This window comes from Curvibacter sp. EU05-FHT14A10 (assembly GCF_058791075.1).
This window is the reverse complement of record NZ_JBYTDE010000005.1, coordinates 339445-394923: the sequence shown is the minus strand read 5'-3', so window position 1 is coordinate 394923 and position 55479 is coordinate 339445. Positions and strand designations below refer to the sequence as shown.

53 protein-coding genes and 1 riboswitch (2 of these 54 cut by a window edge) are annotated in these 55479 nt (G+C 65.3%); of the genes, 20 read left to right on the top strand and 33 right to left on the bottom strand.

All coding sequences use genetic code 11. The features are described from left to right. The 5 genes from AC3WUT_RS12515 to AC3WUT_RS12495 all read left to right on the top strand — a co-directional run. Positions 1-667 carry the 3' portion of a sugar kinase gene (locus AC3WUT_RS12515; RefSeq protein ID WP_492347392.1) on the top strand. It extends 281 nt beyond the left edge of the window, so only the last 667 of its 948 coding nucleotides appear in the window; its start codon lies beyond the left edge, outside the window; the stop codon is at positions 665-667. 363 nt (positions 668-1030) lie between these two features. Beyond that, a riboswitch (S-adenosyl-L-homocysteine riboswitch) is annotated at positions 1031-1109 on the top strand. A 64-nt stretch (positions 1110-1173) separates the two neighbouring features. Beyond that, positions 1174-2607 carry an adenosylhomocysteinase gene (gene ahcY / locus AC3WUT_RS12510; protein ID WP_492347391.1) on the top strand — a complete coding sequence of 478 codons (1434 nt, stop codon included), beginning with the start codon at positions 1174-1176 and terminating at the stop codon, positions 2605-2607. Between the two features lie 167 nt (positions 2608-2774). Then, positions 2775-3563 (top strand): TlyA family RNA methyltransferase, encoded by a 789-nt coding sequence (locus AC3WUT_RS12505; RefSeq protein WP_492347390.1) that lies wholly within the window; start codon positions 2775-2777, stop codon positions 3561-3563. Further along, on the top strand, positions 3560-4447 hold the full coding sequence (gene metF / locus AC3WUT_RS12500; RefSeq protein ID WP_492347389.1) for a methylenetetrahydrofolate reductase [NAD(P)H]: 888 nt from the start codon (positions 3560-3562) through the stop codon (positions 4445-4447). Before AC3WUT_RS12505 ends, metF begins: the two co-directional genes overlap by 4 nt. A 4-nt stretch (positions 4448-4451) precedes the next feature. Further along, the gene (locus tag AC3WUT_RS12495; RefSeq protein WP_492347388.1) at positions 4452-4994 is read left to right on the top strand and encodes a septal ring lytic transglycosylase RlpA family protein; all 543 of its coding nucleotides are present in this window, start codon (positions 4452-4454) and stop codon (positions 4992-4994) included. 32 nt (positions 4995-5026) lie between these two features. Here the strand turns inward: AC3WUT_RS12495 and AC3WUT_RS12490 are convergent, their stop codons facing one another. Further along, the gene (locus AC3WUT_RS12490; protein WP_492347387.1) at positions 5027-5953 is read right to left on the bottom strand and encodes a 23S rRNA (adenine(2030)-N(6))-methyltransferase RlmJ; all 927 of its coding nucleotides are present in this window, start codon (positions 5951-5953) and stop codon (positions 5027-5029) included. Between the two features lie 241 nt (positions 5954-6194). Here AC3WUT_RS12490 and AC3WUT_RS12485 point away from each other — a divergent pair, with 241 nt between their 5' ends. Continuing rightward, positions 6195-7937, top strand: coding sequence for a serine/threonine protein kinase (locus AC3WUT_RS12485; RefSeq protein WP_492347386.1), 1743 nt, complete (start codon positions 6195-6197; stop codon positions 7935-7937). Between the two features lie 345 nt (positions 7938-8282). Continuing rightward, positions 8283-9311 (top strand): porin, encoded by a 1029-nt coding sequence (locus AC3WUT_RS12480; RefSeq protein WP_492347385.1) that lies wholly within the window; start codon positions 8283-8285, stop codon positions 9309-9311. A gap of 56 nt (positions 9312-9367) precedes the next feature. On the opposite strand, the gene AC3WUT_RS12475 is transcribed toward AC3WUT_RS12480, so the two are convergent. The 14 genes from AC3WUT_RS12475 to gspG form a co-directional block, all read right to left on the bottom strand. Beyond that, positions 9368-11149: an ABC transporter ATP-binding protein/permease gene (locus AC3WUT_RS12475; RefSeq protein WP_492347384.1), complete on the bottom strand. Its 1782-nt coding sequence runs from the start codon at positions 11147-11149 to the stop codon at positions 9368-9370. 46 nt (positions 11150-11195) lie between these two features. Then, positions 11196-11591, bottom strand: a complete 396-nt coding sequence (locus AC3WUT_RS12470; RefSeq protein WP_492347383.1) for an EF-hand domain-containing protein — start codon at positions 11589-11591, stop codon at positions 11196-11198. 132 nt (positions 11592-11723) lie between these two features. Next, complete coding sequence (locus AC3WUT_RS12465; RefSeq protein ID WP_492347382.1) at positions 11724-12632, bottom strand: 5'-nucleotidase; 909 nt, start codon at positions 12630-12632, stop codon at positions 11724-11726. Between the two features lie 9 nt (positions 12633-12641). After that, positions 12642-13868 (bottom strand): type II secretion system inner membrane protein GspF, encoded by a 1227-nt coding sequence (gene gspF / locus AC3WUT_RS12460; RefSeq protein ID WP_492347381.1) that lies wholly within the window; start codon positions 13866-13868, stop codon positions 12642-12644. Between the two features lie 20 nt (positions 13869-13888). After that, the gene (locus AC3WUT_RS12455) at positions 13889-15277 is read right to left on the bottom strand and encodes a GspE/PulE family protein (protein ID WP_492347380.1); all 1389 of its coding nucleotides are present in this window, start codon (positions 15275-15277) and stop codon (positions 13889-13891) included. Between the two features lie 8 nt (positions 15278-15285). Beyond that, the gene (gspD, locus tag AC3WUT_RS12450) at positions 15286-17499 is read right to left on the bottom strand and encodes a type II secretion system secretin GspD (protein WP_492347379.1); all 2214 of its coding nucleotides are present in this window, start codon (positions 17497-17499) and stop codon (positions 15286-15288) included. 1 nt (position 17500) lies between these two features. Then, positions 17501-18340, bottom strand: a complete 840-nt coding sequence (gene gspN / locus AC3WUT_RS12445; protein WP_492347378.1) for a type II secretion system protein N — start codon at positions 18338-18340, stop codon at positions 17501-17503. Positions 18341-18358: 18 nt separating this feature from the next. Continuing rightward, positions 18359-18916: a type II secretion system protein M gene (locus AC3WUT_RS12440; protein ID WP_492347377.1), complete on the bottom strand. Its 558-nt coding sequence runs from the start codon at positions 18914-18916 to the stop codon at positions 18359-18361. Further along, positions 18913-20160 (bottom strand): type II secretion system protein GspL, encoded by a 1248-nt coding sequence (gene gspL, locus AC3WUT_RS12435; RefSeq protein WP_492347376.1) that lies wholly within the window; start codon positions 20158-20160, stop codon positions 18913-18915. The genes AC3WUT_RS12440 and gspL overlap by 4 nt, the downstream gene beginning before the upstream one ends. A 73-nt stretch (positions 20161-20233) precedes the next feature. Beyond that, entirely contained in the window at positions 20234-21226 is a 993-nt protein-coding gene (gene gspK / locus AC3WUT_RS12430) for a type II secretion system minor pseudopilin GspK (protein ID WP_492347375.1), read from the bottom strand. Further along, positions 21223-21939, bottom strand: a complete 717-nt coding sequence (locus AC3WUT_RS12425) for a PulJ/GspJ family protein (RefSeq protein ID WP_492347374.1) — start codon at positions 21937-21939, stop codon at positions 21223-21225. Before AC3WUT_RS12425 ends, gspK begins: the two co-directional genes overlap by 4 nt. Position 21940: 1 nt before the next feature. Next, positions 21941-22318 carry a type II secretion system minor pseudopilin GspI gene (gene gspI, locus AC3WUT_RS12420; RefSeq protein WP_492347373.1) on the bottom strand — a complete coding sequence of 126 codons (378 nt, stop codon included), beginning with the start codon at positions 22316-22318 and terminating at the stop codon, positions 21941-21943. Next, positions 22315-22761: a pilus assembly FimT family protein gene (locus AC3WUT_RS12415; protein WP_492347372.1), complete on the bottom strand. Its 447-nt coding sequence runs from the start codon at positions 22759-22761 to the stop codon at positions 22315-22317. Before AC3WUT_RS12415 ends, gspI begins: the two co-directional genes overlap by 4 nt. Before the next feature lie 40 nt (positions 22762-22801). Continuing rightward, on the bottom strand, positions 22802-23242 hold the full coding sequence (gene gspG, locus AC3WUT_RS12410) for a type II secretion system major pseudopilin GspG (RefSeq protein WP_492347371.1): 441 nt from the start codon (positions 23240-23242) through the stop codon (positions 22802-22804). Positions 23243-23314: 72 nt separating this feature from the next. On the opposite strand from gspG, the gene AC3WUT_RS12405 reads away from it, so the two are divergent. Beyond that, a complete protein-coding gene (locus AC3WUT_RS12405) occupies positions 23315-23779 on the top strand; it encodes a type II secretion system protein N (protein WP_492347370.1) in 465 nt (154 codons plus the stop codon). Here the strand turns inward: AC3WUT_RS12405 and AC3WUT_RS12400 are convergent. The 3 genes from AC3WUT_RS12400 to ilvA are packed head-to-tail and all read right to left on the bottom strand — an operon-like array spanning position 23766 to position 26753. Continuing rightward, entirely contained in the window at positions 23766-24359 is a 594-nt protein-coding gene (locus tag AC3WUT_RS12400) for a histidine phosphatase family protein (RefSeq protein WP_492347369.1), read from the bottom strand. The two genes, AC3WUT_RS12405 and AC3WUT_RS12400, sit on opposite strands and share 14 nt — an antisense overlap. Beyond that, complete coding sequence (locus tag AC3WUT_RS12395) at positions 24356-25171, bottom strand: adenosylcobinamide-GDP ribazoletransferase (protein WP_492347368.1); 816 nt, start codon at positions 25169-25171, stop codon at positions 24356-24358. Before AC3WUT_RS12395 ends, AC3WUT_RS12400 begins: the two co-directional genes overlap by 4 nt. Positions 25172-25193: 22 nt before the next feature. Next, complete coding sequence (gene ilvA / locus AC3WUT_RS12390; protein ID WP_492347367.1) at positions 25194-26753, bottom strand: threonine ammonia-lyase, biosynthetic; 1560 nt, start codon at positions 26751-26753, stop codon at positions 25194-25196. Positions 26754-27058: 305 nt separating this feature from the next. Here ilvA and AC3WUT_RS12385 point away from each other — a divergent pair, with 305 nt between their 5' ends. Then, complete coding sequence (locus tag AC3WUT_RS12385; protein ID WP_492347366.1) at positions 27059-27508, top strand: OsmC family protein; 450 nt, start codon at positions 27059-27061, stop codon at positions 27506-27508. A gap of 19 nt (positions 27509-27527) precedes the next feature. Here the strand turns inward: AC3WUT_RS12385 and coq7 are convergent, their stop codons facing one another. After that, positions 27528-28145 (bottom strand): 2-polyprenyl-3-methyl-6-methoxy-1,4-benzoquinone monooxygenase, encoded by a 618-nt coding sequence (gene coq7 / locus AC3WUT_RS12380; RefSeq protein ID WP_027478459.1) that lies wholly within the window; start codon positions 28143-28145, stop codon positions 27528-27530. Positions 28146-28460: 315 nt separating this feature from the next. On the opposite strand from coq7, the gene AC3WUT_RS12375 reads away from it, so the two are divergent. Beyond that, on the top strand, positions 28461-29600 hold the full coding sequence (locus tag AC3WUT_RS12375; RefSeq protein WP_492347365.1) for a porin: 1140 nt from the start codon (positions 28461-28463) through the stop codon (positions 29598-29600). A gap of 275 nt (positions 29601-29875) precedes the next feature. On the opposite strand, the gene AC3WUT_RS12370 is transcribed toward AC3WUT_RS12375, so the two are convergent. The 9 genes from AC3WUT_RS12370 to zwf all read right to left on the bottom strand — a co-directional run bounded on the left by AC3WUT_RS12370 (position 29876) and on the right by zwf (position 40345). Next, positions 29876-30904 carry an ABC transporter ATP-binding protein gene (locus AC3WUT_RS12370; protein WP_492347364.1) on the bottom strand — a complete coding sequence of 343 codons (1029 nt, stop codon included), beginning with the start codon at positions 30902-30904 and terminating at the stop codon, positions 29876-29878. Further along, a complete protein-coding gene (locus AC3WUT_RS12365) occupies positions 30901-31884 on the bottom strand; it encodes an ABC transporter ATP-binding protein (protein ID WP_492347363.1) in 984 nt (327 codons plus the stop codon). The genes AC3WUT_RS12370 and AC3WUT_RS12365 overlap by 4 nt, the downstream gene beginning before the upstream one ends. Before the next feature lie 22 nt (positions 31885-31906). Next, on the bottom strand, positions 31907-32818 hold the full coding sequence (locus tag AC3WUT_RS12360; RefSeq protein WP_492347362.1) for an ABC transporter permease: 912 nt from the start codon (positions 32816-32818) through the stop codon (positions 31907-31909). Positions 32819-32886: 68 nt separating this feature from the next. Further along, complete coding sequence (locus AC3WUT_RS12355) at positions 32887-34467, bottom strand: ABC transporter substrate-binding protein (protein ID WP_492347361.1); 1581 nt, start codon at positions 34465-34467, stop codon at positions 32887-32889. A 64-nt stretch (positions 34468-34531) separates the two neighbouring features. Further along, positions 34532-35764 (bottom strand): M20 aminoacylase family protein, encoded by a 1233-nt coding sequence (locus tag AC3WUT_RS12350; RefSeq protein ID WP_492347360.1) that lies wholly within the window; start codon positions 35762-35764, stop codon positions 34532-34534. Beyond that, positions 35764-36744 carry an ABC transporter permease gene (locus AC3WUT_RS12345; RefSeq protein ID WP_492347359.1) on the bottom strand — a complete coding sequence of 327 codons (981 nt, stop codon included), beginning with the start codon at positions 36742-36744 and terminating at the stop codon, positions 35764-35766. Before AC3WUT_RS12345 ends, AC3WUT_RS12350 begins: the two co-directional genes overlap by 1 nt. 166 nt (positions 36745-36910) lie before the next feature. After that, the gene (locus tag AC3WUT_RS12340) at positions 36911-37690 is read right to left on the bottom strand and encodes a DUF3047 domain-containing protein (RefSeq protein WP_492347358.1); all 780 of its coding nucleotides are present in this window, start codon (positions 37688-37690) and stop codon (positions 36911-36913) included. 168 nt (positions 37691-37858) lie between these two features. Continuing rightward, complete coding sequence (locus AC3WUT_RS12335) at positions 37859-38704, bottom strand: MurR/RpiR family transcriptional regulator (protein WP_019576476.1); 846 nt, start codon at positions 38702-38704, stop codon at positions 37859-37861. Between the two features lie 135 nt (positions 38705-38839). Continuing rightward, entirely contained in the window at positions 38840-40345 is a 1506-nt protein-coding gene (zwf, locus tag AC3WUT_RS12330; RefSeq protein WP_492347357.1) for a glucose-6-phosphate dehydrogenase, read from the bottom strand. Positions 40346-40503: 158 nt separating this feature from the next. Here zwf and tal point away from each other — a divergent pair, with 158 nt between their 5' ends. Both tal and pgi read left to right on the top strand, forming a co-directional pair. Then, the gene (tal, locus tag AC3WUT_RS12325; RefSeq protein WP_492347356.1) at positions 40504-41451 is read left to right on the top strand and encodes a transaldolase; all 948 of its coding nucleotides are present in this window, start codon (positions 40504-40506) and stop codon (positions 41449-41451) included. 65 nt (positions 41452-41516) lie between these two features. Then, positions 41517-43103, top strand: coding sequence for a glucose-6-phosphate isomerase (pgi, locus tag AC3WUT_RS12320; protein ID WP_492347355.1), 1587 nt, complete (start codon positions 41517-41519; stop codon positions 43101-43103). 22 nt (positions 43104-43125) lie between these two features. Here the strand turns inward: pgi and AC3WUT_RS12315 are convergent, their stop codons facing one another. Then, entirely contained in the window at positions 43126-44532 is a 1407-nt protein-coding gene (locus AC3WUT_RS12315) for a sensor histidine kinase (protein WP_492347354.1), read from the bottom strand. A gap of 10 nt (positions 44533-44542) precedes the next feature. After that, entirely contained in the window at positions 44543-45265 is a 723-nt protein-coding gene (locus AC3WUT_RS12310; protein ID WP_492347353.1) for a response regulator transcription factor, read from the bottom strand. A 211-nt stretch (positions 45266-45476) separates the two neighbouring features. On the opposite strand from AC3WUT_RS12310, the gene AC3WUT_RS12305 reads away from it, so the two are divergent. The 6 genes from AC3WUT_RS12305 to gloA2 all read left to right on the top strand — a co-directional run bounded on the left by AC3WUT_RS12305 (position 45477) and on the right by gloA2 (position 51492). After that, a complete protein-coding gene (locus tag AC3WUT_RS12305; protein WP_492347352.1) occupies positions 45477-46727 on the top strand; it encodes an ABC transporter substrate-binding protein in 1251 nt (416 codons plus the stop codon). 133 nt (positions 46728-46860) lie between these two features. After that, complete coding sequence (locus AC3WUT_RS12300; RefSeq protein ID WP_492347351.1) at positions 46861-48126, top strand: carbohydrate porin; 1266 nt, start codon at positions 46861-46863, stop codon at positions 48124-48126. 142 nt (positions 48127-48268) lie between these two features. Next, positions 48269-49147, top strand: a complete 879-nt coding sequence (locus tag AC3WUT_RS12295) for a carbohydrate ABC transporter permease (protein ID WP_492347350.1) — start codon at positions 48269-48271, stop codon at positions 49145-49147. After that, positions 49137-49994: a carbohydrate ABC transporter permease gene (locus AC3WUT_RS12290; protein ID WP_492347349.1), complete on the top strand. Its 858-nt coding sequence runs from the start codon at positions 49137-49139 to the stop codon at positions 49992-49994. The genes AC3WUT_RS12295 and AC3WUT_RS12290 overlap by 11 nt, the downstream gene beginning before the upstream one ends. Before the next feature lie 12 nt (positions 49995-50006). Beyond that, on the top strand, positions 50007-51080 hold the full coding sequence (locus tag AC3WUT_RS12285; RefSeq protein WP_492347348.1) for an ABC transporter ATP-binding protein: 1074 nt from the start codon (positions 50007-50009) through the stop codon (positions 51078-51080). Between the two features lies 1 nt (position 51081). After that, entirely contained in the window at positions 51082-51492 is a 411-nt protein-coding gene (gene gloA2 / locus AC3WUT_RS12280; RefSeq protein ID WP_492347347.1) for an SMU1112c/YaeR family gloxylase I-like metalloprotein, read from the top strand. A gap of 90 nt (positions 51493-51582) precedes the next feature. Here the strand turns inward: gloA2 and groL are convergent, their stop codons facing one another. Beyond that, positions 51583-53223 carry a chaperonin GroEL gene (gene groL, locus AC3WUT_RS12275; RefSeq protein WP_492347346.1) on the bottom strand — a complete coding sequence of 547 codons (1641 nt, stop codon included), beginning with the start codon at positions 53221-53223 and terminating at the stop codon, positions 51583-51585. 50 nt (positions 53224-53273) lie between these two features. Further along, positions 53274-53564 (bottom strand): co-chaperone GroES, encoded by a 291-nt coding sequence (locus tag AC3WUT_RS12270; protein WP_019576489.1) that lies wholly within the window; start codon positions 53562-53564, stop codon positions 53274-53276. A gap of 280 nt (positions 53565-53844) precedes the next feature. Here AC3WUT_RS12270 and AC3WUT_RS12265 point away from each other — a divergent pair, with 280 nt between their 5' ends. Beyond that, positions 53845-54060: an antitoxin MazE family protein gene (locus tag AC3WUT_RS12265; RefSeq protein ID WP_492347345.1), complete on the top strand. Its 216-nt coding sequence runs from the start codon at positions 53845-53847 to the stop codon at positions 54058-54060. A 134-nt stretch (positions 54061-54194) separates the two neighbouring features. On the opposite strand, the gene AC3WUT_RS12260 is transcribed toward AC3WUT_RS12265, so the two are convergent. After that, complete coding sequence (locus tag AC3WUT_RS12260; RefSeq protein ID WP_492347344.1) at positions 54195-55388, bottom strand: MFS transporter; 1194 nt, start codon at positions 55386-55388, stop codon at positions 54195-54197. A gap of 75 nt (positions 55389-55463) precedes the next feature. Between AC3WUT_RS12260 and AC3WUT_RS12255 the strand changes: the two genes are divergently transcribed. After that, positions 55464-55479 carry the start of a TetR/AcrR family transcriptional regulator gene (locus AC3WUT_RS12255; protein WP_492347343.1) on the top strand. It continues 566 nt past the right edge of the window, so the window shows 16 of its 582 coding nt (coding positions 1-16); its start codon is at positions 55464-55466; the stop codon falls past the right edge of the window.

The window sequence follows — 55479 nt, the reverse complement described above, 5'->3', positions numbered from 1 at the left end:
CGGCCTGTACCTGATCGAGACCGATGCCCTTGGCGAGCGCCGGTTTTTCTATTGGCGCAACGACAGCGCCGCCCGCCACTATTTCAGTGGCGAGCTTGATTTTGCGACGCTGCTGAACCCGGGCCAGATCGATGTGCTGTACCTGTCGGGCATCACGCTGGCCCTGTTTCCACCGGAGCGGCGCGAAGTCTTGTTCGAAGCCCTGGCTGCCTTCCGGCGCGCCGGCGGTCTGATCTGGTTCGACAACAACTTCCGGCCTGCGCTGTGGCGCGCGGATCAGGCGCGTGAGGCCCATGAGCGCGTGCTGGCCCTGGCCGATGTGGCCTTGCTGACGCTGGACGACGAATCCCTGCTGTATGGGCCTCACCAGGCCCAGCAGACGGTACAACGCAGCCTGGCGCTGGGCTGCCGGGAGGTGGTGGTCAAGCAGGGGGCCCGCCCCTGCTTGATCGCCACCGATGCGGGCCAATGGCATGTGCCGACCCAGCCGGTGGCACGGGTGGTTGACACCAGTGCAGCGGGTGATTCTTTCGCCGCCGGCTATCTGGCGGGGCGCTTGCGAGGGGCCTCGATCCCGGAGGCCGCTGCGCTGGCGCACCGGGTTTCGGGCGCCGTGATCGGCTGGCCCGGGGCCATCATCCCGCGTGAGGCCACGCCGGCGCCCTAGGCTGGGCGAGGTGCAGATCGCCTACTGAGAGCCTGTTCACGATCTCCCACGGGTCGCGCAGCGGTCTTTTCGGGATGGGATGCAAGGCGCGGTGCGCCGTCGATAGCTCGGCTATCGACAAGCGCCGCAACGCCGCAGACCGCCCGAAAAGGCCACTGCCCGAGGGGTTGGTGCGAAATCGGGCACGAACTCGGATGTGTGGCGCCCCAGCTGCTTGCATGGGCACGAGCCCATGCGGCGCACCCGGGCCACCCACTCATCCCGATTGCGCTCCAACGCGGCCCATGCGAGATCGTGAACAGGCTCTTAGAGGTCGATCAGAGGGCATTGGGTGACAAACGGCGTTTTGCAACTAAAATACCGTCATCCGAGGAGCGTTGCAGCGCCCCCAGCACAGCGGGGCGTGAGGCTCGGACCATCTACGCAACGACGCTCATCCACTTCCCGTGCGATGAGTTTTTTTCGCCCCGGCAAGTGGTTTTTTCAAACACGTTTTGGAGCAAACCATGAATGCACGCAACACCCCCGCCCTGAACGCCGATTGCGCGATCACCGACATCGGCCTGGCCGATTGGGGCCGCAAGGAAATCAAGATCGCCGAGACCGAAATGCCCGGCTTGATGGCCATTCGCGAGGAGTTCAAGGCCCAGCAGCCGCTCAAGGGTGCCCGCATCACCGGCTCGCTGCACATGACGATCCAGACCGCGGTGCTGATCGAAACCCTGCAGGCCCTGGGGGCCACCGTGCGCTGGGCATCGTGCAACATCTTCTCGACCCAAGACCACGCTGCTGCGGCGATTGCTGCCTCGGGCACGCCGGTGTTCGCCGTCAAGGGTGAGAGCCTGACTGACTACTGGGATTACACCCACCGCATCTTCGATTTCGGCCCGGCCGGCACCGAAGGCGAAGGTCCCAACATGATCCTGGATGACGGCGGTGATGCCACGCTGCTGATGCACCTGGGCAAGCGCGCCGAGAATGACCTGTCGCTGCTGGCCAACCCGACCAGCGAAGAGGAAACCTGCCTGTTCGCCGCCATCAAGGCCAAGCTGGCCCAAGACCCGACCTGGTACAGCCGCAAGAGCGCCCACATCATCGGCGTGACCGAAGAAACCACCACCGGCGTGCACCGCCTGAAGGAAATGTCGGCCAAGGGCAGCCTGATGTTCCGTGCCATCAACGTGAACGATTCGGTGACCAAGAGCAAGTTCGACAACCTGTACGGCTGCCGCGAGTCGCTGGTGGACGGCATCAAGCGCGCCACCGACGTGATGATCGCGGGCAAGGTGGCCTGCGTGGCCGGCTACGGCGATGTGGGCAAGGGCAGTGCGCAGGCCCTGCGTGCCCTGTCGGCCCAGGTGTGGGTCACTGAAATCGACCCCATCAATGCGTTGCAGGCCGCGATGGAAGGCTACAAGGTCGTGACGATGGACTATGCCGCCGACAAGTGCGACATCTTCGTCACCTGCACCGGCAACAAGCACGTCATCACCCACGACCACATGGCCAAGATGAAGGATCAGGCCATCGTCTGCAACATCGGTCACTTCGACAACGAGATCGACATCGCCTCGGTCGAGAAGTACCAATGGGAAGAGATCAAGCCGCAGGTCGATCACATCATCTTCCCGGACGGCAAGAAGATCATCATGCTGGCCAAGGGGCGCCTCGTGAACCTGGGCTGCGCCACCGGCCACCCCAGCTTCGTGATGAGTTCCAGCTTTGCCAACCAGACCATCGCCCAGATCGAACTCTTCACGCACAGCGATTTCTACGAAAGCGGCAAGGTCTATGTGTTGCCCAAGCACCTCGACGAAAAGGTGGCTCGCCTGCACCTGAAGAAGGTCGGCGCCATGCTGTCCGAGCTGACCGACGAGCAGGCCGCTTACATCGGCGTGCCCAAGCAAGGCCCTTACAAGCCTGATACCTACCGCTATTGATGGGGTTCTGATCGGTCTCCGATCAGTCTGTGACCGGTTTCTGACCGGTCTTTGTCCGAAGCATGTCGCCAGACCCCGGCTCTTGCCTGGGCGGCGGCATCGCCTTGGTCGGGCCCGGCGGGGCGGGCAGGTTCTTGGGCCCAAGGTGTTTCATTTTTAAGGATTTCATGCGAGCTGATCAGTTGTTGGTGGAGCGCGGCCTGGCTGTGTCCCGGTCGCAGGCCTCGCGCCTCATCGCGGCAGGCGTTCAATGGCGCCCCAGCGAGGCCTCGCCTTGGGTGGCGGTGTTGAAGAACGGCCAGGAGTTGCCCGACAGTGCGCTGATCGAACTGGTCGATGCCGCCGAGGCGCGTTACGTGTCACGCGGCGGTCTGAAGCTGGAAGGGGCCCTGCAAGCCACGGGCCTGTCGGTGGCGGACAAGCTGTGCCTGGACGTGGGACAGTCCACCGGTGGCTTCACCGATTGCCTGCTCCAGGCCGGCGCTGCCCATGTGGTGGGCGTGGATGTGGGGCAGGGCCAGTTGTATGAACGCCTGCGTTTCGACGAGCGCGTCACCTGCATCGAGCAGGTCAACGCACGCCACTTGACCACGCTGGAGCTGATGGAGCATTGCGAGGGGCTGGAGAGCCCGCGCGGCCCGTTTGATGGCCAGTTCGATTTCATCACGGGCGACTTGTCTTTCATCTCGCTGACCCTGGTGTTGCCGGCGCTGATGCCCATGTTGGGCGTGGGCGGCGACTTGCTCATGCTGGTCAAGCCGCAGTTCGAGCTGCAACCCGGCCAGGTCGGCAAAGGCGGTATCGTGCGCGAGCCGGCCTTGTTCGGCGTGGTCGAGAAGCGGTTGCGTGATGCCTGCCAGGAACTGGGGCTGCAGGTGCTGGCCTGGTTCGACAGCCCGATCAGCGGCGGCGATGGCAACCGCGAATTCTTCATTCACTCAAGGAGGGCGGCATGAGCGCGTCCATATCCCGCGCAGCAGGCTCGGCTCTGCTGCCCGTCAGTTTCGAGTTCTTCCCACCCAAGACGCCCGAGGGGGCCGCCAAGCTGCGCAACGTGCGCCAGGCGCTCTACAGTCGGCGTCCCGAGTTCTGCTCGGTCACCTACGGCGCGGGTGGTTCCACACAAGAGGGCACCTTCGCCACGGTGCGCGAGATCTTGTCTGAAGGCTGCAGCGCCGCCTCGCACTTCTCGTGCATCGGTGCCACGCGCGCGTCCGTACGCGAGCAGCTCGGCACCCTGAAGGCCATGGGCGTGAAGCGCCTGGTGGCGCTGCGGGGGGATCTGCCCAGTGGCTATGGCGCCGGTGGCGAGTTTCAATACGCCAGCGACCTGGTGGCCTTCATCCGCGCGGAGACCGGGCACGACTTCCACATCGAAGTGGCCGCCTACCCTGAGGTACACCCCCAGGCCCGCTCGCCTGAGGCCGACCTGCAGGCCTATGCCGCCAAGGTGCGCGCCGGTGCCGATTCGGCCATCACCCAATACTTCTACAGCCCCGATGCCTACTTTCGCTTTGTCGAAGACAGCCGCAAGCTGGGCCTGCAAGTGCCGGTGGTGCCGGGCATCATGCCCATCACCAGTTCGACCCAGCTGATGCGCTTTTCGGACGCCTGCGGCGCCGAGATTCCGCGTTGGATCCGGCTGCGCCTGCAAGGTTTTGGCGACGATGTGGAGTCAATCAAGGCTTTTGGCCTGGACGTCGTCACCCGACTGTGCGAGCAACTGCGGCAGGGGGGCGCGCCGGCGCTGCACTTCTACACCATGAACCAGAGTGTCAGTACCCTGGCCTTGCTGGATCGCCTGGGCCTGAAGGCAGATGTGGCCCCTGCGGCACCCTGAACCCATGGCGGTGCCTTGTTGGCTGTGGGTGCTGTGGCTGGTGGTGGCGCTGGTCGCTCACCCCTGGCCTGCCTGGGCCGCCCAACCCGGCTTTGCCGGTGTTGAGTTGCCGCTGGCCGGCCGCCTCGATCAATTGGGCGGTGAAATGGGCCGTGGGGCTGAGAAGGCCGCTGAGGACGAGGAGGAGCCACCCGGTGATCCCTTGAGCACCTTGATGGCGCCTGACGAGGTGTACTTCGAGCGCGGTGGCGCATCGTGGTATGGCATCGAGTTGCACCGCCGCCGCACGGCCAGTGGCGAGCGCTTCAACATGAACGCCATGACCGCGGCACACCGCACCTTGCCCTTCGGCACCCGGGTGTGTGTGCGCAACCTCAACAACGGCAAGGAGGTGCTGGTGCGCATCAATGATCGGGGGCCCCATACCATGGGACGCATCATCGACGTGAGCCGCGCCGCCGCCGTGGCCCTCGACTTGATGGGCGTGGGCATCAAGGAAGTGGCCTTGTCGCTGCCGGTGGTGACCGGCCTGCCCTGCGGCAACTGAGGCCTTGCAGGCTCCCGGTGGAGCGCGGGGTGTCAGCCCCCGCTGTCCAGCGTGAAGCCCGCGCCGCGGTCTTGTCCCATCAGCTCCACCATCTGCGGCAGGGCCTCTTTGAGAATGGCCTTGAGCGTGAACGGCGGGTTGATCAGGAACATGCCGCTGGCCGGCAGTCCGGTGCCGGCCTTGCCGGATTTCACGGTCAGTGTGGCGTGAAGCCAGGCTTTGCCAGCTTTGTTGGCCATGGTCTTCAGGCGCTTGGGCAGATCGTGAGCCTCGGGGCGCGGGATGATCGGGTACCAGACCGCATAGGTGCCGGTGGCAAAACGCTTCAGGCAATCGGCCATCAGATCCTGCACCCGCAGGTAGTCGGTCTTGATCTCGTAGCTGGGATCGCACAGGAGCAGGGCGCGCCGTGCCGGCGGCGGCAGGAACTTCTTCACGCCCTCAAATCCGTCTTCGCGCAGCACTGCCACCTGGCGGCCGGCTTCCAGCTGGGCGATGTTGCCGTCCAGCGAGCGGGCATCCGTGGGGTGCAGCTCAAACACCTTCAGGCGGTCATGGCTGCGCAACAGGCGCTGGATGATGAAGGGCGAGCCCGGGTACACCTTGAGCGAGTTGCCGCTGTTGAAGGAGCGGATCTGGTCCAGATAGCTTTGCAGTGCCGGCGTGAGGGGTTTGGCGGCGGCATCCGCTGCCGGCTTGGCTGGGGGCTGCTTCACAGCCAGGGCTGTGTTTTGGGCCGAGAAGGGGCCGTCGACAAGGCAGCGGATGCCGGTATCGGCTTCTCCGCTGGTGCTGGCGTAATCACCGTCCAGTCTGTAAAGGCCCGCGCCCCCATGGGTGTCGATCACCGTCAGGGCCGCGTCTTTCTCGGTCATGTATTGGAGCGCGGACACCAGCACGGTGTGCTTGAGCACATCGGCGTGGTTGCCCGCATGGAAGGCGTGGCGGTAACTGAACATGGCGCCAATGGTAACGGCCCCGACCCGGAACAGGGGCTTGATCCGCGCCTTCGCACCGGGTATCCGAAAAATCCAAGCTCAAAATTTCGACGATCGGCGCGAAATTTGACCGTTTTAGCCGTTCGTCGGTCAAATTAAGGACAATTGGCGGTGCGAGCATGTTCGTGAATGCCGCAGACCACGCAGGGAGCATGCCGCCCTCTTGTGTGCGGTGTGCGCCTCGCCCAGCCCCTTCCCTGCCATGTCCTCTCCCGTCCTGCCCGAACGCGCCGCTCAGGCACCCAGCCATGCCGACGCCCTGCCGGTGGGGACGCGGCTGGCCGAGTTCGACATCGAGGGGTTGTTGGGCGTCGGTGGTTTTGGGCTGGTCTACAAGGCTTTTGACCGCTCTTTGCAGCGCTCGGTGGCCATCAAGGAGTACCTGCCGGGTGCCCTGGTCGGGCGGGGGCCGGGCCTGTCGGTGGCGCTGCGTTCGCCTCATGAGGCCGCGGCTTTCCAACGCGGGCTGCAGGGTTTTTTGAACGAGGCGCGTTTGCTGGCCTCGTTCGACCACCCGTCGCTGGTCAAGGTGTTCCGCTTCTGGGAGACCCACGGCACGGCCTACATGGTGATGCCGCTGTACCAGGGCATGACCCTGCAGCAGGCGCGCACCCAGATGCGGGGGCCGCCGCCCGAAGCCTGGTTGCGCAAGGTGATCGGAGGGCTGCTGGGGGCTTTGCAGTGCTTGCATGAGCACCAGACCCTGCACCGTGATGTGTCGCCCGACAATATCTTCCTGCAGGACATCGGCCCGCCTGTGCTGCTTGACCTGGGGGCTGCGCGTCGCGCCCTGGCCGGTCGGGGGCATCAGCATACGGCCATCCTCAAGGTGCATTACGCCCCGATCGAGCAGTATGCAGACACCGAAGACATGCAACCCGGGCCCTGGTCCGACCTGTATTCTCTGGCGGCCGTGGTGTATGACTGCCTGTGTGGCCAGGCGCCGACGCCGGCCACCTTCCGCATCATCAAGGACCGCATGCAGCCCTTCCACGAAGTGGCCCGCGTGTTGACCACCGAATTCGGTCTGCGCTATTCGGCCCCTTTTCTGGACGGCTTGGGGCAGGCGCTCGAAATCAGACCCGAGCGGCGACCTGCCAGCACCCGAGTCCTGGCGGAGTGCATGCAACTGAGGCCTGATGACGAGAACCTGAGCCGTTTTGACTGGCGCGCCGAACTCGGCGACCTTTGGCTGCCTGCGGCCCAGGCCCATGGCGTGTCGGCGCGAACCGAGCCCGATGCGGCCACCCAGCCGTGGCCCGAGCGGGGGGCGGAAATCGAGGCGACGGTGGACCTGGAGAGCGCCTCGCCAGGCCTTCGCCGCGCCGCTGTGCCCGAGCAAGGAGCCGTCGTCGGCGCACCCGTGTGGTCTGATGCGACGGTGGATTTGTCGCTGGCGTCAGAGCCCAAGGCCGATGCTCGGCCAACAGGTGTTCGGTCGGCGCGCCTGGTTTGGGCGCTGATGGTCGTGGCCTTGATGCTGGTCGGTGGGGTCGGCTGGCGCTGGTGGCAAAACCCGGCCCGAGCGACGGAAGCCATCTTCACTGAGACTGCACCGAAGCAGACAGCTCAAGCGGTGTTACCCGCGCCAGAGGCCGTGCCGCCTCCGGTGCCGGTGCCGGCGCCTGCCGCCGCGCCGGTGCCACAGGCACCAGCTCGAGCGACCCCGGCCCCGGCCCCCTCCATTCCGCAAGCCGTGGCACGTCATCGGCGTCCCGACCCCATCCCGCGACCGGCGGCCAGTGCCGCCGCGCCTCCTCCGGCCGACGTTGCAGGTGATAAAAATCACCAAAATGGTGCGGCGTTGTGTGCTGACGTGGGTATTTTACTGCGCACGCTGTGCATGCACCGCGAATGTGCCAAGCCACAGAACACCGAGACCCAGGCCTGCGTGGACTATCGCCGTGGCATGCAAGAGCGTGCGCGGCGCCCTGACACGCTGTAGCGCCGCCTGCCGGCGGTCGTTCGGGACCTGAAGCGGGCCCGAACTTGGATACAGTTCCTAGCTGAAAGCCGTTCAAGTGGGTGTAACGGTTTTCATATGGTCACTATCTGACCTTCAGGATGGCCCGCCAATTGCTTGTCACTAAATTGAAACGGTCTGTTTCATTCGTGTGCTGACAACGGAGTGTCAACAGACCTCATCCCTGGGATTGCGATCGTCAGGTGGCCCAGGCAGGCCACCGAGCGGGGGAGCATGGAGCCGCTGCGGTCGCTCGGGGATGCCCGGCTTGCACCGGGTCTGTTTGATTTTCATGGCGTGCTGTTTTTTAAACCTCTGGAGAAAAACTTGAAAAAATCTCTTCTGTCGATGTTGGCGCTGGCGGCTGTGGCCGGTGGCGCGCAGGCGCAAAGCTCGGTTCAGGTCATGGGCCTGATGGACGGCTTTGCAGGTTCCATCCGCATGGCTGGTGATTCTGCTGCCACCAAGCAGGTGGGCAGTGGTGGCATGACCACCTCATGGGTCGGTTTCAAGGGCACCGAGGACCTGGGCGGTGGCCTCAAGGCCAACTTTGCGCTGACCTCTTTCATGCGCATCAACTCGGGCACCCCGGGCCGTTTCTCGGGCGACAACTTCTTCTCGCGTGACGCCAACCTGGGCCTGTCGGGCGATTTTGGTGCCGTCACCATTGGTCGCGGTCTGGCGCCCAACTTCCTGCCCACCGTCATCTTCAACCCCTTCGGTGATTCCTTCACCTTCTCGCCGCTGGTGTTGCACGCCAACGTGGGCTTGTTCAATGGCACGGGCTGGACGGCCACCACGCCGTCGGACACGGGTTGGTCCAACGAAATCATCTACAGCACACCCAAGTTCGGTGGTCTGTCGGGCAATGTGCACTACCAGTTCAGCAACCTGGCTGACACGGGTGGCAACTCGGGCAAGAAGAACGTCGGCGCCAACGCCCTGTACTTCAACGGCCCTCTGGCTCTGACCGCCTTCTACGAACGTGATCAGCTGACCAATCCCACCGTCACCACCTTCTCTCCGCTCAACACCAAGACCGATTGGATGCTGGGTGGCTCGTATGACTTCTCGGTGGCCAAGGCCTTCCTGACCTATGGCCAGGCCAACAATGACCTGACCCCCAAGGCCAAGACGACCTCCATCGGCGCTTCCGCTCCGGTGGGTGCCGGCAAGTTCCTGGCGGCCTATGCGCAGACCAAGATCGACGGTGGCGCATCGCGCAAGACCGCCAGCTTTGGCTACGACTACTTCCTGTCCAAGCGCACTGACGTCTATGCGGTGTACATGAACGACAAGATCACCGCCAAGTCGACTGGCAACAGCTTCGGCGTCGGTATCCGTCATTCTTTCTGATGGTTTGAGCGAGCGAGTTTCTTCCAAATTCAACGCAGCCTCCGGGCTGCGTTTTTTTATGGGGTGCTCAGGCTGCCCGAATCACTCACCAGCCGGAATGCCCGGCCTGGCCCCGGCAGCGGCTCCAGTTGCCAGCGGCGTTGATGAAAAGCGGCCAGCGCCGGCCGGTGCGCGATCGACACCAGGCCCCCGCCCCGCTTTTGGGTGAGTGCGCGCAGGCGTTGATAGATCAGCCCTTCGCTGGCCTCGTCCAGGGCGCTGGTGGCCTCGTCGGCCATCACCCAGGCGGGCTGTTTCAGGAAGACCCGGGCCAGGGCCAGCCGCTGTTGCTCGCCGCCGGAGAGTTTCTGTCCCCAGGCGTCTTCCTGCTCCAGGGCCTCTTTCAGGTGCGGCAACAGGGCCTGCTCCAGGGCCTCATGCAGTTGGGCGTCGTCGTACCGGCTGGGCGATTCGGGGTAGGCCAGGGCTTCGCGCAGGCGACCGTTGGGCAGATAGGGCTTCTGGGGGATGAACATCACATCCGCCGGCTGGGTGATCGAGCCCTGGGCATAAGGCCACAAACCGGCCAGAGCGCGGAACAGCGAGGACTTGCCGCTGCCCGAAGGGCCCTGAATCAGCACCTGTTCGCCGCCCGAGATCCGGGCTGAACTGGGGGCCAGCAGCGGGGTCCCGTCAGGCAAGGACAGGCTCAGTTGGTCGATGCGCAGCGCATCGCCGGGGTGGGTGTTCAGCCCGTCAGGAGAGGCTTGCAGGGCATTCAGATTTTCTTCAAAGCTGGCCAGGCGTTCGGTGGTGGCGCGCCACCCGGCCAGGGCGTCGTAGTTGTCGACCAGCCAACTCAGTGAGCCCTGAACCCGGTCAAAGGCCGAGGCGATCTGCATCAACTCGCCCAACTGGATGGCGCCGCTGAAGAAACGCGGCGCTGCCACGATGAAGGGAAACACCATGGCGGCCTGGCCGAAGAAGGTGGTGAACCAGATCAGGCGTTTCTGGGCCCGCATCAGGTCCAGGGTGTTGCGCAGAACGTGCGAGAAGCGCAGGTCCAGTTGCTGGTTTTCGACCGCGGCGCCCCGGTCCAGTGCGATGGATTCGCTGTACTCTCGCACCCGCCCCATGTGGCTGCGGAAGTCGGCCTCCAGCTTTTGTTGCCCGAAGTTCAAGGCGATCAGGGGTCGGCCGATGTAGTGGGTGGCGACGCTGCCGGCCACGCAATAGAGCACGGCCATCCAGACCATGAAGCCCGGGATGCTGTAGTCGCTGCCCTGCCAAGAGAACCCGAAACTGCCCGACAGCCCCCACAGAATGCCCACAAAGCTGGCCAGCGTGACCACCGCATTGAGCAGGCCCATGCTGAGCGAGATCGACGCCGAGGTGAACAGGTTGACGTCCTCCTGGATGCGCTGATCGGGGTTGTCGGGCGAGGCGGCCCCTTGGGCCTGGGCGCGGGCAAAGCGGCTCAGTTCCAGGCGGTAGAACAGGTGCTGGCTGAGCCAGCGCTGCAGGTAATGCCGCGTCATCCAGCGGCGCCACTGCAGTTCCAGCCATTGGGTGAGGTAGAACTTGTAGACCGCGATGACGATGTACACCGCCGCCAGCAAGGCAAAACGCCCCAGTTGCTGCCAGAACACGTCGGCCTGCTTGTTCTGCAGCGCGTCGTAGAAGACCCGGTTCCAGTCGTTGATCAGCACCAGCATGTACACGGCGGCCAGGTTCAGGCCCACGATCGCCGCCAGCAGGCCGCGTGCCTTCCAGCGCTCCTCAGACTTGAAATACGGCAGGGACAGGGCCCAGACACGGGCAGTGACGGTACTGAAAGACTTCAGTTGCTGGAGGAACATGGGGCTGATCTGTGCAGAGCGGGGCAGAACCGGCTTGGGGAGGGGGTCAGGGCTTGGCGGCGTTGGCGTCGGCCTTGCTGCTGGCTTCTGCCTTGTCCTTTTGGGCGCGGACTTCGCGCGCATAGGCTCGGATCTCCTCGAAACTCACCTTGCCATCGTGGTTGGCGTCGGCGGCGTCAAAGGCCTTGGACAGCTTGGGGAACAGGGCCACTTCGCCGCGCGACAGGTAGCCGTCACCATTGAAGTCGAGCATGCGGAACTGGCGTGCCGCCAGGGCTTCGCCCTCGCTGGGCTGTTCGTCCGAGGGCTGGGCTGTGGCGCCCGGGGTGGTTTCAGCGCTGGCGCCCAGCGGGCCCAGGCACAACAACAAGCCCAGGCAAGCGGGGGCCCAGGGGGTTTTCAAAGCTGCGGCCAAAGCGCGCAAACGGTCAGTAGAGCTCATGCTGATCCTTTCGTCGGGGACAGATGGTGGCACAGGGCCAAGACTTCAACGCCTGAGGGCAGGCCCTGGCGGGCAGTTTTTCGCAGTGTTACGCTGCCTTTACAAAGGCTTCACCGCAGAGGGGGGCGTTGCTCAGGCCGCGGGCGGTGGGTTGGAGACCCCGCTGTTGACATGGCCTGCGGGCACATGGCGGGCCGCCGAGTTGACGTGGCCGGTCTGGTCATCAAAGAAGAAGTCGGGCTCGAACTCGCGCAGAAAGCCGCCTTTTTCGAGCCCACCCAGGAACATGGCCTCGTCCACCGCGATGTTCCAGTCCATCAGCGTGCGGATCGCGCGCTCGTGGGCTGGGGCGCTGCGGGCTGTGACCAGGGCCGTGCGGATGCGCATGTGGGCTGTGCCCGCCTGCTGCAGGTGATGCAGTGCGGCCAGCAGGGGCTTGAACGGGCCATCGGGCAGCGGGTGGCCGGCCTTGCTGCGTTCGTGCTGTTGAAAGGCATCCAGCCCCTGGCTCTGGTAGACGCGTTCGGCCTCGTCCGAGAACAGCACTGCGTCGCCGTCGAAGGCGATGCGCACCTCGCTCGGGTGGCTGTTGCTGGCCTGCACCGACTCGGTCAGCACCCGCGCCGCCGGGAAGCCCATGGCCAGCGCCTGGCGCACATCGCTCTCGTTGGCCGACAGGAACAGGTGCGCCCCCAAGGGCCGAAGGTAGCGGAACGGATCACGCCCCTGGGTGAACACCCCGCGCTGCATCGGGATGCCCCCGGCCTGTGCCGAGCGGAAGATCCGCATGCCGCTGACCGGGTCATTGCGCGACAGCATCACCACCTCGACCAACTGGTGCCCCGGTTGGTTGAAGGCCAGCAGCTTCTGCACCAGCGAAAACGCGACCCCCGGCCGGGCGGGCAGCTCCAGCCGCTCCAGCTGCAGCCGCATGTAGGCCTGGTCATCGCCCTGCTCAAAAATCCGGTTCTCTTCCTCGAAGTCGAACAGCGCCCGTGACGAAATCGCCACCACCAATTGCCCTTCCAGTGAAACCGGCATACCGAATCCTCACTTCACGAATTGGTTGAGCTGGATGATAGGCATCAGCACGGCCAGCACGATCAGCATCACCATCAGGCCCATGCCCACGATCAGCAAGGGCTCGAGGATGGTGGCCAGTTGCATGGCACGGCGCTGCACTTCGGTCGAAAGCTGCACCGCGGCGCGTTGCAACATCACCGGCAGCTGCCCGGTCTGCTCGCCCAGCCGGGCAAACATGGCCACCAGACCCGGAAAGCGCTTTTTCTGCGCCAGGGCCGAGCCCAGGGGCGCCCCTTCGCGCACCAGCACCAGGGCGTCCAGGGCGTCGGCCCGCATGGCGCGGTTGGACACGGTCTCGGCGGCGGCCTGCAAGGCACGCAGGATGGGCACGCCAGCGGCGGCCAGCATGGCCAAGGTGCTGGCAAAGCGCGCCGCGTTGTAGCCGCGGCTGAGCTTGCCCACCAGGGGCAGGCCCAGCCAGGCGGCATCAAAGCGCAGGCGCCAGGCATCGATCGTGAGCAGGTAACGCGTCAGCCCGCCCAGCAACACCAGCATCAGTCCGATCAGCCAGCCCCAGTGGCGCACCAGCTCGCTCACCCCCAGCATGATCTGGGTCAGCAAGGGCAGGGCGCGCTTGGTGCCGGCAAACACATTGGCCACCTGCGGCACCACATAGCCCACCAGGAACAGCACGATGACCACCGCTACACAGGTGACGATGGCCGGGTACAGGGCCGCGCCGATCAGCTTGCCGCGCAGGGCCTGGCGTTCTTCCAGGTCGTCGGCCAGCCGTTCCAGCACCATGCCCAGATGGCCGCTTTGCTCGCCGGCCGCGATCACGGCGGTGAAGATGTCCGAGAACTCGCCCGGGTGCTGCGCCAGGGCGCGGGCGAACGAGGCGCCGGCATTGACCTCGGCGCGCAGGCTGGCCACCAGGTGGTGTTGTGACTCGCTGTCGGCCTCGTCGGCCATCGCGGTCAGGGCCCGCTCCAGCGGCAGGCCCGAGCTGACCAGGCCGGCCAGCTGGCGCGTCCAGATGGCCAGGGTGGTGGCGCTGAACACGCGTTGGCCGAACAGGCCGCGGCGGTGCACGCCGTCGGCATCGGCCTGGCTGCCCTTGACGGGCTCGACCGACAGCGGCACCAGCGATTGGGCGCGCAGCTGGCTGCGGGCGGCACGGGCCGTGTCGGCCTCGATCACGCCTTTGCGGGGCTGGCCTTGGGGGTCGACGGCTTCGAAGGAATAGGCGGGCATGGGCGGAGGTCCTGCTCAACTCAATCCCGTGTCACCCGCAACACCTCTTCGCGCGAGGTGATGCCGGCGGCGATCAGGCGTTCGCCGTCGTCGCGCATCAGCGTCATGCCCGAGGCCAGGGCGCTGGCGCGGATGTCGGCTTCGGCCGCCTGGCCGTGGATCTGGGCGCGGATGGCCTCGTCGGTCACCAGCAGTTCGAACACGCCGGTGCGGCCGGCATAGCCGGTGTGGCCGCAGTGCTCGCAGCCGGCGCCATGGCAGTGGCTGCAGTACTTGCGCACCAGGCGCTGGGCCAGCACGCCCAGCAGCGAGGACGACAGCAGGAAGGGCTCGACCCCCATGTCGGTCAGGCGGGTGATGGCGCTGGCGGCGTCGTTGGTGTGCAGGGTGGCCAGCACCAGGTGGCCCGTGAGTGAGGCCTGGATGGCGATCTGGGCGGTTTCGAAGTCGCGGATTTCGCCGATCATGATCACGTCCGGGTCTTGCCGCAGGATGGCACGCAAGGCCTTGGCAAAGGTCAGGTCGATCTTGGCGTTGACCTGGGTCTGGCCCACGCCGGCCAGTTCGTACTCGATGGGGTCTTCCACCGTCATGATGTTGCTCTGCGTGGCGTCCAGGCGCTGCAGGCCGGCGTACAGCGTGGTGGTCTTGCCCGAACCCGTGGGCCCGGTGACCAGGATGATGCCGTGCGGCTGGCCGATCAGCTTCTCGAAGCGCGCCAGAACTTCGCCCTGCATGCCCACGGATTCGAGGCTGAGCTTGCTTTCACTCTTGTCGAGCAGACGCAGCACGGCGCGCTCGCCGTGCGCGCTGGGCAGGGTGGACACGCGCACGTCGATGGCGCGGGTGCCCAGGCGCAGGCTGATGCGGCCGTCTTGCGGCAGGCGTTTTTCCGAGATGTCGAGGTCGGCCATGATCTTCAGGCGTGAGATCAGGGCGGCGTGCAGCGCCCGGTTGGGCGTGACCACCTCGCGCAGCGTGCCGTCCACCCGGAAGCGCACGCTGGAGTGGCGCTCGTAGGGCTCGATGTGGATGTCGCTGGCGCCGTCACGCGCGGCCTGGGTCAGCAAGGCATTGAGCATGCGGATGATGGGGGCGTCGTCTGAGGTCTCCAGCAGGTCTTCCACCGCAGGCAGCTCTTGCATGATGCGCGACAGGTCGGCATCGGACTCCACCTCGCTGACCACGCTGGCCGCACTCGATTCGCCTTGGGCATAGGCTGCCGAGATGCGCTGGGCCAGCGCGTGGGCCTCCAGTGGCTGCAGGGCGTGCACGGCATGGCGCCGCATGACCTCGGTGCAGGCGGCCTCATCGGAGTTGCCGGAGCGCACCAGGGTGCAGCGTTGGCCGTCGTCCTCCAGCAGCAATTGGAAGGTGCGCGCAAAGGCGTAGGGCAAGGGGTAGCGCATGGCGGGGGTCAGGGCTTTTTGTCGGGGGTGGCTGCGTCGCTGGCGGCGGGTGCGGAGTGCGCGCCGTCCTTGGTGGCGTCCTTTGAGGCCTCCTTGGTGGGCAGGGCCGGCAGCACCGGCGCCCCCGTCACGCTGGGCAGCATGGCGTTGGGTGTGGGCTGCACGGTCTGCTGCACCCCCCGCAGGGTGTCGTAGCGACCGGCGGTGATGGCGTCGGCATCGGCCGCGTCGCGCACCACCACCGGGCGCAGGAAGACCATCAGATTGGTCTTTTTGCGCGTGCGGTTCTCACTCTTGAACAGGTTGCCCACCACGGGCAGGTCGCCCATCAGGGGGACCTTGTCGGCCGAGCCGGAGTATTCGTCCTGCATCAGACCGCCCAGCACCACGATGGAGCCGTCGTCCACCAGCACATTTGATTCGATGGAGCGTTTGTTGGTGGTGGGGCCGTTGGTGTCTTTCTTGGTGGAGGCGTCGATGCTGGACACCTCCTGGTAGATGGCCATCTTGACCGTGCCGTTCTCGCTGATCTGCGGCTTCACCCGCAGCGTCAGGCCCACGTCCTTGCGCTCCACGGTCTGGAACGGGTTGACGGTGCTGGTGCTGTTGTTGGTGCTGGTGTAGGTGCCGGTCACGAACGGTACGTTCTGGCCGATCACGATCTTGGCTTCTTCGTTGTCCAGGGTCAGCAGGTTGGGGGTGGAGAGCACGTTGCCGTCGCCGTTGTTCTCCAGGAACTGGGCCAGAAAGCCCAGCACGTACTGACCGTTGATCTTGCTGCCGATGCCGAAGTTAAAGCCGTTGCCCGGCAGCACCGTGCCCAGGGTGCTGGTGGATAGGCTCAGAATGTTGGCGCCTGCGGCGCTGGAGTTGGTGCCCAGCAGGCCCACGGTGCCGCCGGCACTGCCCAGCAGGCCCTGCCATTGCACCCCGAACTGGGCCACCTTGTTGGCGTTGACTTCGACGATCAGGCTTTCCACCAGCACCTGGGCACGGCGGCCGTCGAGGCGGTCGATGACCTCGCGCAGTTGCCGGTACTGCGGCTCGGGGGCCGAGATGATCAGCGAGTTGGTGGCCGGATCGGCCTGGATCTGCCCGCCGGTGGAGGGTTGCGCGCTGTTGCCGAAGCTGCTGGAAACACCGCTGCCCAGGCCACTGGTGCTGCCCGTGGTCGTGCTGCCAGTGGTGGTGCCTGGCGTGCTCAGGTTGCTGCTGGACAGAGGGGTGCCCGTGCTGCCGGTCAGCGTGCTGGCGCTGCCGGCGCTCCCATTGGCGGCCACCAGGGCGGCGCGCAGGGTGGTGGCCAGCTTGGTGGCATCGGCGTTTTTCAGGTAGACCACGTGGATGTTGCCCGAGGGGCCACCGCTGGCATTGGGCTGGTCCAGCTTGGCGACCAGTGAGCGCACCAGCGCCGCCCGGGCCGGGTTGGCCGCGCGCAGGATCAGGCTGTTGCTGCGCGGCTCGGCCAGCAGCGTGGTCTTGAACGAGGTGTCGGCCTGGCCCTGGGCGGCTGCGCCTGCGGCACCGCTGCCCGGGTCGATCAGGCGGTTGACCAGCACCACCAGATCGCTGGCCAGCGCGTGGCGCAGCGGGATCACGTCCACATCGCTGGCGTTGGGCACGTCCATCGAGGCGATGATGCGGGCCAGGCGCTGCAGGTTGTCGGCGTAGTCGGTGATGATGACCGAGTTGTTGCCCGGGTTGACGTTGATGGTGTTGTTCGGGCTGATCAGGGGACGCAGCACGGGCACCAGGTTGTTCGCGGTCTCGTAATTGAGCCGGAAGATCTGGGTCACGATCTGGCTGCCGGCCGGGCTGCGCTTGTCGGTCTCGCTGCTGGAGACGGTGACCGGACCACCCTGCAGTTTGGCCTCGGCCTCGGGCACCACCTTGTACAGGCCGCTGGCCTCGACCACGGTGAAGCCCTGCAGGCGCAGCGTGGCCAAGAATTGGGCCCAGGCCACGGCGGGCGAGACGGGCTTCTCGCTGGTCAGGGTCAGGGTGCCCTTGACGCGGGGGTCGATCACCAGGTTGCGCCCGGTGATCACGCCCAGGGTACGGGCCACGCCTTCGATCTCGGCGTTGGTGAAGTTCAGGGTCACGGGCTCGCCGGGTTTGGGCGAGGCCGCGTTTTGCGCCACGGCGGGCACGGCGCCCAGCAAGATGCTGGTGGCCAGCGAGAGGCAGGCCAGTCGAACGACGGTGCGGGTCGGGTGTGTCATGTCAAGAGCCCAAGGTGATGATGGAGCGCGCGCCGCGGCGCCGCCCGATGATGTTCAGCAGATTGTCCAGCGCCGCTTCGTGCTCGGGGGCCGCCTGGGCCGCGCCTTCAAAGCGCAGGCGCGAGCCCACCCATTGCCCTTGGCCTTCGAGCAGCAGGCTGCCTTCCAGTGTTTTCAGCTGCAGGGTGGGGCTGTCGCCGCCTTGCAGGGTCACGCGGTAGCTGCCCATCGGCTTGAGGGTGGACAGGCGTGAGGACACATCGCGGGCCTCGACCTGCAACTGGCCGTCGAGGTGGGCGCGCCCTGCGATCCATTGCAGCTGCAGGCCCTGGCTGGCCAGCTCCAGCCGACCTTGCACCTGCAGGGTGTTGAATGGGGTGCCCAGGCCGTTGAGCAAGGCGGCCGGCCAGTGCGAGTGGTGATCTTGCACCTGCACGGTGGCGCCAGCCCAGTTGGGGCTGAGCCGGATCTGCAGGGCGGGCTCGGTGCAGCACGGCAGGCTCAGGCTCACGCCCAGCCCTTGCAGCGAGGGCTGAAGCTGCCATTGCAGACGCCCCGGCAGGGTGCTGCGGTCCTGGCTGTCGCTGCCGCCCGTCAGCACCAGTTGGGCCGAGCCGTTCCAGACCGTGCCGCGGGGCAGCAGCAGCTGGACCTGATCATGGCTGAGTTGTTGCACGGTATCCGCCAGCCAGCGGGCCGGAGCACCCAGCACGGCACTGAGCAGCGCGCCGCACAGGGCGCCTGCCCAGGCCCAACGCCGGCCCGGCGAGCGTGGGCGCGCCGGAGCCTGGGCCCGACGGGGGTGGGCAGAGGGGGGCGACAGAAGGGGGCGCAGGCGCATGGGAACGGACGCGGCCCCTCAGGCCGGGGGCAGTGCCAGCACCAGGCTGCCATCCCAGGCGGGCTCGGCCACCGCAGGGGCCGGCCGGCCGGCGGAGGCGCCCGGATTGTTGGGGTTGCCACCGGGGGCGGCGTTGCTGCGGCTCAGGCGCACCTCGGCAGGCAACACGCGGGCGTTGGCCCGGGCCTGGCTCAGCCATTGCGCCAAGGCGGTGGCGGGCACGGCCTTGAGCACCAGGGTGGCGCGTTCGCCCTGCATCGTGAGCTGGCCGCCCGCGCCCAGGCGCTGGCGCACGCTGGCCTCCAGGGCTTGCAGGGCCTCCTGGCGCGACAGCCGGGTTTGCTGCTGCAGCTCGCGGGCCTGGCTTTGCAGGCTTTGCATCTGCTGCCATTGGGCGTCCAGCGCGTGCTGACGGGTTTCGGTGCTGCGCAGGGTGCGCAGGGCCGGGGCCAGTCCCACCCACCAGAACAGGGCCAGGGCCAGCACCAGGGTTGCCAGCAGCAGCGCCTGGCGCTCGCGTGCGGCCAGGGTCTGCCAGCGTTGCTGCAGGGCTTTTTGCAGGGCTTGGGGGGTCATGGGCGGGCCTCCTGGCGGACGATCCATTGTTCGCCTTCTGGCTGGCCACCGTAGCCACGTTGGCGCAGGCGTTCACGGGTCTGCTCGGTTTCTTCAGCACTCAGGTTGAGGCCGCGCAGGCGCAACTCGCCATTGGCGTAGTCGATGTGGCTGGCCTGGCGCCCGGGGGGCAGGGCCAGCGCCAGGGCGCCCATCAGGGTTTCAAAGTCGTTGCCGGCGGCCTGGCCCGCAGCCTGGCGCAAGGCGCTGACCTCGCGGGCCATCTGGACCGGGGCATCGACCACCACGGTGACCGATGGGAAGGTGCGGGTCAGGGTCTGGCGGATGTCGGCTTCACGCTGGCGCAGGTTCTGGCTTTCCTTCCAGGCCCAGGCGTTCAGGCCAGCCAACTGGGCCAACAGCAGTGCGGCCACGCCCCAGCGCACCGGGCGCCAGGCGGGGGCCTGCCAGACCGCCTGCAGGGCACGCACCCCCTGGCGGGTGAGTCGGTTGCGCTGGGTGCTGGCAAAGCTTTGCTGGGCCAGTTCCCAGGGGCCGGCGGCCGCCTCAAGCCAGCGGGTGGCTGGTGGCTCCAGGCTCACGGCCTGGCCCAGCAGTGCCTCGGCCGCCTGGGCCAGCGCCGGCTCGGCGCACAGCCGGGTGCCTTCGGGCAGCGTCGGCAGGTCGAGCAAGGGGTTCTCGTTGTGCTCGTGCAGGGGCCAACTGAGGACGGGGCTGGTGGCATCCCGCCCGGTCAGTACCCAGCGGGGGCCTTGTTCGTCGGGGTTGCTCGCCTGCACGGCGCGCAGAACCGGTTGGGCCTCGGCGTGGGCGGCGGGCCAGAGTTCGGGGACGATGCGGGTCACGCTGCGACCCGCGGCTTCCAGGGCTTGCAGGGCTGCGCTCAACCAGGCCCGATTGCACACGGCCACCCATTGCGGACGACCGGCTTCGGGCACCGGGCCCAGCGCCAGATGCAACTGGTTGGGCTCATCCAGCAAACGTTCTTCCAGCAGGCCCTCCAGCACGGCCTGAAGGCGCGCACTGCCCGGACCGGTGCCACGGGGCAGGTCGACGGGCTGCCAGGAGAGCTGTTGCAACGGCACCACGGCCACCACCTCGACCGGCCGCGTGGGTTGCGGCAGCAGGGCAGCCGTGGCCGTGCCTTGCTGCAACACGGTGCGGCCATCGGGCGTGAGAAGGTAGGCCCATTCGGTGCTGGCGCCAGGGGCGCCATCGGGCAGGTAGACGATCAGGGTGCTCATGGGAGATTGTGGCGGCCCATTGTAGAGAGGAGATGTGAAGGTTCGGCGGCAGCCGCTTGGGCCATTCGGGGGCTCAGGGCGGCGTCGGGTTGGGCGCCACGGTATCGAATTGGCCGCGTTCGCGCCACAGGGTTTGAACTTCCATGTTGGTGCGGCGCACCAGAGAGCGCTCTTGCACCCGGGTGTCGCCCAGGCGCAGGCGGCCCAGCACCTCGAAATAGCGGCTGCTGATGCTGTGCTCAGCTTCGCTGAGTTGGCTGGCGGCGTCGCCCATCAGGGCGCCCGCATCGCTGATGGCTTTGAACGGGGTGCGGGTTCGTTGCGTGACCAGGCGTTGGGCGGTGGCCATGTCCAGGGTGCGTACGCTGGCGTAGATCACCTCGGCGGGGGCGGTGTTGAGGTTGACCGGCGTGCGCTCGGGCAACAGGGTGACATACGGGCGCAGGCGGGCCAGGGTGTTGGCGCTGAGGCCGTAGGTCAGCAATTGGTCGAGCCGCTGGGCCGGCAGGGGGGCGCTGGTGTCCTGGGCTTTTTGTGCCAGCAGCAGGTTCTGCTCCAGGGTGGTGAGTTGGGATTCGGGCAGGCCCAGCAGGTCAAACAGCTTGCTGGTGGCCCGGTGGGCCGATTCGCTGAGTTGCTTGTTGTTGATCAGGTTCTGCAGGTTGAGGCGGCCTTGCTGGTCGGTGATGGCGCCCGACAGAAAGGCCTCGCTGAGGTCTTTGTCGTCACTGGCCGTGTTGCTCTGGTCGGCGGCCAGAAAGCTGGAAAGCCGGGCCTCTTGCAGGGGAATGGCCCAGGGTTCTGACAAGGTATCGGGGCCGCCGCTGCGGGCGTCTTCGCGCAGGATCAGGCGCGACCAGTCGAGGGCGCCGGTCAGGATCCAGCTGGATTGCACGCGGGCGCGTTCGGCGCTTTCCACCTCGACAGCACGCCATTGCTGCCACAGCGCTCCGGCGGCCAGGGTGGCCACCAGGGTGACGGTGAGCATGGCGGCCAGCAGGGCGGCGCCGCGCTGCTGCGCCGCAAGGGGGCCAGGGCACTGGGTGGGGCGGTGGCGCAGGCTCATGACTTGTCTCCGCCCAGGATGGGGCGCACCCAATCGCGCGTGATGCGCCCGGACACGGCCTGACCGGGGGGCAGGGTGATGAGCAGGCGCACACCCTGGGGCAGCTTGTTGTCGGCTTTGCCGTCAGCTGTCTTGCCATCGGGGGCGGGAGGGGGGCCAGCGTTGCCGCCCGGGTTGTTGCTGGCATCACTGGACATCGGGTTGGTCCAGGCGTCCTGGCGGTAATAGAAGATCTGCCAGTCGTTGGCGGGGGTGATGAGCACCTCGCGTTGGCGCTGGGTCTGGTCGGGGTTCTGGCCCCAGAGGGCGGCCATCTGCCAGGCGTTCTGCCAATCGCCCCGGGTGCTGAGCGGCGGCGACTGCCAGCGCAGCCATTGGCCGTTGGCGCCGGGGTTGCGCAGGGTCCAGCCGACCACAAGGGTGGCCTCGGGTTGATTGGGCGGGCCCTGGCGGGTGAGGCGCAGCACCCGCCCGTCCCAGTCGATGGCGGTGATGTCGGGCAGATCGACCAGGGCCTCCAGGTCGGCTTGCCACTGGCCCAGACCCGACTGCAGGGCCAGGGTCTGTTCGCTGTGCTGGTCGGTCTGGCGCAGGGTGCGCATCATGCCGTCCAGGCCCTGCCAGCTCAGCACGGCCATCATGGCCATCACCGATAGCGCGATGAGCAGCTCGACCAGGGTGAAGCCCCGTGAGCGGTTCTGGGGGTGTTTCATCTCAATAGCGTCCGACCACGGTGGAAAGTCGGACCACCGGTTGGCCGTCTTCGTTGAAGGTCTGCACGTCGACGCGGCGGAAACTTGGGTTGGGGGTGGCGCGCACCGTCACATGCACGGGCAGGGCGCGGCCGCCCTGTTCGCAGTTCAGGTCGCTGTCGCCCACGCTGGGCATCTGGCGCGACAGGCGTGTTTTCACCAATTCGTTTTCGGCGCACAGGTGGCCCAGCAGGGTGTCGACCTGGCGACTGGCGTTGCGTGTCAGGGCCGAACTGGCCTGCGCACCCGCCAGCAAGGCGATGGCCACGATGCTCAGGGCCACCATCACTTCGATCAGGGTGAAGCCCTGGGGGCGGCAGGGGCGTTGGCGGCGGGTCATGGTTCGCTGCCGACGGTGAAGGGGCGCAGACCGTCGGTGGCCAGGCGCAGGCTGCGTCCGGGGGCTTCGCTGTTGACCAGGGTGAGCTGCTGGGGGCCGATCACGGGTTCGGGGCCCAGGTTCAGGCGCAAGGGTGTGGGCAAGGCCTGGGTGTTGGGCGACAGCCATTGCTGCGGCATCGAACCCTCAGGCAGACCGGTGAAGGTGAAGCCTTGGGGGGTGGTCACCCACTGGACGGCCACGCCGCTGGCGCGCGAGCGTGCCCGGGCGGTGTCCAGCAGGGCCGCCAGGCGCTGGGCTTCGCGCTCCAGCTGGGTCTGGCTGTTGTCGCGCAGGGCCATGGCCACGCCGGCACTGGCCAGGGCCATGATGCTGATGACGATCAGCAACTCGATCAGCGTGAAGCCCCGTGGCGTGCGCGGCGCGGTTGCCAGGGTGTTCATGGGGGCGGTCTGCAAGAGCGCTGGGGCGCCCTGGCGGTGTTCACTGCCAACTGCCGATGTCGGCGTCTTTGCCCTCGCCGCCGGATTGGCCATCGGCGCCAAAGGACATCACGTCAATCTCGCCCTTGATGCCCGGGTTCAGGTACTGGTAAGGACGGCCCCAGGGGTCGTTGGGCAGCTTTTCGAGGTAAGGCTTCCAGTTGGGGGGCACCGGGGCGGTGGTGGGGCGGGCGATCAGGGCACGCAGGCCTTGTTCCGCGGTGGGGTAGCGCTGGTTGTCCAGGCGGTACAGCTTGAGGGCCTGGACCAGGTTGTTCACGTCGGTGCGCGCGGCGGTGGCGCGGGCGTCATCGGCCCGGTCCAGCACGTTGGGCACGATCAGGGCGGCCAGCACGCCGATGATGACCAGCACGACCATCAGTTCAATGAGGGTGAAGCCGGCCTGGACGCGACGGCGAAGGTGATGGAGGGGGCGGTTCATGGGCGAAGTGGGCAAAAAAGCGGATAGGTCTGGAAGAGCTGAACTTGAAATCGCTTGAATCATAATCCGCACATGATGACATCTTCGACCTTGTCCCCGGCACAGCGCTGGGTGATCCGCAGCTCGTCCTTTACAGTCTGGGCGCTTGCCGCGGCATCGGCCGTGTTCTGGGGCCTGCGGCTCGCGCAACCGGCGCCGGTGCCCTCGGTCGAGGTGGCGGCCGGGGCCGCCCTGGAGGCTGACCCGGCCGCGGTGGCGCGTTTCCTTGGTGCCACCCAGGGGCCCGCTGCCGCGCTGCCCGGGGCCCCCGCCCTGGCCAGTCGCCTGAGCCTGATCGGCGTGGTGGCAGATGGTCATCAATGGGGCGCGGCCCTGATTTCGGTGGACGGCAAGCCTGCCCATCCCTACCGGGTGGGCACGGCGCTGGAAGACGGTGTGGTGCTGCTGGCGGTGGAGCGTCGGCGTGCCTTGCTGGGCCCTTCACGCGATGCCGAACCCACGCTGACGCTGGAGTTGCCGGCGCTCAAGAAGCCCTGAACGGCCTCTGCGCTGGGCCGGGTGGGCCCAGATCCAGGCATTCGATCTGGCCGTAGCCGATGCTGTGGCTGGGCCAATCCCGGGCTTCGTGCAGCGTCTGGATGCCCTGGCGCAGCAGGTGCACGGCCCGGATCACCCCGGCGTGGGTGAGCCAGACGGCATGACCGCTGGCAGCGGTTTGGGCTCGGGTGTTGTGCAAAGCCTGGGCCACCCGGCGCATCACGTCGTTGACGCTTTCCCCACCGCCTGGCCGGTGGTGGCCGAAGTCTTGCACCCAGGCATCGAGCGCGGGGGCGCCCAGGGTGTCCCAGCGCTGCCCTTCCCACGAGCCAAAGTCCATCTCGGCCAGGTCGAGGTCGGTGCGGGCTATCAGATCCGGGCGGGCTTTGCACAGTTGTTGCGCCAGCTTTTCGCATCTTTGCCGCGGCGATACGCGCAAATGGGCTCCCGGTGGCAGTTGGCGAGCCAGGTTGATGGCCAACTCAGCGGTCTGGGCCGGGTCGACCTCGACGTCGAGTCGACCGTAACACAGCGGGTCGGCTGCCATGGGGCGGGCGTGGCGCACCAGCCAGAGCTTCATGTCAGGCTGGGCTGCGCCAGGGTGCAGGCCAGCGCCAGGTAGCAGGCCAGTTCACACACCTGCTGCGTGGCGCCCAGGCAGTCGCCGGTAAAGCCTTGCAGGCGGCGGGCGAACAGGCGCCACATCCAGCCCAGCGCCAGCATACTGCCCAGCAGGGCGGCCCCCACGAACACCGGGCCGAAAGCCCAGGCGCACAAGGCCAAGGGGGGCAGACACCACAGTCCGGCCACTCCCAGAGCGCCGGCGCTGATCTGATCGGCCAGCGGTTTGCTTTTGGATCGGGCGGTGTCACCCACATGGGGCAGTCGGCGCACCAGGATCAGGGGCCAGAAGCGTGACAGCACATGCCCCAGCAGCAGGGCGGCGAGGGTGTTGGCCAGGCCGGAGTGCCCCAGCCAGGCCAGCAGGGCCACCTTGGCCAGCAGGGCCAGTTGCAGCGCCATGGCACCGAAGGCCCCAACGCGCGAGTCTTTCATGATGTCCAGGGCCCGCTCCCGGTCGTAGCTGCCGCCCAGGCCGTCGGCGACATCGGCCAGACCATCTTCGTGGAAGCCGCCGGTCATCAGGATGGTGGCCAGGGTGGCGCCCACGGCGGCCACCAGCGGGGTGCCGGCCTGGGCGCCCAACACGCTGCTCAGGGCCCACCAGACGGCTGCAGCCAAGCCGGCCGCCAACCAGCCGATGGACGGAAAATGGGCTGCGCTGGCGCGCAGCATGGCCGGGCTGTAGCCCACCCAGTTGGCCAACCGGCCCGTGACCGGAATGCGGGTGAAGAACTGGACGGCCAGCAGCCAGTGGCGCAATCCCTTCATACCGGGTGCCGTGCCAGCATCGTCATTGCTGCAGGAACATGCGGTAGACCGGGTTCTGGGTTTCCTCGATGCAGGGGTAGCCCAGGCTGGCCAGGAAGCGGTCGAACGCCTTGTGATCGGCCGCAGGCACCTGCAGGCCGACCAGAATGCGGCCATAGTCGGCGCCCTGGTTGCGGTAGTGGAACAGGCTGATGTTCCAGTTGGGCTTCATGAGGCTCAGGAACTTCAGCAGCGCGCCCGGGCGCTCGGGGAACACGAAGCGCAGCAGGCGTTCATCCTGCGCCAGGGCCGAGTGGCCGCCCACCATGTGGCGGATGTGCTCCTTGGCCAGTTCGTCGTGCGTCAGGTCCAGGGCTTCAAAACCCTGCTTTTTGAAGTTCTTGGCAATCTTGGTCGATTCGCCCGGGCCGGTGGTGGTCAGGCCCACAAACACGTGGGCACGGGCCGAGTCGCTGATGCGGTAGTTGAATTCGGTGACATTGCGCGGGCCGCCCGGCAGGTTGCCCACGGTTTCGCAGAAGCGGCGGAAGCTGCCGCGTTCTTCGGGGATGGTGACGGCGAACAGGGCCTCGCGCTCCTCACCCACTTCGGCTCGCTCGGCCACGAAGCGCAGGCGGTCGAAGTTCATGTTGGCGCCGCAAAGGATGGCGGCGTAGGTCTCGCCCTTGGTCTTGTGGGTGGCGACGTACTGCTTGATCGCGGCCACGGCCAGGGCGCCGGCCGGTTCGACAATGCTGCGGGTGTCGACGAAGATGTCCTTGATGGCGGCGCACACGGCGTCGGTGTCGACGGCGATGTAGTCGTCCACCAGGCTCTTGGCCACGCGGTAGGTCTCTTCGCCGACCAGTTTGACGGCCGTGCCATCCGAGAACAGGCCCACGTCAGGCAACGTGACGCGTTTCTTGGCGCTCACCGACTGCATCATGGCGTCTGAATCGTTCATCTGAACGCCGATCACCTTGATCTCGGGGCGCACCGCCTTGATGTAGTTGGCCACGCCCGAGATCAGGCCGCCACCGCCGATGGCCACGAACACCGCATCCAGGCGCCGCGAGCCCAGCCCTTGCAACTGGCGCAGGATCTCCATCGCGATGGTGCCCTGGCCAGCGATCACGTCGGGATCGTCAAAAGGGTGGACGAAGGTGAGGCCCTGCTTCTTCTCCAGTTCGACGGAGTGGCCGTAGGCATCGGAGTAGCTGTCGCCGAACAAAACCACTTCGCCGCCCAGACCGCGCACGGCGTCGATCTTGAGTTGAGGGGTGGTGGTGGGCATCACAATCACGGCCCGGGTGCCCAGTTTGCGAGCGCTCATCGCCACGCCTTGGGCATGGTTGCCCGCAGAGGCGCAAATCACACCGCGCTTGAGTTGCTCGGGCGTGAGGTGGGCCATCTTGTTGTAGGCCCCGCGCAGCTTGAAGCTGAAGACCGGCTGCTGGTCTTCTCGCTTGAGCAGCACGGTGTTGTGCAAACGCTTGCTGAGGTTGCGCGCGGGCTCCAGCGCGGACTCGACGGCCACGTCATAGACGCGTGCGGTGAGGATTTTTTTGAGGTAATCGGCCGGTTTGAGTGCTTTGACGGTCATTGCGCTAAAGAGTGTAGATCGCGCGGGGCCTCAGACTGGCCGCATCAGACGTCAGGAAAGCCCCGGGCGGGCCCAGATCATAGGGCACCAAGAAAAAAGCCCCGAGTCGTGAGACTCGGGGCTAAATCCACCAAAGGAGGAGGTGGAGGAGACAATCGGTGCGTGAAGAACAGAGTTCGTTACGCGATGTAGGAAGTGTAGCGATAATTTGTTGCGATGCAACAAGGAATTTGTATCAACTTGCTGCTGGCTCAGAACTAGTAGCGAGATTGATCCACTATTAGCTGATTTGATGAGGTGATGGCATGGAATGCACAGTGAGTTGGACTGGCGCGGCAGGCACGCGTTCGGGCATGGGCTTTGTGGCGGAAACCGGCAGCGGTCACGCGGTGATGATGGATGGCGCGCCAGATGCTGCCAAGCCTGAAAACGGGGGCCAGAACCTGGCCCCTCGGCCCATGGAAATGGTGCTAGCGGGCACGGGGGGGTGCACGGCTTACGACGTGGTGCTGATCCTCAAGCGGGGACGTCACGATGTGCGGGGGTGTTCGGTCAAGCTCAGCAGCGAGCGCGCCGACACTGATCCCAAGGTGTTCACCAAGATCCACATGCAGTTCACAGTGACCGGGCGAGGCATTCCGTCGGCTGCGATCGAGCGCGCCATCGCCATGAGCCACGACAAATACTGCTCGGCCAGCATCATGCTGGGCAAGACGGCCGAAATCACCACCGGGTTCGACCTCGTCGAGGTCTGAGCCCAGGCGCTGCAGCCGCTCAGATGTAGTGGGCGGTGCGGGTCATCACCTTGGCGGCCAGGCGCATCAGTGCTTTCGCTGGCGGCGGCAGTTCCACTGCGCCTGCCATTTGGGCCTCGTGGGCGTGGCGCTCTTCATCCACCTTCATCTGCGCCACGATGGCGCGTGAGGCTTCGTCATCTGCGGGCAGGCGGTCCAGGTGACTTTGCAGGTGTTCTGCCACCTGTTTTTCGGTTTCAACCACGAAACCCAGGCTGACTGCATCACTGATGCGTCCGGCCACCAGGCCCAGGGTGAAAGCGCCGGCATACCAGAGCGGATTCAGAATACTCACCCGGTCGCCCAACTCGTCAAGGCGCTGTCGCGTCCAGGCCAAGTGGTCGGTTTCTTCGTGAGCTGCGCGCTCGAAATGGGCCTTCAGTGCAGGGTTGCGTGTGGACGCTGCCTGGGCCGTGTAAAGGGCCTGGGCGCAGACCTCTCCGACATGATTCACCCGCATCAGGGCGGCAGACAGCGCCTTGTCCTCCGGGCGTTCAGGGCTGCGGTCCTCTGCACGGGCCGGGTGGGGGGTCGCGCTGTGATGTTTGGCGTACAGCGTGCGCAATACCGCATCAGCGGTGCTGAGGAAGCGATCCATGGCTAGTGTCGGGCTGAGATGTCAGTCCGTTCCAGTGTTGTCGGCAAATCGGGCTTGAAGTTTAGTCCGTTGGGGGATCCCGGTGTTTGATCCTGAGCAGGAATGGGCTTCGTCGTTTTGTTGCACAGGTGCAACGAAATCGCCAGGCAGGCCCGGTTTGGGGGTTATTTCCTTTGCGCGGATGCCGCACGTCTGTTGCAATAGCGAGAACTTCCATCAAGGAGGTTGGCCCGGGGAACCGGCGGATCGCAGTTGTGGCAGCACCCTGCGGTTCTTCGAACCGGCGCCCTATGTTTAACCTTGGAGAAACTCGCAATGAAAAAATCCCTGATTGCACTGGCAGTGCTGGCTGCTTCCGGCGCCGCTATGGCTCAATCTTCTGTGACCCTGTTCGGCGTTCTGGACCTGGGCTACGAAAACGTCAAGACCCAAGCTGGCCGCGTTTCCGGCATCTCTCCTTCGGCTAACAGCTCCAGCCGTCTGGGCTTCAAGGGCACCGAAGACCTGGGTGGCGGCCTGGCCGCTTCCTTCCACCTGGAAGCCGCTCTGAACCCCGCTTCGGGCATCGGCTCTTCGGGCACCTCCACCAAGAACCAAGGCGCTGACGTTGCCGCTGGTGGCCTGACCTTCAACCGTCGTTCCACCCTGAGCCTGTCGGGCAACTTCGGTGAACTGCGTATTGGCCGCGACTACACCCCGTCGTTCTGGAACACCGCTGTGTTCGATCCGTTCGGTGCTAACAGCGTTGGCGCCACCCTGGCCAACTACTCTGGCAACGGCCTGGGCCCGACTTTCGTTCGCGCTTCGAACTCCATCGGCTACTTCCTGCCGGGCAAGCTGGGCGGTTTCTACGGCCAAGGCATGTACGCTTTCGGCAACCGCGCTGACAACGAAGTCACCAGCGGTCTGGACACCTCCAAGAACGGCACCTACACCGGCGGCCGTATCGGCTACGCTCAAGGCCCGATCGATGTGGCTGTTGCTTACGCCAAGACCAAGTACGCCAACGGCCGTACCGTTGACACTGGCCTGGGCTTCGCTACCACCACCGCTGGCGATTTCACCGACACCAACTTCGGCGCTTCCTATGACTTCGGCGTTGCCAAGGCCATGGGTACCATCACCAACCAAAAGATCGCTACTGCTACCGGCGACAAGGCTGTCAAGGGCTGGTCCATCGGTGCTAACGCTCCCGTGGGCGCTGGCAACGTGCTGGCTCAGTACAGCGCTATCAAGCTGGACGGCGGCAAGTCTGACAAGTGGTCCTTCGGCTACACCTACAACCTGAGCAAGCGCACTGCCGTGTACGGTATCTTCGCTCGCGTCGGCAACTCTGGTGGCGCTGTCACCACCGCTGGCTCGTTCAGCTCGGGTTCGCTGAGCGCCGTTTCGGGTGCTGTGAACGCCAACCAATCGTCGACCGGCTTCGGCGTGGGTCTGCGTACCTCCTTCTAATTGGTGGCTGGCGTAAGCCAGCTTCTGATCAGAAATCAACCCTGCTGCGGCAACGCAGCGGGGTTTTTTGCTTTCTGAAGCCAGTGTCGGATGCCGGAGCCAAGCCAAGAGGGATGAGCTGACACCCGGAGCTCAGACAGGACATCATGAGCGGTCCGGTGGTGCTGTGATGTCGGGGCGCAATTGGGGATGATCAGGCCTGACGTGTCTCGTTTCAAGACAGCGAGAGAACGCTCTTGCCAAAACGAAATGGCGATAGCTTGTCAGTTAGGCTGTTAAAGCCGGTTTTCCGCTACAGCGTGGCAGGCCACCCAATGGCCCTCGCCCAGAACTTGCCACGCCGGCCGTTCGCTCTTGCAGCGCTCATTGGCATGGGGGCAGCGCGGGTGGAAGGTGCAGCCACCCGGAGGGTTGAGCGGATTGGGCACCTCGCCTTGCACAGGCGTACGCGCTCGCCCGGTTTGGCGCATCTCGGGAATGGCGTCGAGCAGCATGCGGGTGTAAGGGTGACGTGGTGCCGCAAACAAGGTGTGTTTGTCAGCCCGTTCCACCAGACGACCCAGGTACATGACCCCCACTTCATCACTGACGTGTCGCACCACGGCCAGGTTGTGTGAGATGAACAGATAGGTCAGACCACGCTCTCGCTGCAGGTCTTTCATGATGTTCAACACCTGGGCCTGCACGCTCACGTCCAGGGCAGAGGTGGGTTCGTCACACACCAGAAACTCAGGTTCGGTGGCCAACGCGCGGGCGATCGAGATCCGCTGGCGTTGCCCGCCGGAGAATTGGTGCGGGTATTTGGGCATGTCCAGGGCGCTGAGTCCAACAGACTTCAGCAGGCCTCCAACGCGCTCGCGCAGTTCGGCTTCACCAGTGACCAAGCCATGTTCCCTCAGCGGCTCACCAATGATGGCCTCGACCGTCCAGCGTGGGTTGAGGCTGGCGTAGGGATCCTGAAAGATCATCTGGATGCGACGACGCAGCAGGCGGCCGGAGGGCTTCTTGAACTCGGCATGGGCATCTTGCCCGTCGAAGCTCATGTGGCCCCGGGTGGGTTCGTACAGACCCACCAGCAGGCGGGCCACCGTGCTTTTGCCGCAGCCGGACTCACCCACCAGGGCCAGGGTGCGTCCGCGCTCGATGTCAAAACTCACGCCGTCGACCGCATTCAGCAATTGCCTGGGTTTGCCTTCCAGCACCCGATTCAGCCAGGGCGCTGAGACATCAAAGGTCTTGGCCAGATCGTGGGCCTGCACCAGCGGTGCGGAGGTTCTGGACGTGTTGGGGGCGGGGCTGCTCATGCCGGGTCTCCATGGGGCGCTTGCGGTGCGTGCAGCCAGCAGGCGGCCTGGGTGCCTGAGGTGGACATCAGTTCGGGGCGTTCGGTGCGGCAGCGGGCGAACACTTGCGGGCAGCGGGGGTTGTAGGCACAGCCGGTGGGGATCGCGTTCAGGCGGGGCATGGCACCGTCGATCTGGTTGAGTCGCTCGCGATCGACGGCCATGTCCGGGATCGAGGCCATCAGGCCTGCGGTGTAAGGGTGATTCGGGTGGTTGATGACCTCGTGCACGGGGCCGGTCTCGACAATGCGGCCGGCGTACATCACCGCCACCCGGTCGCAGGTTTCGGCGATCACGCCCATGTCATGGGTGATCAGCATCACCGCGGCGCCGCGGTCGTGGCAAATATTCTTGAGCAAGGTGATGATCTGGGCCTGGATCGACACATCCAGCGCGGTGGTGGGTTCGTCCGCCACGATCAGCTGCGGTTGGGCCGCCAGAGCCAGCGCGATCACCACGCGTTGCCGCATGCCGCCGCTGAACTGGTGGGGATAGTGTTCGATGCGTTGCTCGGCGGCCGGAATGCCTGTGTCCTTGAGCAACTCGATGGCTCGCTTGCGGGCCTCTGCATGGTTGACCGGGAGGTGCGTCTGGATGGTTTCCATCAGCTGGTGGCCCACGGTATAGAGTGGGTTCAGGGACGTCAGGGGGTCCTGAAAGATGGCCCCGATGCGGCGCCCCCGGATGCTGCGCATCTGTTCAAAGTTGAGGTTGTCGATGCGTTCGCCCTGCAGGATGATCTCGCCCGATGCAATGCGACCTGGGGGCTCCAGCAGCCCGATGATGGAGGCGCCCGTCAATGACTTGCCGGCCCCCGATTCACCCACCACACCCAGGATCTCGCCTGGGGCGATCTCGAAGGACACGTGGTCCAGTGCGCGCAGCGTACCGCGCCGCCCGGGGAATTCCACCACCAGGTCTTTGACTTGTAGAAGACTCATGTTTGCCTCGGCCTTGGCCAGCTCATCGCAGGCGCGGGTTCAGCGCGTCGCGCAACCAATCGCCCAGCAGGTTCACGCTCAGTGCAATCAGCACCAGCATCAGACCGGGAAAGACGGTAATCCACCATTCGCCAGAGAAAAGATAATCGTTGCCGACGCGGATCAAGGTGCCCAGTGAGGGGGAGGTGGGCGGGGCGCCCACCCCCAGAAACGACAGCGTGGCTTCGGTGATGATGGCCGTGGCCACCTGGATGGTGGCCAGCACCAGCACCGGTCCCAGCACGTTGGGCAGCACGTGGCGGACCATGATGCGCCAGGGCGACACCCCCGTCACCCGCGCCGCTTGCACGTATTCCTTGTTTCGCTCGACCAGGGTCGAGCCGCGCACGGTTCGCGCATATTGCACCCAGCCGGTGAGTGAGATCGACAGGATCAGTACCCCGAACGCCAGCGATTCGTGGGCATTGGGAAACAGCGCCCGGCCCACCCCGGCAATCAGCAGGGCCACGAGGATGGGCGGAAACGACAGCATCACGTCACACAAACGCATCAGCAAGGCGTCGATCCAGCCACCGCGAAATCCTGACAACAGGCCCAGGGCCACACCCAGGGCCATCGACAGAAAAACCGAGGCAATGCCTACCACCAGCGAAATCCGGGCGCCATAAATGACGGCCGACAGAATGTCCCGCCCCTGGTCATCGGTGCCCAGCAGGTACTTGGAGACCCCATCGGGGCGCCAACTGGGCGGCAACCGTGCATCACTGAGTTCCAGTGCGCTCAGGTCAAAGGGGTTGTGTGGCGACACCCAGCCGGCAAAGGCGGCACAGAAGACGCAGACGAAGGCGATCAGCGCCGCCACCACGGCCACCGGAGAGCTCCGGAAGCTGTGGCCGACGTCGCTGTCAAGCCAGCGTACCAGGGGATTTTTCATGTTCTGACGCTCAGAGCCCCAGCCCGTGCAGGGGCTGGGGTGGTGCGGATGACCGTTGGACTGCCTGCTTACTTGGCAATGCTCATCCACTTGAAGGGCATGAAGTTGTCGGCCAATTGCACCAGTTGCACCTTCTTGCTCACGCCCCAGGCCAGCGATTGCTGGTGCAGCGGGATGTGGCCCACGTCGGCGTTGTGGATTTCAAAAGCCTCGCGGATCATCGCGTTGCGCTTGGTTTTGTCGGTCTCGGCCTGGATCTTCTTGGTCAGGTCGTCGACCTTGGGGTTGCAATACGCGCCCAGATTGAACTGACCGGCCCCCTTGTCGTCCACGCAGGCCACCAATGCATTGAGCGCGTTGTGCGAGTCGTAGGTGGAGGGCGTCCAGCCCAGCATGTAGAACGAGGTGTCTCGGCGCAGGATCTTCGGGAAGTAGGTGCCCTTGGTCTCGGCCTGCAGGTTGATCTTCACGTTGATGCGGGCCAGGTTGGCGGCCACGGCCTGGCAGATGCGGGCGTCGTTCACATACCGGTCGTTGGGGCAGTTCATCGACACTTCAAAGCCACTGGGGTAACCAGCTTCGGCCATCAGCTTCTTGGCGGCTTCCACGTCATACGGCAGGCGCTTCATGTCAGGCTGAAAGCCATTGATGCCCGGGCCCACCAGCAGGGCCGAAGGATTCGAGGCGCCGCGCATCACAGTCTTCTTGATGCCGTCGATGTCGATGGCCTGGTAGAAGGCCTGGCGCACGCGCTTGTCCTTGAACGGGTTTTTGCCCTTGACGTTGGAGTACAGCAGTTCGTCGCGCTTCTGGTCCATGCCCAGGAAGATGGTGCGCAGTTCGGGGCCGGTGATGGCGCGGGTGTTGGGGCTGCTGTTCACGCGTTCGATGTCTTGCACCGGCACGGGTTCCATCACATCGACCTCGCCAGACAGCAAGGCGGCCACGCGCGTGGCATCGTTGCCGATGGGGGTGTAGATGATGTCGGTGGCATTGCTCTCGTTCTTGCCCCAGTAGCTGCCATTGCGCGAGAAGGTGGTGCGCACATTGGGTTGGCGCTCACGCAGGCGCCAAGGACCTGTGCCATTGGCGCGGAACGACGCCGCGTTTTCAATGCCCTTGCGGCGGTCCACCGGGCCCACGGCCTGGTTCGCCTCGCACCATTTCTTGCTCATGATGTACACCAGCGACACCACATCGGGCAGGATGGGGAAGGGCGTCTTGGTTTCGATCTCGACCACATGGTCATTGATCTTGCGCACCTCTTTGAAGTCGTTCGTGTAGCTCTTCATGTCCGAGCCGTCCATCTGGGTGCGCTTGAACGAGAACAGCACGTCATCGGCCGTGAAGGGCGAGCCATCGTGAAACTGAACCCCCTGGCGCAATTCAAAACGCCACACGGTGGGGGAGGTCTGCTTCCAGGCCGTGGCCAGCATCGGTGCCAGGCTCAGGTCCTTGTTGCGCCCCACCAAGGGCTCGTAGACGTTACCGGTCACGCTCAACTGCAGCGACTCGTTGAGCGAGTGCGGGTCCATTGACAGCGAATCACCCTGGTTGGCGACTCGGATGGTCACGCTCTGGGCGGCCACAGAGCTTGCCCCCAGGGCCAGGGCGGCAGCCAGCGACAGGACTTGAAGATTGAATTTCATCGGAAGCTCCTCGGATAGAGAGTCTTTGAACGCAGTTGCGGGGTGAAAAATCAGGTGAAGGCCATCAAACGGCCGCGGTCAAGGGCATGCCTTGTTCGATCAGTCCCGCGTGCAGGGCCGAACCCAACGGCAGGATCTCGTCATTGAAGTCGTAGCGGTTGTTGTGCAGGTAGCCGCTGCTGTGCGAGGTGCCCTGCCCGATGCGAAAGTAGGCACCGGGTTTGACCTGCAACATGAAGGAGAAGTCTTCGGCCCCCATGCTCGGCTCCAGGTCCCGCACCACGTGGTCCTTGCCCACCAGGTGCTGGGCGACGTCACCGGCAAAGCGGGCTTCGGCCTCACTGTTGATGGTGGCGGGGTAGATGCGCTCGTAGTTCACGCTGGCCGTGGCGCCAAAACCCATGGCGATGCCGCTGCAAAGCTCGTTCAGGCGGCGCTCCACCAGGTCTTGCACTTCGGGTGAGAAGGTGCGCACCGTGCCCACCAGCGTCGCTTTGGAAGGGATCACGCTCATGGCACCCAGATCGCCCGCTTGCAGCGCGCAAAGGCTGATCACCGCGCTGTCAATGCCACGCACATTGCGCGACACGATGCTTTGCACCGACGTGATGATGTGGCCGGCCACCAGCACCGGATCGATCGTCTGGTAGGCATGGGCCCCATGCCCGCCGCGCCCATTGACCTCAATGGTGATGCGGTCGGCGGCGGCCATCATGGGGCCGGGGTTGATGCCGATGGTGCCTGCCGCCATGCCCGGCCAGTTGTGCATGCCGTACACCGACTCGACCGGAAAGCGCTCGAACAACCCGTCGTCGATCATGGCCTTGGCGCCCGCGTAGCCTTCTTCACCCGGTTGAAAGATCAGAACGGCAGAACCATTGAAGCGCCGGGTTTCGGCCAGGTAGCGGGCGGCGCCGATCAGCATGGCAGTGTGTCCGTCGTGCCCGCAACCGTGCATCAGCCCGCTCTTGGTGGAGCGCCAGGCAAAGTCGTTGTGCTCGGCCATGGGCAGGGCATCCATGTCGGCGCGCAGGCCCATCAGCCGCCCGCTGTCGCGGCGCTGACCATGGATCACGGCCACCACGCCGGTCTTGCCCAGGCCTTCATGGATCTCGTCGACCCCGCACAGCTTCAGGGCCTCGCGCACGCGGGCGCTGGTGTACACCTCTTCAAAGCCCAGCTCAGGGTGGGCATGCAGGTCACGGCGGAAGGCTGTCAGCTCGGGGTGGAAGCGGGCAATGTGCTCAAACGCGCGGCCGGTGGCACGCAGACGAGGTACGCCGGTGTCGGTTTTCATCAATGACCTCCGGAGCGGCCGGTCCGCAGGCGCGGATCAACCAGGAAATACAACAAATCCACCACCAGGTTGATCACCACAAAGATCAGGGCAATCAGGCACAGGTAGGCAGCCATCACCGGGATGTCGGCAAACGTCACGGCCTGGATGAACAGCAAGCCCATGCCGGGCCACTGGAAGACCGTCTCGGTGATGATGGAAAACGCAATCAGCGAGCCCAGTTGAAGGCCTGTGATGGTGATCACCGGCACCAGGGTGTTTTTCAGCGCGTGGCCGAAGTGGATGGTGCGGTTGGACAGGCCGCGGGCCCGTGCAAATTTGATGTAGTCGGTGCGCAGCACCTCCAGCATCTCGGCGCGCACCAGGCGCATGATCAGTGTCAGCTGAAAGATCGCCAGCGTGATCGACGGCAACACCAGGTGGTGCCAGCCATCCACCGTCAGCAGGCCGGTGCTCCACCAGCCCAGGCTGACTGTCTCGCCGCGTCCGAAGCTCGGAAACCAGCCCAAGCCCACCGAAAAGCCCAGGATCAGCAAGATGCCGATCAGAAAGGTGGGCAGTGACACGCCCAGCAGCGAGACCGTCATCAGCAACTGGCTGCCGAAGCTGCCCCGGCGCAGCGCGGCGTAAACCCCCATCGGCACCCCGATCGCCACGGCCAGCACCGCGGCCACCAGGGCCAGCTCCAGCGTGGCCGGAAAGCGCTCGCCAATCAGGCGCGACACCTTGGCGCCCTGGCGCAGGCTCAGGCCGAACTCGCCCTGGGCTGCGTTGAGCAGAAAACGCCAGAACTGCACCACAAAGGACTGGTCCAGCCCCAGAGATGTGCGCAATTCCCGGATCTGGTCAGGCGTCGCGTCCTGCCCCAGCAGGAACACCACCGGATCCCCGACGAACTGGAACAGCATGAAGGCGATCAGGGCCACGGTGATCATCACCAGTACGGCCTGGGCCAGTCGACGCAGAATGAAGGCGAACATCAGAAATTGGTAACAACCAGCAAGTATTGAATGAACATGCTAGCAGAGCAATTCCTGTGCCGATACAGGGAATCCCATCACGCGAGTGGGCCCCCGTTGCCCTTTATGATGCCGCCCCCCGAACCATGGAGCGCTCACTGAATGAAGTGTTCAGTGGCGGTGGTTTTCAGGGCTTGGCGGTGGGCTTCAACTGCAACTGCACCGGCCCATACCAGGCCTGGCTGTGGGAGCGGGTGTTGTCGGTGTCGGTCATGATGGCCACCCCGATCAAGGGGCCGGGGGCCTCGCCGAAGCAGCGTTGGTAGTCCGCCCGGATGTCGCGCTCATAGTTCAACCACTGTCCCAGGTGGGTCGGGCCCGATTCGAGCACGATCTTGCGGATCCGGTCCGATCGCGGGCTGTTCAAGGTGCTGTCCTGAGGCAATTTGTTGCTCCACACATAGACCAGCGTGGCATAGGGCAAATCTTCGCCCGTCAGGGCACGCGCCAGTTCGGACATCATCGCGTTGCGCGTGGACAGCTTGCTGCGGTCGCCGTCAAAGGCCAGCATCACGCGCACCGGCGAGTCGTCGGCATCACGCTGTGTCATGTCGGCATCGGTGATCAGCGCCGGCACCTTCCAGGAAAACTTCAAGGCGCCCAGTCGCTCGGGTTCCACCCGCAACACCTGGCGCAGCAGGCTGGCCGAGGAGTCAGCCTGGGCCTCCACCGCGTCGCGTCCGTCCAGGCGCTGGTACTGGAAATGGGTGATCTGCTTGCCCGGGAAGTGGTGGTTGCGCCAGGGCAGCGGCGCCAGGCCCTCGGGCTGCGAGGCCTGGGCCCAAGGGGATTGGGTGACCGCCTCGGCCGGGTAATCGTGCTCATGCCCGGTCTGGGTGGGTGCCAGGCTGCAGCCGGTCAGCACGCTGGTCAGTGCGCTGACCAATGCGGTCGCGCTCCACACCATGACTGATTTCCAGCGAAGGCCAGGGAGGGCTCCAGACCTGATGCACCGAAGAGATTTGTTGTCCACGCCACACACTCCGTTGAGCTGGAGGGCCATCCAGCAGCTCCAGTTGATGCCTGCAGCTTGAAGACCGTGTGACGGCCTCCGACCGCGTTCCGGGTTCTGCGCTCAGGCGTATCGCTTGTTGCGCAGATTGTTTTTCATTTCCTTGAGCAGGGGCTGCAAGGGGCTGCCGATGCGCAATGCTACGCAGGTGGCCACCACGTCGATGATCATCAGGTGCAACAGGCGCGACACCATGGGGCTGTAGCGGTCATAGCCTTCAGGGTGGTCGGCGGCCAGGTGGATGTGCCCGGCCGAAGCCAGCGGCGAGCCACTGGCGGTGATCACGATGGTGGTGGCGCCGTTCTTGCGCGCAATGTCGGCCGCGTCCATCAGGTCGCGGGTGCGGCCCGAGTTGGAGATGATCACCACGCAATCGCCCGGGCCCAGCAGCGAGGCGCTCATCACCTGCATGTGGCCATCGCTGTAGGCAATCGAGGTGATGCCCAGGCGGAAGAACTTGTGCTGCGCGTCCTGCGCCACGATGCCCGAGTTGCCCACGCCGAAAAATTCAATGCGGCGCCCCGTCTTGTAGGTGCCGGCAATCGCTTCGGCGGCGCGCTCGAGGGCTGTGGTGCTGGCGTCGTTGCGGTACTTCAGGAAGGCCGCCACGGTGTTGTCGATCACCTTCACCAGCACATCGCTGGTCTTGTCGTCGGCATCCACGCTGCGGTGGATGAAGGGCACGCCCTCGCTCACGCTGCCGGCCAGCTTGAGCTTGAAATCAGACAGCCCGTCGTAACCCATGCTGCGGCAAAAGCGCACCACCGTCGGTTTGCTGACGTGGGCCCGGTACGACAACTCACTGACCGGCAGGTTGGCAAAGGCCCGGGGGTCGCTCAGAACCAACTGGGCCACCCGCTGCTCTGCCGGCGCCAAAGAGGACATGGAGGCTTTGATGCGGTCTAGCATGGCAGTGGACTTTCAGTGAGCAAAAAAACAGCGGATTCATGTCGTCAACCATTCAGGGTACAACAAGAATCCGCCTTCCATCCAGGCCTGGGTCGGCTTTTGCGCGTGATCGCGGCGGCTCAGAACAGCTTCTTCTCAGGCCTCTTCGCTCCAGCAATGGCCGTCACGCGCGATCATGGCGCTGGCGGCACTGGGTCCCCAGGTGCCTGCGGCGTAGGGGCGGGGGGGCATCTGGCCAGCCTGCCAGTGCTCCAGGATCGGTTGTACCCATTGCCAGGCCTCTTCCTGCTCGTCGCTGCGCACGAACAGGTTCAGCCGGCCGTCAATCACGTCAAGCAGCAGGCGCTCGTAAGCACCGACCCGCTCGTTGCCGAAGCGCTTGTCGAAATCCAGATCCAACTGCACCGGCGCCAGCGTCTGCGTGGCCCCGGTGCTTGAGGCCGTGGTGTTGCGCTGGGTTCGCCCTTCGGCCAGCAGGTGCAGCTCCAGCCCGTCACGCGGCTGCAGGTTGATCACCAGCTTGTTGGCGGCACCGATCGGGGCCTTGAAGATCGGGTGCGGTGTGGGGCGGAAGTTGACCGTGATGTGGGCCTCCCGCGCCGCCAGCCGCTTGCCGGTGCGGATGTAGAAAGGCACGCCGGCCCAGCGCCAGTTCTCGATCTCGGTGCGCAAGGCCACGTAAGTCTCGGTGTCGCTGTCGGTCGGTACGCCGGCCTCGTCCAGGTAGCCTGGAACGGCCTTGCCGTGGCGTGAGCCGGCGCTGTACTGGCCCCGGATCACGTGTTGTGTCAGGGTCTCGGGCGTCCAGGCCTTGAGTGAGCGCAGCACTTTCAGCTTTTCGTCGCGGATCGCATCGGCGTGGGCATTGATCGGCGGCTCCATGGCGATCGCGCACAGCAACTGCAAAGCGTGGTTCTGCACCATGTCGCGCAGGGCGCCCGTGCTGTCATAGAACTGGCCGCGCTTTTCCACCCCCAGGTCTTCGGCGATCGTGATCTGGATGTTGGCGATGTTCTCGCGCCGCCACAGCGGCTCGAACAAGGCGTTGCCAAAACGCAGCGCAAACAGGTTCTGCACCGCGGGCTTGCCCAGGTAATGGTCGATGCGGAAGATCTGCCGCTCGCCAAAGGCACGCCCCACGGCCGCATTGATCGCGCGGTTGGAGGCCAGGTCGTGGCCCAGGGGTTTTTCGAGCACCACCCGGGTGCGCGGGGTGTTCAGGCCCGCTGCAGCCAACTGCTCGACCACGGTGGTGAACAGGGCGGGCGCCGTGGCCACGTACATCACCACCGTGGCGGCATCGCGCTCGGCCAGTGTGCTGGCCAGTGCCTGGTAGTCCTCGGGTTGGGACAGGTCCATGCGCACGTAGTGCAGCAAGGCCGCAAAACGCGCGAACTCTTCGGGGTTGGGCTGCTTCGGGCCGTCAACTTCGCGAAAGCGTGTCTCGATCAGACTGCGATATTGTTCGTCTGTGAGTTTGTCACGAGCGACGCCTATGATCCGACCGCCATCTGGCAGCGAACCATGTCGGAACGCCTGGAACAGGGCAGGCATCAGCTTGCGCCAAGCCAAGTCGCCGGTGCCGCCAAACAGGATCAGGTCGAAGCTCGCAGGCTTCACAATGTCAGGGGTGCTTTGCATGGCTCGGTAATGTAATTTGGTTTCGTAACTGAGTTTCTTGGTTTTTCCTGAAAACGCCAGGAAATTTGCAGTTCTTGTATTTTGTATTGAGATGTCGATGTAATCAAGTTACCATTTCGGCTTTGCGGGCATGAACAAGATTATTTTTTCAGGATGCCATGAACCAACTCGACGCACTTCGCCAGTTCACCACGGTGGTGGCCGATACCGGTGACTTCAAGCAACTGGGCGCTTTCCGCCCGCAAGATGCCACAACCAATCCTTCCCTGATCCTCAAGGCCGTGCAAAAGCCTGAGTATCAGCCGCTGCTGGCCCAGACCGTGCAGCATTTCCGTGACCGTCCCCTGGACGAGATCATGGACCGCCTGCTGGTGGCCTTCGGCCGCGAAATCCTGGCCCTGATCCCGGGGCGGGTCTCCACCGAAGTCGATGCCCGCCTGAGCTTTGACACGGCGGCCACCGTGGCCCGGGCCGAACGCCTGATCGAGCTCTACCAGGCCGCTGGCCTGCCCACCGACCGGGTGCTGATCAAGATCGCAGCCACCTGGGAAGGCATCCAGGCGGCGGCCCAGTTGGAGCGCAAGGGCATCCACACCAACCTCACCCTGTTGTTCTCGTTCTGCCAGGCCGTGGCTTGCGGCCAGGCGCGGGTGCAATTGATCTCTCCCTTTGTGGGCCGCATCTACGACTGGTACAAGAAGTCGGCGGGCGCCCAGTGGGACGAAGCGGCTTCTTCAGGGGCCAATGACCCGGGCGTGCAGTCGGTTCGCAAGATCTACGAGTACTACAAGCATTTCGGCATTGCCACCGAAGTGATGGGCGCCAGCTTCCGCAACCTGGGCCAGATCACCGCATTGGCTGGTTGTGACTTGCTCACCATCGCGCCCGATCTGCTGGCCCAGTTGGCGGCCAGTGAGGCGCCGCTTGTCCGCTCGCTCGACGCCGAGGCCGCCAAATCGCTGCCGCTGAACCCGATCCAGTACGACGAAGCCAGTTTCCGTTTTGCCCTCAACGAAGATGCCATGGCCACCGAAAAGCTGGCCGAAGGCATCCGGGCCTTTGCGGCTGATGCCATCAAACTCGAAAAGCTGATGCTCGCGGTTTGAGGCCTCCCTGGGCCCGGTCTTGCGCCGGGCCATCCGATGTTCGACCCGACCCACTCAAGGACTGTATGAAACAGCGACTTCGCTGCGACGAGACCCCTGCCTGGCCCCAACTGCTGTCGTACTTCGAGCAGCACGGGCGTCACTTTGACGTGCGTGCCGATTTCGAACGCGATCCGGCGCGTTTTTCACGCTTCAGCCTGAGCGCGCCGCATGTTTTTGCCGATCTCTCGAAGAACCGAATCGACGCCCAGGCCGAGGCCTTGCTGATGCAGCTGGCGCGTGAGACCGGGCTGGAGGCGCACCGCGATGCGATGCTGGCAGGTGAGGCCATCAACAGCACGGAGGGCCGGGCGGTCATGCACCACCTGCTGCGCAATCAGCACTGCACGGATCCGGATGGGGCGGTGCTGCCGGTGTTCCAGGGGACCGTGGCCGATGCGGCCATGCCCGACGTCAACAGCACCTTGCGCGACATGCTGGCCTTTGCCGAGAGCGTACGGGCCGACACCCAGATCACCGACATCGTGAACATCGGCATTGGTGGCTCCGACCTGGGGCCGCAGATGGCCGTGGTGGCCCTGCAGGCGCATGCGCTGCCGGGCAAGCGATTCCACTTTGTCTCGAATGTCGATGGCGATGAGCTGGGCGAGGTGCTGGAGCAGATCGACCCGGCGCACACCCTGTTCCTGGTGGCCTCCAAGACTTTCACCACCCGCGAGACCATGACCAACGCCCACAGTGCGCGGCGTTGGTTTCTTGAGCAGGGCGGGGCAGATCTGGCACGCCACTTCGTGGCACTGACCACCAACCTGGAGGCCGCCCAGGCCTTTGGTATCCGCACCACCTTCGGCTTTCGGGACTGGGTGGGGGGGCGCTATTCGATGTGGTCGGCCATTGGCCTGCCGCTGGCCATCGCCATCGGGGCCCCCGGCTTCCAGGCCCTGCTGGGCGGTGCCCACGCCATGGACCTGCACTTTGCCCAGACGCCACTGGAGCGCAACCTGCCGGTGCGCCTGGGCCTGCTCGATGTCTGGTACCGCAACTTTCATGGCTTTGCCAGCCGCAGCGTGGCGCCTTACCACCACGGCTTGCGCCGTCTGCCCGCCTACCTGCAGCAGCTTGAGATGGAGAGCAACGGCAAGCGGGTCGACCTGCAGGGGCGCAGCCTGGGCTTCAGCACCTCGCCCGTGGTCTGGGGCGAGCCCGGCACCAATGGCCAACATGCTTTCTTCCAGATGATCCATCAGGGCACCGACATCGTGCCCGTCGAGTTCATCGCCGTGCGCGAGCCGGCGCATGACCTGCCGGGCCACCATGCCCAGTTGGTGGCCAACGCCCTGGCCCAGGCCCAGGCCCTGTTGCAGGGGCGCAGTGATGCCGGCGGACACCGGCACTTTCCGGGCAACCGACCCAGCACCTTCTTTGTGCTGGAGCGCATGGACCCGGCCACCCTGGGCGCGCTGGTGGCGCTTTACGAGCACCGCGTCTTCGTCAGTGGTTCGGTGTGGGGCATCAACAGTTTTGACCAATGGGGGGTCGAGCTGGGCAAGCAATTGGCCCAAGACATCCAGCCCCGCCTGGCCACGGGTGATGTGCGCGGGCTGGACGCGTCCACGGCCGGTCTGCTGCGCCAGTTCCGTCCGCGTTTCTGACGCCTTCAGAAAAACGCTGGCTTCAGCCCACCGGCAGGCGCAGGCCCACCTGCAGCCCGTGCGGCTGCAGCGTTTGGGCAAAGACCTGGCCGCGGTGGCGTTGGGCAATCTCTTCGACGATGGCCAGCCCCAGGCCGCAACCGCCCGCCTTCTCACTGCCCCGCCAGAAGCGCTGGAACAGATGGGGCAGTTGCTCCTCGGGCACACCAGGCCCGTTGTCCTCGACGGACAGTTCGACCTGAGCCGGGCCCTGCGGACGCACCCGCACGGTCACCACACTGCCGGGGCCGGCATAGTGCAAGGCGTTGTCCAGCAGATTGCTCAAGGCCTCGCGCAGCAGCAATGGGTTGCCTGGCAGGCTCAGATGCTCTTCCCCCTCGTAGCCCAGGTCCACGCCAGCGGCCAGGGCCCGGGCGGTCCAGTCACGGGCCACCTCGCGGGCCAGGTTGGGCAGGTCCAGCGGTTGCAGCTCCACCGTCGTCTCTGAACGGGCCAGTTGCAGCAACTGGTGCACCAGGTGGGCACTGCGCTGGGCCGCGGCACGCACCTTGATCAGGCGCTCTCGGGCCGGCGAGTCCTGCATCTCGTGCAGGGCCAGGTCGGTTTGCCCGATCAGGCCGGCCAGGGGGGTGCGCAGCTGGTGGGCGGCGTCGTTGAGAAACTGCTTTTCCTTGACCTGCCCCTTGGCCACCGCCGCCAGCAGGCGGTTGATGGTGCTGGCCAGCGAATGCACCTCTTGCGGTGCGGTGCTCAGGGCCACGCTGGGCAGGGGCTCGTGGCCGGGTTGCGGGCTGGCGCCGATCAGTTCGATCTCGGCCTCCAGCCGCTTCAGCGGGCGCAGGCCCCGCAGTACCCCGGCATAGACCAGTGCACTCAGCACCAGACCCATCAGCCCCATGGGCAGCAGGATCTTTTCCAGCAACTCGTGGGCGATGCGCTCGCGCACCGTCAGGCTCTGGGCCACCTGCACGCGCAGGCGCTGCTTGCTGCCCGGCGAGCCGTAATCCACCTCCAGGGACACCACGCGCACCGGGCGTTCATCCACCACCCCCGCGTAGAGCACGGCTTCGCCGGGCTCGGCCTGGGCCTTGTCGGCCGGGGGCGGCGGCAATTGCGCATTGCCCAGCAGGAAACGACCCGGGGGCGAGGACACCATGTAGCTGATGCGGTCGGCCGGGTCTTGCTCCAGGATGTCCTGGGCCGCCTTGGGAAAGTCCACCAGCAGCCCATCGCCGATCGGCTTGATCTGCCGCGCCAGGGCCTTGACCGACTGGGTCAGGCTCTGATCGATGCCGCGCTCGCCGTTTTCAAGGGCCACGCGCCAGGCCAGCACGCCCCCAGTCAACCACAGCACCAGTTGCGGCAGCAACAGCCACAGCAGCAACTGCCGTTTGAGGGAGACCCCGGGCAGGGGCGGCGGGCGGGCCATGGGGGGCGCTTCAGGCCGGGGGCTTTTCAAGCATGTAGCCCAGGCCCCGGATGTTGCGGATGTTCAGGTTCGAGGGGTCCAGCTTCTTGCGCAGCCGATGCACATACACCTCAAGTGCATTCGAGTTCAAGGGCGCCGCAGCCTGACCCGGCTCGGGCGGCACCGCGCGCCAGGCGGCCAGCACGTCGTCACGGGTCACCACTTCGCCGCAGCGGTTGACCAGCAACTCCAGCAGTTCCCATTCGCGCTGGGTCAGCTCGAGGGCTTCGTCGGCCAGGGTGGCCTCGCGGGTCTGGGGGTCGATGCGCAGCGGCCCCACGGTGCTCCAGTGGCCGGTGGCTCCCGCCGTGGCCTGCGAAAAGGCGGGCAGTCGGGCGCGCCGCAGCATGGCTTGCAGCCGGGCCTGCAGTTCGACCATGTTGAAAGGCTTGGTCATGTAGTCGTCGGCCCCGGCGTTCAGCCCCTGCACGCGGTCGTCCAGACCGTCGCGTGCCGTCAGGATCAGCACCGGCAGGCCGCTCAGCTTCTTGCGCGCCCAGGGCAGCAGGGTCAACCCGTCTTGTCCGGGCAGGCCCAGATCGAGAATCATGCCGTCGATGCCCTCGCGCCCGAGCACGGCCTGGGCTTCGGCCACGCTGCCCGCGCTGCGCACCGCATAGCCCAATTGCAGGAGTTGCCCGGTCAGGGCATCGAGCAGGAGTTCGTCGTCTTCAACGATCAGGATCGTGATCATCGTTTGAGCATATCAAAGGCCATGGCCTGAGCTGGTGGCTTTCTGGCCTGCTTTGCGCGGGCTGAGCGCAGGGGGCGACGCGGTGGGCCGGTCTCTTAGGGGTAAGTCCTGATGGGGGCATTCATTATTTTAATTAAATTAATGAACGCGATGCGGCGAGTGACACGCCCACGTGTGAGAGATGATCCAACACTACAAAGGAGATGAGGGCATGTTCAAGTTGTCGAAACTTGCCGCACTGGCGGTGGCTGCCGGCGCCGCGCTGTCGGTGCAAGCCGGTGAGGTGGAAGTCCTGCATTACTGGACTTCAGGTGGCGAAGCCAAATCGGCTGCCGAACTCAAGAAGATGATGCAGGCCAAGGGCCACACCTGGCGCGACTTCGCCGTGGCCGGCGGTGGTGGTGACAGCGCGATGACGGTGCTCAAGAGCCGCGTCGTGTCGGGCAACCCGCCTTCGGCCGCCCAGGTCAAGGGCCCAGCCATCCAGGAATGGGCCGCCGAAGGCGTGCTGGCCAACATGGACAGCGTGGCCAAGGCCGAGAAGTGGGACGAGTCGCTGCCCAAGGTCGTGGCCGACGTGATGAAGTACAAGGGCAGTTATGTGGCCGCACCGGTCAACGTGCACCGCGTGAATTGGCTGTGGGCCAGTTCCGACGCCCTCAAGAAGGCCGGCGTGGCCGCCATGCCCAAGACCTGGGACGAGTTCTTTGCCGCGGCCGACAAGCTCAAGGCAGCCGGCCTGGTCCCGGTGGCCCACGGGGGCCAGAACTGGCAGGACTTCACCACCTTCGAGTCGGTGGTGCTGGGCGTTGGGGGTGCCAAGTTCTACCAGGACGCCCTGGTCAAGCTCGACGACAAGGCCTTGGGCAGCGACACCATGAAGAAGTCGCTCGAAACCTTCCGCCGCGTCAAGTCGTATGTCGACCCCGGCTCGCCGGGGCGTGACTGGAACCTGGCCACCGCCATGCTGATCCAGGGCAAGGCGGGCTTCCAGTTGATGGGCGACTGGGCCAAGGGCGAATTCGTGGCCGCGGGCAAGGTGCCTGGCAAGGACTTCATGTGTGCCGCAGCCCCGGGCACGGCCAGCAGCTTCACCTTCAATGTGGACTCGTTCATCCTGTTCAAACTCAAGGAGGCCAGTGCCCAGAAGGCTCAGAGCGATCTGGCTGCGGCCATCATGAGCCCGGAGTTCCAGGAGGTGTTCAACCTCAACAAGGGCTCGATCCCGGTGCGCCTGGGCATGAAGATGGACAAGTTTGATGACTGCGCCAAGCTGTCCTCGAAAGACTTCGTCGAATCTGCCAAGGGTGGCGGGTTGGTGCCCAGCATCGCGCACGGCATGGCCGTGGCCCCAGCGGCCGAAGGTGCCCTCAAGGATGTGGTCAGCCAGTTCTGGAATGACGACAAGGTCAGCGTGGCCGACGCCATGAAGAAGATCGCTCAGGCCGCCAAGACGCGGTAAGCCCCGGGGCACGTTCCGCCCCATCCCCTTTTGCACAACCGTTCCCCGGCAGACCCGGCGGCCCAGGCCGACCGGTCGGGCGAAGCCATGCCCGGGCACGGCCAGAACACCTCTTGAATTCGGAGACCTAGACATGAACAAACATTCCCCCTCCCTGTGGCAACTGGCCCCTGCGGCCTTGCTGGCCTGCAGCGTGAGCGCTCAGGCGGCTGACCCGGCTCCCCTGTCAGAAGCCACCACCCAGCAGATCGAGGCTGTGGTCAAAAAGACCCTGGACGACAACGGCGTGCAGCTGTTCGGCTACGGCCGTGGCGGCTTCTACTCGGCTTCGGGCAATCAGCAAAAAGGCCAATACCAGCTCGGTGGCGACCTGCAGCATTACCGCCTGGGCAATGAGGGTGACAACTACATCGAGTTCGGCATCGGCAAGAAATGGGACCTCGGTGGCGGCCTGAAGTGGGGCACCTACTACATGCCCAAGGTGTACAACGGCAACACCGGCACGGCCCAGGTGTACGCCGACATCACCGGCCTGGAGTTCGCCCCTGACCTGACCCTGTGGGCCGGCCAGCGCTACCACCGTATCCAGGACATCCACATCCTGGACAACTGGCTGATGCAGGACGGTGACAACTACGGCGCCGGTGTGGATGGCATCCGCGTGGGCAGCAAGGCCCGCCTCAATCTGGCGATCTACACCCAGGGCTCGTCAGACAACAGCAACGCCAGCAGCAACAATGCGCGCCGCGCCAACTTTCAGCTGCGCGACCTGCCGGTCAACCCGGGCGGTCGTCTGACCTTGACCGGCGCCACGATCAACGGGCGCTTCGGCATCGGCCAGAACGGTGGTGCCCTGGGCCTGTTGCACAACCAGGCCGACTTTCTGCTGCCGGGCCTGAACAACTCGCTGTTTGTCCAGACCTCCTCGGGCCACGCAGGCCTGGATGGCAAGTTTTACGGCCTGGACAACGCCGGGGTAGCCCAGGCCGGCGCCAAGCAAACCCGCATTGCCGAGGTCATCGACTGGCAACTGGGTGCCTTCGGTGGCCAGGCGCTGGCCAGCTACCAGACGGTCGAACCGGACAACGCCGCCAAGTACAAGGACACCTCGATCGGGGGGCGCATGTCTTACGGTGTGGCGCGCAATGTGAAAGTACTGCTCGACGTGGGCATCACCTCGCGGGCCATCGATGGGCAAGCCACCCAGCACCTCAACAAGGGCACCCTGGCCGTGGCCTTCTCGCCCGACAACAAGTTCTGGACCCGTCCTGAATTTCGCGTCTACCTGAGCCGCTTCAACTGGAACACGGCCGCAGGCGCCGCCAACGCTGCCACCTTCGGCGCGGGTGGCCGCAGCAGTGCCACCACGGTGGGGGCACAGGTCGAGTACTGGTGGTAATCGGGTATGCCGGGGGCAGGGCGACTGCCCCCGGTCTGCGGGTTGGTTCTCCAAGGCGTGATCCGCCTTTTGATGCGGGAGCGCCTGGTGCTCCCGCCTTTTTTGCTTGAAGGGCCTTTGGCATGTCGATGCCCCGTGAGTCATGAAAAATTCCTTTGAAAACTGGCTGCCCCGCCTGGTGGTGGCCCCCGCCTTCGTGCTGGGCTTTGCCTTCATCTATGGCCTGATGGCCTGGAACGGCCTGCTCAGCCTGTCGGCCTCGCGCATGCTGCCCAACTACGAATGGGTGGGCCTGATGCAGTACGACAAACTCTGGGCCATGGACCGCTGGTGGCTGGCCCTGCAGAACCTGGCCATCTTCGGCGGCGGCTACGTGCTGGGCTCGCTGGCCATCGGCGTGGTGCTGGCCGTGCTGCTGGATCAGAAGATCCGCGCCGAAGGCGCCTTGCGCACCATCTACCTCTACCCCATGGCGCTGTCCTTCATCGTGACGGGCACGGCCTGGAAGTGGCTGCTCAACCCCGAACAAGGTCTGCAGCAACTGGTGCGCGGCTGGGGTTTCGAGCATTTCACCTTCGACTGGCTGGTCAGCACCGATCACGCCATCTACTGTGTGGTGATCGCCGGCATCTGGCAGAGCGCGGGCTTTGCCATGGCCTTGTTCCTGGCCGGCCTGCGTGGGGTGGACGACAGCATCATCAAGGCCGCCCAGGTGGACGGCGCCTCGCTGCCCCGCATCTACTGGCGCATCGTGCTGCCGGCATTGCGCCCGGTGTTCTTCAGCACGCTGATGGTGCTGTCGCACCTGGCCATCAAGAGCTTCGACCTGGTCATGGCCCTGACCGCCGGTGGGCCCGGTTACGCCAGCGATGTGCCGGCCACCTTCATGTACACCATGTCCTTCTCACGCGGGCAGATCGGCCTGGGTGCCGCCAGCGCCACCATGATGCTGGCCACCGTGGCCGCCCTGGTGGTTCCCTACCTTTACAGCGAATTGCGGAGCAAGCCCCATGAGCGCTAAATCCTTGCTGGCGCGGCTGCTGGTCTACCTGACCTTGCTGGCTGCTGCCGTGTTCTTTTTGTTGCCGCTGTACGCCATGCTGGTGACCTCGCTCAAGACGGCCGAAGAGATCCGGGCCGGCGACCTGCTGGCCCTGCCCCAGTCGCTGAACTGGGCGTCCTGGTCCATCGCCTGGTCTCAGGCCTGCACCGGGGTGGACTGCAACGGCCTGCGGCCCTTCTTCTGGAACTCGGTCAGCATGGCCGTGCCGGCCGTGATGATCTCTACCGTGTGGGGCGCCCTGAACGGCTATGTGCTCAGCCTGTGGAAGTTCCGTGGCAGCGACACCTTGTTCGGCCTGCTGCTGTTCGGCGTGTTCATGCCCTTCCAGGTGGTGCTGCTGCCCATGAGCCAGGTGCTGGGCTGGCTGGGCATCTCCAGCTCGATCGGCGGCCTGATCCTGGTGCACTGCCTGGCGGGGCTGGCCGGCACCACGCTGTTCTTCCGCAACTACTACAGCGCCATTCCACGTGAACTGGTCAATGCAGCGCGCATCGACGGGGCCAGCTTCTGGCAGATCTTCTGGCGCATCGTGCTGCCGCTGTCCACCCCGATCGTGATGGTCACGCTGATCTGGCAGTTCACCAACATCTGGAACGACTTTCTGTTCGGTGTCACGTTCTCGGGCACCGACTCCAAGCCCATCACCGTGGGCCTGAACAACCTGGCCAACACGTCCAGCAGCGTCAAGGCCTACAACGTGGACATGGCGGCCGCCATCATCGCGGGCCTGCCGACCATGGCCATCTACGTGCTGGCAGGCAAATTTTTTGTGCGCGGGCTCACGGCCGGCGCGGTCAAGGGTTGAGAGGTAAGGCAAATGGCTTCATCGTTGCAAATTTCGGGCATCAACAAGCGCTACGGTCGTGGCGACAGCAGTGTCGAGGTGCTCAAGCGCATCGACATCCATGTCGAGCCCGGCGAGTTTCTGATCCTGGTGGGCCCTTCGGGCTGTGGCAAATCCACCCTGCTCAACATCATTGCGGGGCTGGACGACCCCAGCGAAGGCGAGATCCGCATCGGCGATCGCAACGTGGTGGGCATGCCCCCGCGCGACCGCGACATCGCCATGGTGTTCCAGAGCTATGCGCTCTACCCCACGCTCAGCGTGGCCGACAACATCGGCTTTGCCCTGGAAATGCGCAAGATCCCCAAGGTAGAGCGCCAGGCCCGCATTGCCCAGGTGGCCGCCATGCTGCAGATCGAACACCTGTTGGACCGCCGGCCCAGCCAGCTCTCGGGCGGGCAACGCCAGCGCGTGGCCATGGGCCGGGCCCTGGCCCGGCAGCCCCAGCTGTTCCTGTTTGACGAACCCCTGTCCAACCTGGACGCCAAGCTGCGCGTCGAAATGCGGGCCGAGATCAAGCGCCTGCACCAGACCAGCGGCATCACCAGCGTCTACGTCACCCACGACCAGGTCGAGGCCATGACCCTGGGCTCGCGCATCGCGGTGATGAAGGGTGGCGTGGTGCAGCAACTGGGCACCCCCGACGAGATCTACAACCACCCGGCCAACACCTATGTGGCCACCTTCATCGGCTCGCCCACCATGAACCTGGTGCGCGGCCGGCAACACGGTGGCAGTTTCGAGATGCTGGGCCAGTCGCTGCCCCTGGCAGGCCCGGTCGGCGCTGTGGCGCCGGGGCAGGAGCTGCTGCTGGGCGTGCGGCCCGAGCACCTGCTGCTGGACGACGCCTCGCCCTGGCGTGGCGAGGTCAGCGTGGTCGAGCCCACCGGCCCCGACACCTATGTGGTGGTCGACACCTCGTCGGGCACCCTGACCCTGCGCACCGGCGCCCAGACCCGGGTGCGCCCGGGCGATCGGGTCGGCATCGCGGTGGCGCCCGGCCACGCCCACTGGTTCGATGGGGCCAGCGAAATGCGTCGGGCCTGACATGGCGCCCGATCCGACGGTGCCCCCGCTGCTGGGCCCGCACCACGTCGCGCTGATCTGCAGCGATGTGCGGCGGTCACGCGACTTCTACACCCGGGTGCTGGGCCTGCCCGTGCTGCACGAGCAGTACCGGGCCGAGCGCCAGTCGCACAAGATCGACCTGGCCCTGCCCGATGGCACCCAACTGGAGCTGTTCTCGTTTCCCTCACCGCCGGCGCGGCCTTCGCGGCCCGAAGCCTGTGGCCTGCGCCACCTGGCCTTGCGTGTGGCCGACCTGGCCGCCTGGGTGGCCCATCTGCAGGCCCAGGGCGTGCCGGTCGAGCCGCTGCGCACCGACGAAGTGACCGGTGCCACCTTCACCTTTTTCGCCGACCCCGACGGCCTGCCGATCGAGTTGGTGCAGCCGGTCTGATCATCGGAACAAGCCTGATCGATCAGGCACAAAAAAAGGGCCGCATCGCTGCGGCCCTTTTTGTTTGGAGCTGGAAGGCTCAGGCAGGCATTACATGCCCATGTCGCCCATGCCGCCCATGCCGCCCGGCATGGCCGGAGCTGCGGACTCGTCCTTCGGAGCTTCGGCCACCATGCACTCGGTGGTCAACAGCAGCGAAGCCACCGATGCGGCGTTTTGCAGCGCGGTGCGGGTCACCTTGGTCGGATCCAGGATACCCATTTCGATCATGTCGCCATAGGTGTCGTTGGCAGCGTTGAAGCCGTAGTTGCCCTTGCCATTCAGCACGGCGTTCACGACCACGCTCGGCTCGCCGCCGGCGTTGTACACGATTTCGCGCAGGGGGGCTTCGATGGCCTTCAGGATCAGCTTGATGCCGGCGTCTTGATCGGCGTTGTCGCCCTTGATCTCGCCAGCAGCTTGCTTGGCGCGCAGCAGAGCCACGCCACCACCGGCCACGATGCCTTCTTCCACAGCAGCGCGGGTGGCGTGCAGGGCGTCTTCAACGCGGGCCTTCTTTTCCTTCATTTCGACTTCGGTGGCAGCACCCACCTTGATCACGGCCACGCCGCCGGCCAGCTTGGCCACGCGTTCTTGCAGCTTTTCGCGGTCGTAGTCGCTGGTGGCTTCTTCGATCTGCACGCGGATTTGCTTCACGCGGGCTTCGATGTCAGCAGCAGCGCCGGCGCCGTCGATGATGGTGGTGTTTTCCTTGCCCACTTCGATGCGCTTGGCTTGGCCCAGGTCAGCCAGGGTCACCTTTTCGAGCGACAGGCCGACTTCTTCAGCGATGACCTTGCCACCGGTCAGGATGGCGATGTCTTCCAGCATGGCCTTGCGACGGTCGCCGAAGCCAGGGGCCTTCACAGCCACCACCTTCAGGATGCCACGGATGGTGTTCACCACCAGGGTCGCCAGGGCTTCGCCATCGACTTCTTCAGCGATGATCAGCAGCGGACGGCCCGACTTGGCCACTTGCTCCAGGGTCGGCAGCAGGTCGCGGATGTTGCTGATCTTCTTGTCGAACAGCAGCACGAAGGGGTTGTCCAGCAAAGCGGCTTGCTTTTCCGGGTTGTTGATGAAGTAGGGCGACAGGTAGCCGCGGTCGAACTGCATGCCTTCAACGACGTCGAGTTCGTTGTTCAGCGACTTGCCGTCTTCCACGGTGATCACGCCTTCCTTGCCGACCTTGTCCATCGCGTCAGCGATGATCTGGCCGATGGACGAATCGCTGTTGGCCGAGATCGAGCCGACTTGAGCGATTTCCTTGGAGGTGGTGGTGGCCTTGGTGGCCTTCTTCAGCTCTTCGACCAGGGCTGCAACAGCCTTGTCGATACCGCGCTTCAGGTCCATCGGGTTCAGGCCGGCGGCCACGTACTTGGAGCCTTCGCGCACGATGGCTTGGGCCAGCACGGTGGCGGTGGTGGTGCCGTCACCAGCGTTGTCGCTGGTCTTGGAGGCCACTTCCTTCACGAGCTGGGCGCCCATGTTCTGCAGCTTGTCCTTGAGTTCGATTTCCTTGGCCACGGACACACCGTCCTTGGTCACGGTCGGGGCGCCGAACGAGCGTTCCAGCACCACGTTGCGGCCCTTGGGGCCCAGGGTCACTTTGACTGCGTTGGCCAGGATGTTCACACCCTCGACCATGCGAGCGCGGGCTTCACCGCCGAAGACGACGTCTTTTGCTGCCATGTTGTTTTCTCCGAATTCAGTAAATGGATTGAGCGGGGATCAGGTAGAAATTACTTTTCGACGACGGCGAAAAGATCTTCTTCCTTCATGACCAGCAACTCATCGCCGCCGACCTTGACGGTCTGGCCGCTGTACTTGCCGAACAGAACGCGATCGCCAACCTTGACGGCCATGGCGCCCAGTTCACCCTTGTCGTTCTTCTTGCCGGGGCCGACGGCCAGCACTTCGCCTTGATCAGGCTTTTCAGCGGCGTTGTCGGGGATCACGATGCCGGAGGCAGTCTTGGTTTCGTTTTCCAGGCGCTTGACGATCACGCGATCGTGCAGAGGACGAAGGTTCATTGCATCTCCTGAGAGCAAAAAGGGGTTTCACAATCGACCGGTGCACCGCCCACGGCGGGCACCATCAACTCAGCGAGCGGCCAGTGCTGTCAACACTCGGCTGTTAGCACTCAACCGCTTCGAGTGCTAATCATAAGGGCTTTTGCTTGGCTTTCAAGAGGGGCAGATGTCGGGATTCCGCGGGTTCGGTACTTTTCTCATTCAATTCTGAATTCACCAGATTGCGGCATGGTTTCATGCTGGGCAACATGTAACCGTTCATGCAAGCAACGGAGGCACCATGCCGTCGATTCAAGAATCCAAGGTCGCACGGCATCGTGAGCGGATGCGTGCGGCGGGGCTGCGGCCCGTCCCGTTCTGGGTGCCCGACACGCGCTCACCTGAGTTCGCGGAGCAAGTGAGCAAGCAGTGCAAGAGCCTGAATGGCGACCCGACAGAAAAGGAGTTTTTGCACTTCACGGAAGCGGCTGCAACGCATGTTGAGGGCTGGGAGTGATACATCGGGGCGACCTCGTGACGGTTTCATTGCAGGGCGACTTCGACAAACCCCGGCCGGCCTGGGTCACTCAATCAGACCTGCTCATGGACCTGGACAGCATCGTGCTGAATCGCCCTGGGTTTGAACGGTCCCTACGACCTGGCCATGAGCGCCCCCGCGATCACACACAAGGCCAGCAGCGACAGGCCAAAGCCCAGCGCAGCGGTGGCCAGTCCGAACAGGCCCACGGCCAGGCCGGCCAGCACGGCCGGCACGCTGAAGGCCAGGTAGCTCAGCGAGAAAAAGCCAGCCATCAGGGCGCCGCGCTCCTCGGGCTGCGCCAGGCTCACCAGGCTGCGCACCGAGCCATTGAAGGCCGCGCCAAAACCCAGGCCGGCCACCACGGTGCCGCCAAACAGGGCCGCGCCGCTGGGCAGCACCATGCCGATCAGGGTGATTGCCAGCCCCAGGCCCAAGGCCACCGTCCCGCCCAGCAGGGCGGTGTGGGCCGGTTTTTGGCGCACCCCCAAGATGGCCACGGCGCCGGTCAGCACCAGGCAGGTGATCAGCGCACCCCCCACAAGGGGTTGAGGGCTGCCGGTCACCAGGCGGGCCAGGCTGGGGCCCAGCGACAGGTAGAAGCCTCCCAGGGCCCATTGGGCGGTATTGACCGGCAGGATGCGCAGCAGGGTCGGGCGCGCGGCGGCGGGCAGGGCGATGCGGGGCCACAGCGTGCGCCAGGGCATGCGGCGGCGCGCCACCGTCTCGGGCAGGCCCAGCGCGGCCAGGGTTTGCAGCGCAAACAGGCCCATCAAGCACTCAAACACCAGCTTCGTGGGGGCCGGCGCAAACTGCACCAGCACGCTGCTGCCCAGTGAACCCAGGGCCATGCCGACCATGGGCGCCACGCTGTTGAGCAGGGCGCCGCGGTCGCGGTCCAGGTCGATCAAGGCGGCACTCAGCGTGCTGGTGGCGATGCCCGTGGCCAGCCCTTGCAGGACACGGGCGGCCAGCAGCCAGGCGACCGAGTCGGCGCACCAGAACAGCGCGGTGGCCCCCATTTCAAGCACCAGGGCCCCGATCAGCACGGCGCGCCGGCCGCGGTAGTCCGACCAACTGCCCAGCACCAGCAGGGCGCCCAGCAGGGCCACGGCGTAGCTGGCAAAGACCAGTGTCAGGGTCAGGGCCGAAAACCCCCAGGCCTCGCGGTACAGCGCATACAGCGGGGACGGGGCGCTGGAGGCCGCCAGAAAGCTCACGACGATGGAGGCCAGCAGGCCCAGGGCTGTCTGCGGGCGCCAGTGGCGAGCTGGGGCGCGGGGGGGAGGGGCGGGGCGAATGGCCATGGTGCTCTTTAAAGCAAATTATTTGCGTTAGTGCATTGGACCACTAACGCATATTTTTTGCTTTAGCATCGTGACATGAACCCCAAAGCTG

Bases quoted from the DNA above. Each gene is read 5' to 3' on its own strand.
- ahcY (WP_492347391.1), top strand. From the start codon at position 1,174: ATGAATGCACGCAACACCCCCGCCCTGAACGCCGATTGCGCGATCACC.
- AC3WUT_RS12505 (WP_492347390.1), top strand. From the start codon at position 2,775: ATGCGAGCTGATCAGTTGTTGGTGGAGCGCGGCCTGGCTGTGTCCCGG.
- metF (WP_492347389.1), top strand. From the start codon at position 3,560: ATGAGCGCGTCCATATCCCGCGCAGCAGGCTCGGCTCTGCTGCCCGTC.
- AC3WUT_RS12495 (WP_492347388.1), top strand. From the start codon at position 4,452: ATGGCGGTGCCTTGTTGGCTGTGGGTGCTGTGGCTGGTGGTGGCGCTG.
- AC3WUT_RS12490 (WP_492347387.1), bottom strand. From the start codon at position 5,953: ATGTTCAGTTACCGCCACGCCTTCCATGCGGGCAACCACGCCGATGTG.
- AC3WUT_RS12485 (WP_492347386.1), top strand. From the start codon at position 6,195: ATGTCCTCTCCCGTCCTGCCCGAACGCGCCGCTCAGGCACCCAGCCAT.
- AC3WUT_RS12475 (WP_492347384.1), bottom strand. From the start codon at position 11,149: ATGTTCCTCCAGCAACTGAAGTCTTTCAGTACCGTCACTGCCCGTGTC.
- AC3WUT_RS12470 (WP_492347383.1), bottom strand. From the start codon at position 11,591: ATGAGCTCTACTGACCGTTTGCGCGCTTTGGCCGCAGCTTTGAAAACC.
- AC3WUT_RS12465 (WP_492347382.1), bottom strand. From the start codon at position 12,632: ATGCCGGTTTCACTGGAAGGGCAATTGGTGGTGGCGATTTCGTCACGG.
- gspF (WP_492347381.1), bottom strand. From the start codon at position 13,868: ATGCCCGCCTATTCCTTCGAAGCCGTCGACCCCCAAGGCCAGCCCCGC.
- AC3WUT_RS12455 (WP_492347380.1), bottom strand. From the start codon at position 15,277: ATGCGCTACCCCTTGCCCTACGCCTTTGCGCGCACCTTCCAATTGCTG.
- gspD (WP_492347379.1), bottom strand. From the start codon at position 17,499: ATGACACACCCGACCCGCACCGTCGTTCGACTGGCCTGCCTCTCGCTG.
- gspN (WP_492347378.1), bottom strand. From the start codon at position 18,340: ATGCGCCTGCGCCCCCTTCTGTCGCCCCCCTCTGCCCACCCCCGTCGG.
- AC3WUT_RS12440 (WP_492347377.1), bottom strand. From the start codon at position 18,916: ATGACCCCCCAAGCCCTGCAAAAAGCCCTGCAGCAACGCTGGCAGACC.
- gspL (WP_492347376.1), bottom strand. From the start codon at position 20,160: ATGAGCACCCTGATCGTCTACCTGCCCGATGGCGCCCCTGGCGCCAGC.
- gspK (WP_492347375.1), bottom strand. From the start codon at position 21,226: ATGAGCCTGCGCCACCGCCCCACCCAGTGCCCTGGCCCCCTTGCGGCG.
- AC3WUT_RS12425 (WP_492347374.1), bottom strand. From the start codon at position 21,939: ATGAAACACCCCCAGAACCGCTCACGGGGCTTCACCCTGGTCGAGCTG.
- gspI (WP_492347373.1), bottom strand. From the start codon at position 22,318: ATGACCCGCCGCCAACGCCCCTGCCGCCCCCAGGGCTTCACCCTGATC.
- AC3WUT_RS12415 (WP_492347372.1), bottom strand. From the start codon at position 22,761: ATGAACACCCTGGCAACCGCGCCGCGCACGCCACGGGGCTTCACGCTG.
- gspG (WP_492347371.1), bottom strand. From the start codon at position 23,242: ATGAACCGCCCCCTCCATCACCTTCGCCGTCGCGTCCAGGCCGGCTTC.
- AC3WUT_RS12405 (WP_492347370.1), top strand. From the start codon at position 23,315: ATGATGACATCTTCGACCTTGTCCCCGGCACAGCGCTGGGTGATCCGC.
- AC3WUT_RS12400 (WP_492347369.1), bottom strand. From the start codon at position 24,359: ATGAAGCTCTGGCTGGTGCGCCACGCCCGCCCCATGGCAGCCGACCCG.
- AC3WUT_RS12395 (WP_492347368.1), bottom strand. From the start codon at position 25,171: ATGAAGGGATTGCGCCACTGGCTGCTGGCCGTCCAGTTCTTCACCCGC.
- ilvA (WP_492347367.1), bottom strand. From the start codon at position 26,753: ATGACCGTCAAAGCACTCAAACCGGCCGATTACCTCAAAAAAATCCTC.
- AC3WUT_RS12385 (WP_492347366.1), top strand. From the start codon at position 27,059: ATGGAATGCACAGTGAGTTGGACTGGCGCGGCAGGCACGCGTTCGGGC.
- coq7 (WP_027478459.1), bottom strand. From the start codon at position 28,145: ATGGATCGCTTCCTCAGCACCGCTGATGCGGTATTGCGCACGCTGTAC.
- AC3WUT_RS12375 (WP_492347365.1), top strand. From the start codon at position 28,461: ATGAAAAAATCCCTGATTGCACTGGCAGTGCTGGCTGCTTCCGGCGCC.
- AC3WUT_RS12370 (WP_492347364.1), bottom strand. From the start codon at position 30,904: ATGAGCAGCCCCGCCCCCAACACGTCCAGAACCTCCGCACCGCTGGTG.
- AC3WUT_RS12365 (WP_492347363.1), bottom strand. From the start codon at position 31,884: ATGAGTCTTCTACAAGTCAAAGACCTGGTGGTGGAATTCCCCGGGCGG.
- AC3WUT_RS12360 (WP_492347362.1), bottom strand. From the start codon at position 32,818: ATGAAAAATCCCCTGGTACGCTGGCTTGACAGCGACGTCGGCCACAGC.
- AC3WUT_RS12355 (WP_492347361.1), bottom strand. From the start codon at position 34,467: ATGAAATTCAATCTTCAAGTCCTGTCGCTGGCTGCCGCCCTGGCCCTG.
- AC3WUT_RS12350 (WP_492347360.1), bottom strand. From the start codon at position 35,764: ATGAAAACCGACACCGGCGTACCTCGTCTGCGTGCCACCGGCCGCGCG.
- AC3WUT_RS12345 (WP_492347359.1), bottom strand. From the start codon at position 36,744: ATGTTCGCCTTCATTCTGCGTCGACTGGCCCAGGCCGTACTGGTGATG.
- AC3WUT_RS12340 (WP_492347358.1), bottom strand. From the start codon at position 37,690: ATGGTGTGGAGCGCGACCGCATTGGTCAGCGCACTGACCAGCGTGCTG.
- AC3WUT_RS12335 (WP_019576476.1), bottom strand. From the start codon at position 38,704: ATGCTAGACCGCATCAAAGCCTCCATGTCCTCTTTGGCGCCGGCAGAG.
- zwf (WP_492347357.1), bottom strand. From the start codon at position 40,345: ATGCAAAGCACCCCTGACATTGTGAAGCCTGCGAGCTTCGACCTGATC.
- tal (WP_492347356.1), top strand. From the start codon at position 40,504: ATGAACCAACTCGACGCACTTCGCCAGTTCACCACGGTGGTGGCCGAT.
- pgi (WP_492347355.1), top strand. From the start codon at position 41,517: ATGAAACAGCGACTTCGCTGCGACGAGACCCCTGCCTGGCCCCAACTG.
- AC3WUT_RS12315 (WP_492347354.1), bottom strand. From the start codon at position 44,532: ATGGCCCGCCCGCCGCCCCTGCCCGGGGTCTCCCTCAAACGGCAGTTG.
- AC3WUT_RS12310 (WP_492347353.1), bottom strand. From the start codon at position 45,265: ATGATCACGATCCTGATCGTTGAAGACGACGAACTCCTGCTCGATGCC.
- AC3WUT_RS12305 (WP_492347352.1), top strand. From the start codon at position 45,477: ATGTTCAAGTTGTCGAAACTTGCCGCACTGGCGGTGGCTGCCGGCGCC.
- AC3WUT_RS12300 (WP_492347351.1), top strand. From the start codon at position 46,861: ATGAACAAACATTCCCCCTCCCTGTGGCAACTGGCCCCTGCGGCCTTG.
- AC3WUT_RS12295 (WP_492347350.1), top strand. From the start codon at position 48,269: ATGAAAAATTCCTTTGAAAACTGGCTGCCCCGCCTGGTGGTGGCCCCC.
- AC3WUT_RS12290 (WP_492347349.1), top strand. From the start codon at position 49,137: ATGAGCGCTAAATCCTTGCTGGCGCGGCTGCTGGTCTACCTGACCTTG.
- AC3WUT_RS12285 (WP_492347348.1), top strand. From the start codon at position 50,007: ATGGCTTCATCGTTGCAAATTTCGGGCATCAACAAGCGCTACGGTCGT.
- gloA2 (WP_492347347.1), top strand. From the start codon at position 51,082: ATGGCGCCCGATCCGACGGTGCCCCCGCTGCTGGGCCCGCACCACGTC.
- groL (WP_492347346.1), bottom strand. From the start codon at position 53,223: ATGGCAGCAAAAGACGTCGTCTTCGGCGGTGAAGCCCGCGCTCGCATG.
- AC3WUT_RS12270 (WP_019576489.1), bottom strand. From the start codon at position 53,564: ATGAACCTTCGTCCTCTGCACGATCGCGTGATCGTCAAGCGCCTGGAA.
- AC3WUT_RS12265 (WP_492347345.1), top strand. From the start codon at position 53,845: ATGCCGTCGATTCAAGAATCCAAGGTCGCACGGCATCGTGAGCGGATG.
- AC3WUT_RS12260 (WP_492347344.1), bottom strand. From the start codon at position 55,388: ATGGCCATTCGCCCCGCCCCTCCCCCCCGCGCCCCAGCTCGCCACTGG.